Source organism: Reichenbachiella faecimaris (assembly GCF_900176375.1).
Lineage (GTDB): Bacteria > Bacteroidota > Bacteroidia > Cytophagales > Cyclobacteriaceae > Reichenbachiella > Reichenbachiella faecimaris.
In genome coordinates this window covers 1,730,146-1,787,816 of sequence record NZ_FWYF01000001.1, presented here as the reverse complement: position 1 = coordinate 1,787,816, position 57,671 = coordinate 1,730,146, and the positions used below count along the sequence as shown (strand labels likewise).

General features: G+C 40.2%; 56 protein-coding genes (2 of these 56 only partly in view). 36 read left to right on the top strand and 20 right to left on the bottom strand.

Annotated features, from left to right (window positions below; genetic code table 11):
- Both B9A58_RS07530 and B9A58_RS07525 read left to right on the top strand, forming a co-directional pair.
- Nucleotides 1-177, top strand: partial view of a hypothetical protein gene (locus tag B9A58_RS07530; protein ID WP_084371842.1) — the end only. It extends 1,230 nt beyond the left edge of the window; only the last 177 of its 1,407 coding nucleotides appear in the window; its start codon lies beyond the left edge, outside the window; it ends in the stop codon at nucleotides 175-177.
- A 22-nt stretch (nucleotides 178-199) separates the two neighbouring features.
- Nucleotides 200-1,402, top strand: coding sequence for a hypothetical protein (locus B9A58_RS07525; RefSeq protein WP_084371841.1), 1,203 nt, complete (start codon nucleotides 200-202; stop codon nucleotides 1,400-1,402).
- A gap of 172 nt (nucleotides 1,403-1,574) precedes the next feature.
- On the opposite strand, the gene B9A58_RS07520 is transcribed toward B9A58_RS07525, so the two are convergent.
- The 5 genes from B9A58_RS07520 to B9A58_RS07500 all read right to left on the bottom strand — a co-directional run bounded on the left by B9A58_RS07520 (nucleotide 1,575) and on the right by B9A58_RS07500 (nucleotide 7,013).
- Nucleotides 1,575-2,213 carry a phage tail protein gene (locus tag B9A58_RS07520; protein ID WP_084371840.1) on the bottom strand — a complete coding sequence of 213 codons (639 nt, stop codon included), beginning with the start codon at nucleotides 2,211-2,213 and terminating at the stop codon, nucleotides 1,575-1,577.
- 22 nt (nucleotides 2,214-2,235) lie between these two features.
- Nucleotides 2,236-4,101: an autotransporter outer membrane beta-barrel domain-containing protein gene (locus B9A58_RS07515; protein WP_139793789.1), complete on the bottom strand. Its 1,866-nt coding sequence runs from the start codon at nucleotides 4,099-4,101 to the stop codon at nucleotides 2,236-2,238.
- A gap of 84 nt (nucleotides 4,102-4,185) precedes the next feature.
- Complete coding sequence (locus tag B9A58_RS07510) at nucleotides 4,186-4,674, bottom strand: T9SS type A sorting domain-containing protein (RefSeq protein ID WP_084371838.1); 489 nt, start codon at nucleotides 4,672-4,674, stop codon at nucleotides 4,186-4,188.
- A gap of 341 nt (nucleotides 4,675-5,015) precedes the next feature.
- Nucleotides 5,016-5,309, bottom strand: a complete 294-nt coding sequence (locus B9A58_RS07505; protein WP_084371837.1) for a hypothetical protein — start codon at nucleotides 5,307-5,309, stop codon at nucleotides 5,016-5,018.
- A 270-nt stretch (nucleotides 5,310-5,579) separates the two neighbouring features.
- Complete coding sequence (locus B9A58_RS07500) at nucleotides 5,580-7,013, bottom strand: glycoside hydrolase family protein (protein ID WP_084371836.1); 1,434 nt, start codon at nucleotides 7,011-7,013, stop codon at nucleotides 5,580-5,582.
- Between the two features lie 401 nt (nucleotides 7,014-7,414).
- Between B9A58_RS07500 and B9A58_RS07495 the strand changes: the two genes are divergently transcribed.
- The 3 genes from B9A58_RS07495 to B9A58_RS07485 all read left to right on the top strand — a co-directional run bounded on the left by B9A58_RS07495 (nucleotide 7,415) and on the right by B9A58_RS07485 (nucleotide 10,402).
- The gene (locus B9A58_RS07495) at nucleotides 7,415-7,891 is read left to right on the top strand and encodes a hypothetical protein (RefSeq protein WP_084371835.1); all 477 of its coding nucleotides are present in this window, start codon (nucleotides 7,415-7,417) and stop codon (nucleotides 7,889-7,891) included.
- A 61-nt stretch (nucleotides 7,892-7,952) separates the two neighbouring features.
- Nucleotides 7,953-9,773 (top strand): tetratricopeptide repeat-containing sensor histidine kinase, encoded by a 1,821-nt coding sequence (locus B9A58_RS07490; RefSeq protein ID WP_176214712.1) that lies wholly within the window; start codon nucleotides 7,953-7,955, stop codon nucleotides 9,771-9,773.
- Complete coding sequence (locus tag B9A58_RS07485; protein ID WP_084371833.1) at nucleotides 9,770-10,402, top strand: response regulator; 633 nt, start codon at nucleotides 9,770-9,772, stop codon at nucleotides 10,400-10,402. Before B9A58_RS07490 ends, B9A58_RS07485 begins: the two co-directional genes overlap by 4 nt.
- Here the strand turns inward: B9A58_RS07485 and B9A58_RS07480 are convergent.
- The 3 genes from B9A58_RS07480 to lysA all read right to left on the bottom strand — a co-directional run bounded on the left by B9A58_RS07480 (nucleotide 10,395) and on the right by lysA (nucleotide 14,329).
- Nucleotides 10,395-11,324, bottom strand: a complete 930-nt coding sequence (locus B9A58_RS07480; protein ID WP_084371832.1) for an ABC transporter ATP-binding protein — start codon at nucleotides 11,322-11,324, stop codon at nucleotides 10,395-10,397. The two genes, B9A58_RS07485 and B9A58_RS07480, sit on opposite strands and share 8 nt — an antisense overlap.
- A gap of 107 nt (nucleotides 11,325-11,431) precedes the next feature.
- Entirely contained in the window at nucleotides 11,432-12,937 is a 1,506-nt protein-coding gene (locus B9A58_RS07475) for a sensor histidine kinase (RefSeq protein ID WP_139793788.1), read from the bottom strand.
- A gap of 216 nt (nucleotides 12,938-13,153) precedes the next feature.
- Complete coding sequence (lysA, locus tag B9A58_RS07470) at nucleotides 13,154-14,329, bottom strand: diaminopimelate decarboxylase (protein ID WP_084371830.1); 1,176 nt, start codon at nucleotides 14,327-14,329, stop codon at nucleotides 13,154-13,156.
- A 111-nt stretch (nucleotides 14,330-14,440) separates the two neighbouring features.
- On the opposite strand from lysA, the gene B9A58_RS07465 reads away from it, so the two are divergent.
- Nucleotides 14,441-15,112, top strand: a complete 672-nt coding sequence (locus tag B9A58_RS07465; protein ID WP_084371829.1) for a hypothetical protein — start codon at nucleotides 14,441-14,443, stop codon at nucleotides 15,110-15,112.
- A gap of 49 nt (nucleotides 15,113-15,161) precedes the next feature.
- On the opposite strand, the gene B9A58_RS07460 is transcribed toward B9A58_RS07465, so the two are convergent.
- Nucleotides 15,162-15,926, bottom strand: a complete 765-nt coding sequence (locus B9A58_RS07460) for a M23 family metallopeptidase (protein ID WP_084371828.1) — start codon at nucleotides 15,924-15,926, stop codon at nucleotides 15,162-15,164.
- Between the two features lie 8 nt (nucleotides 15,927-15,934).
- Complete coding sequence (locus B9A58_RS07455) at nucleotides 15,935-16,270, bottom strand: PadR family transcriptional regulator (RefSeq protein WP_084371827.1); 336 nt, start codon at nucleotides 16,268-16,270, stop codon at nucleotides 15,935-15,937.
- Between the two features lie 317 nt (nucleotides 16,271-16,587).
- Here B9A58_RS07455 and B9A58_RS07450 point away from each other — a divergent pair, with 317 nt between their 5' ends.
- The 19 genes from B9A58_RS07450 to B9A58_RS07360 all read left to right on the top strand — a co-directional run bounded on the left by B9A58_RS07450 (nucleotide 16,588) and on the right by B9A58_RS07360 (nucleotide 40,469).
- Complete coding sequence (locus tag B9A58_RS07450; protein ID WP_084371826.1) at nucleotides 16,588-17,850, top strand: c-type cytochrome; 1,263 nt, start codon at nucleotides 16,588-16,590, stop codon at nucleotides 17,848-17,850.
- A gap of 76 nt (nucleotides 17,851-17,926) precedes the next feature.
- Nucleotides 17,927-21,013 (top strand): TAT-variant-translocated molybdopterin oxidoreductase, encoded by a 3,087-nt coding sequence (locus tag B9A58_RS07445; RefSeq protein WP_084371825.1) that lies wholly within the window; start codon nucleotides 17,927-17,929, stop codon nucleotides 21,011-21,013.
- A gap of 19 nt (nucleotides 21,014-21,032) precedes the next feature.
- Entirely contained in the window at nucleotides 21,033-22,394 is a 1,362-nt protein-coding gene (gene nrfD, locus B9A58_RS07440; protein WP_084371824.1) for an NrfD/PsrC family molybdoenzyme membrane anchor subunit, read from the top strand.
- Between the two features lies 1 nt (nucleotide 22,395).
- A complete protein-coding gene (locus tag B9A58_RS07435) occupies nucleotides 22,396-22,926 on the top strand; it encodes a DUF3341 domain-containing protein (protein ID WP_084371823.1) in 531 nt (176 codons plus the stop codon).
- 34 nt (nucleotides 22,927-22,960) lie between these two features.
- Nucleotides 22,961-23,581 carry a c-type cytochrome gene (locus tag B9A58_RS07430; RefSeq protein ID WP_084371822.1) on the top strand — a complete coding sequence of 207 codons (621 nt, stop codon included), beginning with the start codon at nucleotides 22,961-22,963 and terminating at the stop codon, nucleotides 23,579-23,581.
- 19 nt (nucleotides 23,582-23,600) lie between these two features.
- Entirely contained in the window at nucleotides 23,601-24,860 is a 1,260-nt protein-coding gene (locus B9A58_RS07425) for a quinol:cytochrome C oxidoreductase (protein ID WP_084371821.1), read from the top strand.
- Between the two features lie 31 nt (nucleotides 24,861-24,891).
- Nucleotides 24,892-25,947 (top strand): cytochrome c oxidase subunit II, encoded by a 1,056-nt coding sequence (locus tag B9A58_RS07420; protein ID WP_084371820.1) that lies wholly within the window; start codon nucleotides 24,892-24,894, stop codon nucleotides 25,945-25,947.
- A gap of 12 nt (nucleotides 25,948-25,959) precedes the next feature.
- A complete protein-coding gene (locus B9A58_RS07415) occupies nucleotides 25,960-27,804 on the top strand; it encodes a cytochrome c oxidase subunit I (protein ID WP_084371819.1) in 1,845 nt (614 codons plus the stop codon).
- Between the two features lie 11 nt (nucleotides 27,805-27,815).
- Complete coding sequence (locus B9A58_RS07410; protein WP_084371818.1) at nucleotides 27,816-28,889, top strand: COX15/CtaA family protein; 1,074 nt, start codon at nucleotides 27,816-27,818, stop codon at nucleotides 28,887-28,889.
- Nucleotides 28,882-29,778 (top strand): heme o synthase, encoded by an 897-nt coding sequence (gene cyoE, locus B9A58_RS07405; protein ID WP_084371817.1) that lies wholly within the window; start codon nucleotides 28,882-28,884, stop codon nucleotides 29,776-29,778. Before B9A58_RS07410 ends, cyoE begins: the two co-directional genes overlap by 8 nt.
- Before the next feature lies 1 nt (nucleotide 29,779).
- Nucleotides 29,780-30,361, top strand: coding sequence for a cytochrome c oxidase subunit 3 (locus B9A58_RS07400; protein ID WP_084371816.1), 582 nt, complete (start codon nucleotides 29,780-29,782; stop codon nucleotides 30,359-30,361).
- 17 nt (nucleotides 30,362-30,378) lie between these two features.
- The gene (locus B9A58_RS07395; RefSeq protein WP_084371815.1) at nucleotides 30,379-31,128 is read left to right on the top strand and encodes a cytochrome c oxidase subunit 3; all 750 of its coding nucleotides are present in this window, start codon (nucleotides 30,379-30,381) and stop codon (nucleotides 31,126-31,128) included.
- 21 nt (nucleotides 31,129-31,149) lie between these two features.
- A complete protein-coding gene (locus tag B9A58_RS07390) occupies nucleotides 31,150-31,479 on the top strand; it encodes a cytochrome C oxidase subunit IV family protein (protein WP_084371814.1) in 330 nt (109 codons plus the stop codon).
- 55 nt (nucleotides 31,480-31,534) lie between these two features.
- Nucleotides 31,535-32,119 (top strand): hypothetical protein, encoded by a 585-nt coding sequence (locus B9A58_RS07385; RefSeq protein WP_084371813.1) that lies wholly within the window; start codon nucleotides 31,535-31,537, stop codon nucleotides 32,117-32,119.
- A gap of 18 nt (nucleotides 32,120-32,137) precedes the next feature.
- Nucleotides 32,138-32,710: a DUF420 domain-containing protein gene (locus B9A58_RS07380; protein WP_084371812.1), complete on the top strand. Its 573-nt coding sequence runs from the start codon at nucleotides 32,138-32,140 to the stop codon at nucleotides 32,708-32,710.
- Nucleotides 32,711-32,745: 35 nt separating this feature from the next.
- Nucleotides 32,746-33,003 (top strand): hypothetical protein, encoded by a 258-nt coding sequence (locus tag B9A58_RS07375; protein WP_084371811.1) that lies wholly within the window; start codon nucleotides 32,746-32,748, stop codon nucleotides 33,001-33,003.
- 61 nt (nucleotides 33,004-33,064) lie between these two features.
- Entirely contained in the window at nucleotides 33,065-33,346 is a 282-nt protein-coding gene (locus tag B9A58_RS07370; protein ID WP_176214711.1) for a DUF983 domain-containing protein, read from the top strand.
- A 95-nt stretch (nucleotides 33,347-33,441) separates the two neighbouring features.
- On the top strand, nucleotides 33,442-36,999 hold the full coding sequence (locus B9A58_RS07365; protein WP_084371809.1) for a sensor histidine kinase: 3,558 nt from the start codon (nucleotides 33,442-33,444) through the stop codon (nucleotides 36,997-36,999).
- On the top strand, nucleotides 36,999-40,469 hold the full coding sequence (locus B9A58_RS07360) for a hypothetical protein (protein WP_084371808.1): 3,471 nt from the start codon (nucleotides 36,999-37,001) through the stop codon (nucleotides 40,467-40,469). The genes B9A58_RS07365 and B9A58_RS07360 overlap by 1 nt, the downstream gene beginning before the upstream one ends.
- A gap of 250 nt (nucleotides 40,470-40,719) precedes the next feature.
- Here the strand turns inward: B9A58_RS07360 and B9A58_RS07355 are convergent, their stop codons facing one another.
- Nucleotides 40,720-41,475 carry an ABC transporter ATP-binding protein gene (locus B9A58_RS07355; protein WP_084371807.1) on the bottom strand — a complete coding sequence of 252 codons (756 nt, stop codon included), beginning with the start codon at nucleotides 41,473-41,475 and terminating at the stop codon, nucleotides 40,720-40,722.
- A 1-nt stretch (nucleotide 41,476) separates the two neighbouring features.
- Nucleotides 41,477-42,205 (bottom strand): MlaE family ABC transporter permease, encoded by a 729-nt coding sequence (locus B9A58_RS07350; RefSeq protein ID WP_084371806.1) that lies wholly within the window; start codon nucleotides 42,203-42,205, stop codon nucleotides 41,477-41,479.
- A 120-nt stretch (nucleotides 42,206-42,325) separates the two neighbouring features.
- On the opposite strand from B9A58_RS07350, the gene B9A58_RS07345 reads away from it, so the two are divergent.
- From B9A58_RS07345 to B9A58_RS07305, 9 genes are all read left to right on the top strand, one after another.
- Complete coding sequence (locus B9A58_RS07345; RefSeq protein ID WP_084371805.1) at nucleotides 42,326-43,021, top strand: SDR family oxidoreductase; 696 nt, start codon at nucleotides 42,326-42,328, stop codon at nucleotides 43,019-43,021.
- A 53-nt stretch (nucleotides 43,022-43,074) separates the two neighbouring features.
- Entirely contained in the window at nucleotides 43,075-45,015 is a 1,941-nt protein-coding gene (gene ispG, locus B9A58_RS07340) for a (E)-4-hydroxy-3-methylbut-2-enyl-diphosphate synthase (RefSeq protein ID WP_084371804.1), read from the top strand.
- Nucleotides 45,015-45,215 (top strand): DUF6728 family protein, encoded by a 201-nt coding sequence (locus B9A58_RS07335; protein ID WP_084371803.1) that lies wholly within the window; start codon nucleotides 45,015-45,017, stop codon nucleotides 45,213-45,215. The genes ispG and B9A58_RS07335 overlap by 1 nt, the downstream gene beginning before the upstream one ends.
- A complete protein-coding gene (locus tag B9A58_RS07330) occupies nucleotides 45,215-45,583 on the top strand; it encodes an MmcQ/YjbR family DNA-binding protein (RefSeq protein WP_317042060.1) in 369 nt (122 codons plus the stop codon). The genes B9A58_RS07335 and B9A58_RS07330 overlap by 1 nt, the downstream gene beginning before the upstream one ends.
- A 110-nt stretch (nucleotides 45,584-45,693) precedes the next feature.
- Complete coding sequence (locus tag B9A58_RS07325) at nucleotides 45,694-46,062, top strand: response regulator (protein ID WP_084371802.1); 369 nt, start codon at nucleotides 45,694-45,696, stop codon at nucleotides 46,060-46,062.
- A 303-nt stretch (nucleotides 46,063-46,365) separates the two neighbouring features.
- On the top strand, nucleotides 46,366-47,571 hold the full coding sequence (locus tag B9A58_RS07320; protein ID WP_139793787.1) for a hypothetical protein: 1,206 nt from the start codon (nucleotides 46,366-46,368) through the stop codon (nucleotides 47,569-47,571).
- A 65-nt stretch (nucleotides 47,572-47,636) separates the two neighbouring features.
- A complete protein-coding gene (locus B9A58_RS07315) occupies nucleotides 47,637-48,242 on the top strand; it encodes an SGNH/GDSL hydrolase family protein (protein WP_084371800.1) in 606 nt (201 codons plus the stop codon).
- A 153-nt stretch (nucleotides 48,243-48,395) separates the two neighbouring features.
- Nucleotides 48,396-49,139: a hypothetical protein gene (locus B9A58_RS07310; RefSeq protein ID WP_139793786.1), complete on the top strand. Its 744-nt coding sequence runs from the start codon at nucleotides 48,396-48,398 to the stop codon at nucleotides 49,137-49,139.
- A 58-nt stretch (nucleotides 49,140-49,197) separates the two neighbouring features.
- Nucleotides 49,198-50,454, top strand: a complete 1,257-nt coding sequence (locus B9A58_RS07305; RefSeq protein ID WP_084371798.1) for a replication-associated recombination protein A — start codon at nucleotides 49,198-49,200, stop codon at nucleotides 50,452-50,454.
- Here B9A58_RS07305 and B9A58_RS07300 read toward each other — a convergent pair.
- The 3 genes from B9A58_RS07300 to B9A58_RS07290 all read right to left on the bottom strand — a co-directional run bounded on the left by B9A58_RS07300 (nucleotide 50,451) and on the right by B9A58_RS07290 (nucleotide 52,058).
- Nucleotides 50,451-50,924: a GNAT family N-acetyltransferase gene (locus B9A58_RS07300; protein WP_245827010.1), complete on the bottom strand. Its 474-nt coding sequence runs from the start codon at nucleotides 50,922-50,924 to the stop codon at nucleotides 50,451-50,453. The two genes, B9A58_RS07305 and B9A58_RS07300, sit on opposite strands and share 4 nt — an antisense overlap.
- A 40-nt stretch (nucleotides 50,925-50,964) precedes the next feature.
- Complete coding sequence (locus B9A58_RS07295; RefSeq protein ID WP_084371797.1) at nucleotides 50,965-51,405, bottom strand: DUF6428 family protein; 441 nt, start codon at nucleotides 51,403-51,405, stop codon at nucleotides 50,965-50,967.
- A 137-nt stretch (nucleotides 51,406-51,542) separates the two neighbouring features.
- The gene (locus B9A58_RS07290) at nucleotides 51,543-52,058 is read right to left on the bottom strand and encodes a DUF2911 domain-containing protein (RefSeq protein ID WP_084371796.1); all 516 of its coding nucleotides are present in this window, start codon (nucleotides 52,056-52,058) and stop codon (nucleotides 51,543-51,545) included.
- 160 nt (nucleotides 52,059-52,218) lie between these two features.
- Here B9A58_RS07290 and B9A58_RS07285 point away from each other — a divergent pair, with 160 nt between their 5' ends.
- Nucleotides 52,219-52,626 carry a response regulator gene (locus B9A58_RS07285; protein WP_084371795.1) on the top strand — a complete coding sequence of 136 codons (408 nt, stop codon included), beginning with the start codon at nucleotides 52,219-52,221 and terminating at the stop codon, nucleotides 52,624-52,626.
- Here B9A58_RS07285 and hutF read toward each other — a convergent pair.
- Together hutF and B9A58_RS07275 are read right to left on the bottom strand one after the other, a co-directional pair.
- Nucleotides 52,623-54,002, bottom strand: a complete 1,380-nt coding sequence (hutF, locus tag B9A58_RS07280; protein ID WP_084371794.1) for a formimidoylglutamate deiminase — start codon at nucleotides 54,000-54,002, stop codon at nucleotides 52,623-52,625. The genes B9A58_RS07285 and hutF overlap by 4 nt on opposite strands.
- Nucleotides 53,999-54,802 carry an N-formylglutamate amidohydrolase gene (locus B9A58_RS07275; RefSeq protein ID WP_084371793.1) on the bottom strand — a complete coding sequence of 268 codons (804 nt, stop codon included), beginning with the start codon at nucleotides 54,800-54,802 and terminating at the stop codon, nucleotides 53,999-54,001. The genes hutF and B9A58_RS07275 overlap by 4 nt, the downstream gene beginning before the upstream one ends.
- A 105-nt stretch (nucleotides 54,803-54,907) precedes the next feature.
- Here B9A58_RS07275 and B9A58_RS07270 point away from each other — a divergent pair, with 105 nt between their 5' ends.
- Nucleotides 54,908-55,471, top strand: a complete 564-nt coding sequence (locus B9A58_RS07270) for a DUF3109 family protein (protein WP_084371792.1) — start codon at nucleotides 54,908-54,910, stop codon at nucleotides 55,469-55,471.
- Here the strand turns inward: B9A58_RS07270 and B9A58_RS07265 are convergent.
- The 3 genes from B9A58_RS07265 to B9A58_RS07255 all read right to left on the bottom strand — a co-directional run.
- Complete coding sequence (locus B9A58_RS07265) at nucleotides 55,468-56,421, bottom strand: ATP-binding protein (RefSeq protein WP_139793785.1); 954 nt, start codon at nucleotides 56,419-56,421, stop codon at nucleotides 55,468-55,470. The genes B9A58_RS07270 and B9A58_RS07265 overlap by 4 nt on opposite strands.
- A gap of 247 nt (nucleotides 56,422-56,668) precedes the next feature.
- The gene (locus B9A58_RS07260; RefSeq protein ID WP_084371790.1) at nucleotides 56,669-57,235 is read right to left on the bottom strand and encodes a hypothetical protein; all 567 of its coding nucleotides are present in this window, start codon (nucleotides 57,233-57,235) and stop codon (nucleotides 56,669-56,671) included.
- Nucleotides 57,236-57,318: 83 nt separating this feature from the next.
- Nucleotides 57,319-57,671: the final stretch of a LytR/AlgR family response regulator transcription factor gene (locus tag B9A58_RS07255; RefSeq protein ID WP_084371789.1), read on the bottom strand. 478 nt of this gene lie beyond the right edge of the window; 353 of the gene's 831 nt are visible here — the last part of the coding sequence; the start codon falls outside the window, past its right edge; it ends in the stop codon at nucleotides 57,319-57,321.

Here is a 57,671-nt window from a genome sequence, read left to right as displayed (position 1 = left end):
ACCCTATTGAAAGATCCATCTGTAAAGCAGCTCAGCATCACCATCAATAATCAAGGCGGAAGAGGTGGAAAAGGTGGCGCACCTTATTACTCCACAGGCCGAATGGGAAATGCTGGAAACAGTGGTAGAGATGGCGTACTTACAACAAGAGTAGAATCAGTAAATCTTAATTTTTAATCAAACTATAAAACCAAAACAAATGAAACTATTAGCAAAAATCATGATTGGATTAATCATCACCTTGATGATCTATCCACACCAAAGTGAAGCACAATTCGGAAAATTGAAAAGTGCTATGGGCAAATCTAAATCTAAATCCAGCTCTGGAGGAGGAGGTAACGCATTTGCCAGTTTTAACGACGAGACCGATGAGATGGGAATCACAGGATCTTACTATGGATTGAGCGATGGCAAGTCTTACGGCTATAGATTTGTGAAAGAAGACGAAGGCAAACTAGTCAATCAGCTCTTTTATTTTGAAAAAGCTGGTGATGATCCACAACTCAAAATGGACATGAAAGAGAGCTATTTCAGAAAAGCAGAGGTCAAACTGTTTTACAATTGGTTATCAGCAAGTGCCTCGGGCTATATTGAATTGATCGAAGTAGATCCAGGTGTACTGGCGCAGATCAAGTCTGACAGAAGCTACAATGACGGCCCTGTGGCGCTGGATGCTACTCGAACTGTAGTGGATGTGTATGCCAAGGACAAAGCCAATTTTGACACGTGGGACATAGAAACGGCTCAAGCCAAAGTAGATATGCTGATAGGTACACTCAAGGCGGATGAATTCGTAAAAGTGAAAAAGAATCTAGAGAAGTTTGAAGTATATAGCACTTACAAGGGCAAGATAGCTTTCGCTAAAGGCACAAACTATCTTAGAAATCAGAAGAGCAATCAGCCAACAGAGAAGCCCGCTAATTTTATTACAAAGGCAGAATTGGGAGCGACAGTAGCTTTCAAACCTTATTTTGAGCAGCCACTGGAAGTGTCACACCCAGGCGCATGGTTCAATATCACCTATGAGATGGCAGGTGAAATTACGGACAGAGAAAAGCTTAGAAAGTCAAGTACAGTCTTTGCTGAGAATATCCCACAAATCGATAAAGATCAGGAAAAATTCTACTTCTGGTATCCGAAAGTGACTGTGAATACTTCCAACAATGTTGCAGACTATGCCTTCTTGGAATTGCTTAGAAAATCCCAAAATCAACTCACTGCTGGTCAAGTTTACGATCTAAAAGTGACTGTTTGGGCCTTCAAAGACGGAGCGAATATTGACCCAGTAGCTAGCAGTACGATCCAGTTAGAATACACAAAGGAAGAAAATGGAACCAAGAAGCTTTTGTTCGACCCGATCAAAGGCTGGGTGACAGTTTTAGAAAACTTACTAGACGAATAAGTCTTTGTGAGAAAGAGGTATGCTTTTTACAAGCCTTAAAAAAAGGTTTTGTAGTAAGAAGGAGTTGATCATTAGGTCAGCTCCTTTGTTTTGAATGGCGTTCGAATGAATGATTAGTCAACAGTCATTTCTGACGTGTAACGACTGTTGACCTAATTCACCTTTTTCAAGCTTAGTTTCTATCTGGGTATACGCCATCCCAGTTGATGATGTAATTCATACAAGTCCAAGGTTGCATGTTTTCATGAGAGAGGCCAGCTCCTGTCATTCCACATTGGCTATCCACTTTTACATCTACATCTCCTTGTAGGCTGGCTTGGATATCCAGAGCACCCGCATTCATACTGGATGTCGCTTGAGTCGCCGTGTCAGTATATATTTTGTCACCAGTAAGCGCTTTGGTCTCAGCAGGAAAAGCATTGCTTGGGTCTGCGGTATTTCCTGCAGCACTAGCACATTTGATGGTACCCGTTGCATTGGCTGTGAGATTGTTTTGGACAGTAGGCGTGCTAGTGATCAGATGGTTGTGTGCAGGGATTTGAGTCTGTATTAGCGTCACACCTTCCACTCCACCAAATTGACCCAACGTTCTCGATGTTAGACCAGGGCCAGCACCTACTCCTATGGGCGCGCGGCCTCTAAAATCTGGCATACCAAAGGTGGTAGTACCATTTCCGCCATAAAGCGAACCTAACAATGAAGCTAGGGCTGGGTACTGTGATATGGCTAAGATTTGACCTTCGCAAGCTATCCAGCCCCTTGGAGTGAAGTTGCCGGCAAATAATTTGATTTCTCCTACAAATGTTGACATAATTGATATCTGTTTAAATTGATTAATAAGTACTTAACCAAGCCCCTATAGTACTGCTATAGACGAAGGTGTACAGGTTGGAATTTGTATCTAGAAATGTTAGAGTAGTTGACGAGTCAAATAGACCGTTGGCAATGTAAAGTGGTTTTCCATTTCGATTTACTCCCGCATTTTCGTTGTTCGACACCACGGTTAATTTCTGCCCATCTGTTGGAGAAGCAGGAAGAGTGGCGATAAATGCACCATTAATAATTACGATTTCATCCGAGGTAGTGAGTGTGGTATTGGCACTCATGGTTCTTACAGATGGACTGCTGGATGGAGTGTCCCAAGAAACTGAAGATCCGTTCGTGGTCAAATATTTGCCCGAATGCCCAGATTGAGCAGGGAGTTCTATTTCATTAGTTATAGAACCATCCACTTCAGCTGTCAAATATCCATTGTTGGCAACATAGGCGTCTACCTGAGTTTCATTGAGTTGGGTATCTGTGTTGTCCAGATAACCGCTCAAGTCAATGGTAGTAGCAGAACCATTATTGGTAATGGACAGATTATTTCCTGACAACTGTAAATCCTGAATTTCATTTGTGATAGAGCCATCTACTTCAGCCGTTAAATACCCATTGTTGGCCACAAAAGCATCCACCTGTGTTTCATTGAGCTGTGTATTGTCGTCTCCATCACTTAATCCTGTAGGTATGTTTGACAAATTTGAAAATTCGCCATCAAATCCAGCACTGGTGGTGATCCACTCTGGACTACTCCCATTGGTACTGAGCACTTTTCCAGCTTGCCCGGCCTGTGCTGGCAGCTCTATTTCATTGGTAATCGAGCCATCTACTTCGGCAGTCAGATAGCCATTGTTGGCAACATAGGTATCCACCTGCGATTCGTTCAGTTGCGTGTCTGTATTGTCCAGATAACCACTCAAATCGATAGTAGTAGCAGAACCATTATTGGTAATGCTTAAATCATGGCCCGTGAGTTGTAAATCTTGAATTTCATTGGTAATTGATCCATCTACTTCGGCAGTCAAGTAGCCATTGTTGGCAACATAGGTATCTACTTCAGCTTCGCTCAATTGGGTATCGTCATCTCCATCGTCAAGTCCGGCAGGCACGTTGGCTAAGCTTGAAAATTCTCCATCAAACGAACTTGAAGGGACGTCTGTCAGGTCATTGTAGCTTACCGCGCTCCAAGCTGGATTGGTGCCGTCAGTGGTTAGAACCAAACCAGCGTTGCCTGATTGTTCGGGTAGCTCAATTTCATTGGTGATGGACCCATCTACTTCTGCCGTGAGATAGCCATTGTTCGCCACGTAGTCATCTACTTCTGCTTCTGTCAATTGTGTATCATCATCACCATCACTTATTCCTGTGGGGATATTTGTCAGATTAGCAAAATCTCCATCAAAATCTGATCCTGTAGGTATATTGGATAGGTCATTGTAATCCCCGCTAAAAGTATTACCCGCTTTTTCTGCATATAATGCATAAGGTACGCTCATCAACTGACTGGTTCCAGTAATGGTATAGGATGAGCCGCCTAATGGATCAATTTCAGTTTGTATAAAGAAGGCTTCTGTGGACCAGTCTATATCTGAAAATGTTCCACTCACTACCGAACCATCACCAATTTCAATACTGATCAATCCATTGGAGTTACTGGTAGGGTTGTGGGTTTCGACATAAACGGCTGTCCCGCTAGAGCTACCCTCTAAAATGCTAATTCTCATGCCGATTTCTTGATCAATAACAAGAGTGCCAGAGGCATCTCTTACCACTGCTTGATAGCTCATTTTAGAAGGGGCCTGGGCTTGCAACTGTTGGATAATCAGCAAACTGACTATAAACAACATGGTCAAAACGATTGTAAGTATCTTTTTCATGTCTTTTGTTTTTATTGTGAAGGGGAACGCTTGATTTTAAAATCATCTTTTGAGTTGTATTGAAAGATGATTGCGTTCATTTTTTTATTGTTTAATTATTCTAAAGCTTTTGAGTTTCTTCTTTCTTTTCGAGACTTCCACCAGGTAAATGGCTTCTGCCAAATCTTCCATTGGGACGATACCCGCGCTGTTTTCTACCATCACACTTTTGAGCAAAGTTCCATTCAGATCAAAAACATTGACTGTAAGTGGATCGGTCTGCAAATCTGCTTTTATGGTTAGAAAATTGATCACAGGATTAGGGTAAGCTGAAATCTGGAGATCTAATAGAATGTCATTTTGTTGCGTACCAGTGATGACTTCAATTTTGTAAACTTGTTGAACTCCAGAGGTAACAGATCCATTTGCACTTACACTTGAGGTTGAAAGCAATTGGCCGACACTATAGCTCAGTGATCCAGAAGATGAACTTACTTCTCCGCCACCAGATAAAATGGTTTCTTGGGCACTTACGCTGACCTTCCCTAATAGTAGGTATAGCAGCACAAATAATAATAGTTTTAATCTTCTCATGATTTAATAATGTTTGGTTCATCAGATAAATTTTTCGGACTTTGGAGGATGAGTAAAAGCCCCTAAAAGAGGCTCTTACTGCTGTCCTTCACCTGTATGTTGCTATGGACTAAGTCTTCAAAATTGAATCCTGAACAAACTTCGGATTTGAAGAGAATGAATCTATCAGGCAGGAAGGGTATTCTATTTGATACCTCTTTTGGGGTAGCAAACTCAAAAAAGTGGCTAGAAAAGCTAGGAAGACAATTAGGGGATCATCTTTAGTTGTAAATAAAAATGCCTGGCTCTTAATAAATTTAGGAACCAAGCATTTGTTATAAGATAGTTAGATCAGTAGGAGACTAGTTGGAGTAAACAGCGAACGTGTTTAGTTGGTTGTTCGAGTCCAATGTCCCCCAAAAATTGGCTTTGTTGGTTAGTCCAGCCAAAGCAGCTTCTAAGCCACCAGCTACGTTGGATTTAATGACATACTGTCCAGGATTCTTCCCACCAGCAACTCCAATTACATTGAGTCCCTGTTGAGTGGAAACCAATGATATTTTTCCAGTTACATACTTGACACCAGCATCTGCAGTTGCTAAAGCTGTTGCTGCTTCCATGGATTCTGGAATGCTTGATTCAGTTATTGTTGACATAATTTTAAAGATTTATTATGGTTCCTACTCTATTTAGGCTTTTCAGATTCCGCCTTGTCTTTTTATGTTTAGACAAGTCAAAATTCTATGAAATCCTGATTGAATCAGTCAGATGAAAGTGGCATTCATGAACATGCCCCATTAGTGGTAGATTTTGAAAAAAGGGGGTATTAAAGCAAAAACGCCCCGTTGAGCTTGACTCAACGGGGCGTTTAGATGTACGCATTAAAAAATTTTATCTAAGGCATAATAATACTGAAAAGGAAAGAATTAGTTAATAGGGCAAGCTACGCCGCTACCCCAGCTTACATTATTCTTTATGACCTTCCCGTCCTTCAACTTATCGGCAGATACTTGACATACAGGCTCCCAGTTTGAAGGACTTACTTCGTCTTGGATGAGAAGTGGCCAGTCGTTGGATGCGGTTATGGGTGTAGTAGAAGGTGAATTGGCTGATCCTTCAGGTAACGTTCCAATGACAACGGTATTTTGAACCACTTTCAACACCTTAGGTGCATAATTTTCAATACTTAATTTGATGTTTGGTGCTGGACAGGGTAATAAAGGAGGATTGCATTTGGCTGGTGCAGTTGAAGGACTGGGAGTTGTACCTGCAGCAGGCACACTGATTCTGCTAGCTGTCTGGAATTGTGCAGCCAGTTGCTTATAGCCACCATTGTATTGCCCATAAGTAAATTCAATGAGGGTTTTAGAAGGATCTGCGTTTTGTGCGAATAATCCATGAAAACCTTCCTTTTCAAAAAACTCGAAAGCTACTTGTCCAGAAAGCTGTTGGTACAAAGTAGGATTGTTGAATACTTGAGTTACTATCGCCCAATCACGGGTAGAGTCAGGAGCCTGACTATCAGCGGGAATATTGAGTCCCCCAGATTCGGTAAGAAATACAGGTATGGGTAGGGAAGTAACCTCTGATGCCAGACCATCATAGGCGTTGAGTGGGCCATGACCAGTGGAAGGATTTACGTACCTATAGGTGTTGATGCCGATATAATCAGCTCTTTCGGCTGAGTTTCCAGCTGCATAATATTGCGCTACCACATCTGTGCCAATGCCTCCCCATGCCTTGAGCGTAGAGGCAGGGCCATCTTGCATGGCTACTCCCACAGGAACGGCTCTGAGACTTTTGGTATTCATATATCCTTTAAGATCTCTGATCATAGATTTGATCACAGCTGCATCTTTTTTAATTGTATCGTTAGCTGCCTTAGCATTATTCCCCATGGCTGTATAAATCTCACCAGGAAAAACCACTTCGTTTCCAACAGAAAAAGCGAACGTATTTGAGAAGGCACAAAATTCCTGAGCCACTGAAGTGATTCTGTTGTATAGGTCTAGTGTGTATTTTGGGTTTATGCGGTCTACTGAAATGCTAAGTGTAACCAGGCCAACCATCACGTAAATATTGCTGTCTGAAAGCAAATTCATGACTTTGTTATGATTTAGTGTATGATCTACCTGATAGACGCGAACGGTGTTGACTCCCAAATAAGTGAGATGAGGTAGGATAATGTTTTTGATGTAGTCATAGTTGGTATCAGCAAGGAGATCATTGGTGCCATTCATGGCCATAGAAGTAGACAAGGCTATGCCTCTGACCATGAAGCGGTTGCCTGTGGCGTCTACAAATGCTTTCCCACTGACTGAAATTTCACTTATAGAAGTGGATGATGTATTGGTTGACATGATTGCATTGATTTATTTATTCCTACTCTATTTGGGCTTTTCAGAATCCGCCATACCCCTTTTTGGGTTAGGGTAATTCAAAATTGGATTGAATGATTCGTGATTCTATACGTCTGAATAGGGATTGTGGTATATACCACCAAAGGGGTATATAAAAGAAGGTAACTACCCGTTGACAGTAGTGCATTTTTAATATTGGATTGGATTTAGTTTAGAGTTAAGCTTATCTGATAGTTTAATATCTGAGATCACTTGCGCGAATAAAATCTTCCATCTAATTTCAGAAGCTCCTATTAGAGGTATTTATTTCAATACCTCTTTTGGGGTATCAGATGATTAGAAGTGCTAGCTACTTTTGAGATATAATTATTATGTAACTTTTAACAATAAACCAAATAGCCATGAGTCAAACCGAAAACACATTGCATGTAGCAGTGTATTTGAATGTTGAAAACATTGTTTCTAAATACCCAAATCCAAATGGCGAAATGATCGACCTTGTCAACGGAGCGGAAACGTTTTTTCAATTCTTGCCAACCAATAGCGAAGGATATATTGAAGTGCCCACCACGACCAAGCAAATCACTTTTACATTGAGCGATTCCAAAGGCCACAGTGATGGCAGGTATTGGCTTACCAGATTCATCAATGAAGATGAAGGGATCATAGCGCCAAGTACCCCAAATAAGGGAGGGGCATTAGTACCCGCCAATATCTTGACTGTAGACGTAAACCCAGATGTAAAAAAAGGAGATACAGAGGATTTTAAATTGCACTGCTATTTCATCTATTTTGATGAATCTACAGGAGAGAATTTGGTGTATCACTGCAAGACGGATCCTAAGCTACAGGCAGACCAGCCTGGAGGAGGTGGTTGAAATTGTTAACTTTAAAAATAGCAGGAGCAATATAGTGAGTAAAGTTGTATTGATTTTTTTGATGCTTATTATTTTTCAGAGTTATGGACAAGATCAGTCTAGGGCTGACAGTCTGAAGCTATTTCTCTCTGAAGATAAAGTAAGTAACGACTCTATTAAATTATCAATTCTTAGTGAATTAGTTAGAGCTTCTTCAGCGCCTGATGACAAACTATTATATGCTGATAAGTTGTTAAAATTGGCTGGAAAGACTAATGAACCAGTCTATATAATAACTGCACATCTGTCCAAAGGCGTGGCTTATAGGTTAAAGGGTAAGTTAAAAAAATCCTTTGAGAGCCTTTTTGTTGGAGCTCAATTGGCGATTGATATAAATAATGAAAGTTATAAGGAAAAGGCTTTTTTAGAGATTGCAAATACTTACACATCAAATGATGATATTAGGAATGCTTTGGTTTATGAGAAAAAAGCTATAGAAGCTGGAAGAAGGCATGGTGAAAAGCAACCACTTGCTATAAATCTGCTAAACACAGGCTACAGTTACTACACCCTAAATTATCTGGACTCAGCTTTGTTATTATACAATGAAGCTGAGCCCATTTTCGAGGAGATCGGGCTTGAAATAGGAAAAGCATACACGATAGGTAATCGAGCCTTAGTTTATTGGAAGCAAGGAGATTATACTAAAGCAGAGAAGGATTTATTAGTGGCCGTAGAAATGCTTGAACCTCTGGGCGATCAGTATGGTATGGCAGATTATCACAATCAGCTAGGGAGTATTTATCTAGAACAAGACAATATACCTAAGACCATTTGGCATACAGAAATGGCCATCCAAATGGGAGAGGCACTAGGGCTGAAGGAGCAGATTCGAGATGCCTCATTACTACTAGCTGATCTGTACAAAAGACAAGATGACTATAAAAAAGCCTTGGAATACCAGACCCAATACCTCGCCTACAAAGACAGTATCGAAAATACCGAGCAAACCAAAAAAATGGCCGATATGCGGACGGAGTTTGAGGTGAATCTTAGGGAAAAGGAAATTGACCTACTCGAAGAACGCGAAGCCCTGCAGTGGACTTATATTGCTATAGCTGTGGGATTGTTGATTATGGCTATTGTCATACTTTTGTACTTTAGACAGCGATTTATGACCACCAAATTAATGGCAAAGGCTGAGCAAAAACAACAAAATGACAGAATCAAAGACCTATTGGGTTCACAAGAAACCAAAGCGCTACAAGCCATGGTCAAAGGTCGAGACAATGAAAGAAGAAGACTAGCGAAAGAACTGCACAATCATTTTGGCAGTTTGCTGGCCACACTCAAAGTGAACCTGAACGGAATGGACGATTTGAAGTCAGAAAGGCACAAAACCATGACTACGCTGGTAGACCAAGCCTGCTCGGATATCCGTACGATGTCCCATTCACTCAATATGGGCATATCTGAGAATTTTGGTTTGGTGCCAGCACTCAAGGAGCTGACAGATCACTTGCAGCAGTCAGGAGGATTGAAAGTCGAGTTTGCTGCAGCTATGGGAGATTATCAGTTGACTTCAGAAAATGAAATTATCATCTATCGCATTGTGCAAGAACTGGTGAGCAACGTGCTGAAACATGCCGAAGCAACCAAACTATCGGTATCATTAACTTACTTCAATGAAGAGAGTCTGGTGAATATCTTGGTACAAGACAATGGAAAAGGCTTTGACGAGAAGCTGATAGAAAAAGAATCAGATGGCATGGGGTTGGGCACTTTGAGGGAAATGGTAGAAAGTTTTGACGGAGATATTACATTTGATACTAATCGGCAAAGCGGCACGACTGTCAATATTGATTTGCCTTTTGCCACACAACCAGATCTAACAGAATTATGATAAAAGTGCTCATAGTTGAAGACCATGACCTTTTTGCAGAAGGGGTAAAGTCCATGTTCCGACCAGAGGATGGGATAGAGGTGGTCAGTCATACCAAAAACGGACATCAAGTAGCTGGGATTCTTGAAGCAACAGCAGTAGATGTGATTTTGATGGATATTGACATGCCGATCATAGACGGGATTGCAACCATGGAATTGCTAAAAGGTAAAGGTTTAGATATCCCTACACTCATGCTCACGATGCATCAGTCTATGAAAAAAATCAAAGGGGCATTGGAAAAAGGTGCGCAAGGTTATATTTTGAAAGACGCAGGGAAAGATGAATTGGTGGAGGCTATAAAGCTCACCAGTCAAAGAAAAAACTATTTTCACCCGAAAATCAATGAGCAGGTTTTTGATTATTTCCGAGGCAAGAGCCATACAAAAACGGGAATGGATGAGCTTTCAGAGCGCGAAAAGGAAATCATAAAATGCTTGGCTGATGGCTCGAATAGCAAAGCCATAGCCAATCAATTGTTTATCAGTGAGCATACGGTAAAAACACACCGCAGAAATATCATGCACAAACTCAAAGTGAAAACCTCAGCCGAGTTGATCCGTCTGGCCATGGAGAAGCAGATTATTTGATACTGAATTGAACTGTCGTGCTCTTTTTTAGTTCGACTTTGGTATAGCACAGTATTGGATTGGGGTTTTGTTCTACCAGCAAGTAGGTATGATAATGCATCCCCATAAAGATGCACTCTTCTACAGTGGCTTTAAATTTTCCTTTTGGATCAATGATTAAATGCTCTGGACGTATGAAAACTTTTTTCTTCTCAAACGTCATTTCATTGATAGGCCCTAGAAATTTTGCGGCATATAGGGATTTTGGATTTCGATACACATTCACAGGGTTGCCCTGCTGCTCCAGTTTGCCCTGATTGAGAATAATGATTTGATCAGCAACAGCCAAGGCCTCTGCTGGATCATGGCTCACCAGAAGTACTGTTATCCCCAACGTACGCAGCATACCAATGATTTCTTTCCTCACTTCAGCTTTCATGGGTAAATCCAAATTACTGAAGGGTTCATCTAGCAGCACCACATCTGGTTCATCTGCCACAGCTGCAGCCATGGCAATGCGTTGTTGCTGTCCACCCGAAAGTTCACGAGGATAGCGATCTGCATAGTCTTCTAGCTTACAGAGTTGCAGTAGCATTTTGATTCGAGCTTCTTTGTCTTCATAGGGATAATGAGAGATCTTCTTCCCTATATTATCCTTTACTGTCCAAAACTGTTGAAGCTTGAAGTCCTGAGGTACGTAGGCAAGATGGTCATAACCTGGAACCAAATGATGTGATGGACCTGTGATTTCTTCTTCATCCACAAAAACAGAACCGTCGATTGCGTCTTCCAGACCCGCAATAATTTTTAGTAAGGTGCTTTTACCAGAACCACTCTCACCTAAGATATAGGTCACTTCCGCTGATTTGATTTCAAAGGAAACCTGGCTCAAAGCTTCAACGCCATTGTCGTATGTTTTGGAAATCTTGGAAAGTTTGATCACTGATGTGATAGAATTAGTGGATAATAAAAAGAGTGCAAATATGGGACATCATCTACTGAGGCTGGGTATTCATTGATTTTTTTATAAAAAGCGAAAGGATTGGTACTTTAGTTTAGATAGATAGTAAAAATAGTACCTTTTCCAGGTTTGCTTTTTACCTCTATATGTCCGTGATGATGGTCGATAATTGTTTTAATCAAGTAAAGACCGAGACCGCTTCCTTCTTTTGATGGGTCTAGTTGCTTGAAAGGTTCAAGGATTTCAGTGCCACTTACCGTGGAATCAAATCCAACACCATTGTCTCTAACTTCCAAGACTGTATGATCATTTTCTTTATAAGATTCAATCTCAATTTCAAGCAATCTATTAGGACTGCTGTATTTAATGGCATTGGTAATTAGGTTCAAAAAAATGCTTTTTAGCTGAGTCTCTGGGTATTTTACGGTTGAGCATTTGGCGAACCATTTAGTGATAATTACTTTGGAGGTTTCCATTTGGACGGAGATACTTTTTTCTACCTCCATGAGTACCTGATCAAAATAGACTAACTCGGCCTTGGCATCCAAACTTTCCCTGAGTTGATGCACTTCATTGAGTGCCTGTACTACGGTTTGAATTTGTTTTGCTGATGCTTTAGCATGATCCAGTAATTGGTCGTGATCATCCGCATCTTTAAACAATTGATCGAGTAGACCAATTAGATTGGTAATAGGAGCTTTCAGGTCATGTGCCGTACTATAGGAGAAATTTATATGGCGCTCTATTTCTTCTTGAGCATCGTGAAGTTTTACCACCATTTCGTTGAAGGTAGTGGTAAGCTCTGCCGTGAGTCCTGACGACGGAGTATTTACTTGTACAGATGTTTCTCCTTTACTCACGCGTTTTACTCCTTCCGTTAATTGATAGATTGGAATCGTAGTTTTGTTACTAGAAATAAAAGATATGATAATGGCAATCATTACAAAAAAGCAAGTGAATAGTACCACCAGCCGAAGCGTGGTTCTCTCATCTATTTCTATGCTGTTTACTACGGTTTCAGTGTATTTTTCTATTTGAATCAGTATAGTTTCTACTTGTTTGTTGAATTTTTCTTCTTCAGCTTCCACATCTTCTACGCGATCAATGGCTTCAGTTAGTTGATTTGACTTCAATAATTCTATAACTGCCAAAGCGTCCCTTTCATAGCTGAGGTGTTCCTTTTCCATTCGTTTTAGAGAATTGAGGAGGTCTTTCATGATGATACGCTGATTGTCAGAGGTGGCTTCGGAAATGCCGACTTTTACCTGCTCTTCAGCTTCCACTAGTTCTTTGTCCACCAGTTGGGCCAAGGATCGAAAAATACTGTCTGCCAAGGCAAAATTCTCACCTGCGCGTTCGTACTTGCCAATTTCTTCTGCAAATCTTACTGCTCTTTCAAAGTTTATGGATTGCTCAAGTTGGTGTGTCTCTATATTGGTCATTGCTTCAATGAGGGGAACGTCAATGCGCGCGACCTCATCAATGGAATTGTGACTGTTGTAAATACGCATGGTACTAAAGATACCAATGGCGACTAGTAAGACAATAAGAAATAAGCTAGCTCCCGATATGTGCTTCGATAGGTTTTTTTTCACTTGTCAATCAACTTTTCGTTAACAAATCCTGGTAAAAAGACTGACCGAACGAGTCGGACATTATCTGGGTATTAGGCGTGGATTCTAAATGTACGATTTTTTGACGACACTGTCAGAGCCAAACGTATAAATTATGAAGGCAAAAAAAGAAAAAGACAAGTGTATATACTTGCCTTAATCTTTATTATTAACTAATTATTATTTTCAAATTCAAAGCTATACTGCTAGCAGTTCGGATACTGTTTCTCTAGATGAAATATAGTTTTCCAAAGAAATATCATCTGAGTAAATGGCTGCAGCCCGATCTCTTAAGTTATAATTTGAACTGAGAACTTGTCCGTAAGCTCCTGCTGATTTTATAATTAAGAAGTCACCTCGTGAAGTTTTGGGCAACTCTGTTTTACCAAAAGTATCTGAACTTTCGCAGATGGGACCTACTACATGATAAGGTTCCAATTCTCCATCTTTAGATATGTTTTCGACTTTGTGAAAAGCATTGTAAAGCGCAGGACGAATCAAATCGGTCATGCCTGCATCAATAATGGCGAAATTGGAGCTAGCACCTTTTTTCACATACAATACCTTAGAAACTAATGAGCCGCATTGTCCCACAATAGATCTCCCCAATTCAAAATGAACGGTTTGACCTTCTTCAAGATTCAGGAATTTTTCAAATACCCTGAAGTATTCGACGAAATTTGGAATCAATTGAGAATCTGGATTGGTATAGTTGATACCCAGTCCGCCGCCTACATTGATATGCTCTAATACAATACCCCGCGCCTTTAGACTTGTAGTCACGTTATTGGCCTGCTGACAGAGGTTGGCAAAGGGGTTAAGATTCAAAATTTGTGAGCCAATGTGAAAATGAATACCCTTCAACGCGAGGTTCTTGTGCTTCAATATTTCATCTACCGCCGCGTCCAACTCTGTAATAGGAATTCCGAATTTGTTTTCGTTAAGCCCTGTGGTAATTTTATGATGGGTTTGAGCATCTACATTCGGATTGATTCTAAATGCAATGCTTGCTATCGCCTCATGTCTTTCTGCTATTTCATTGATCACTTCGAGCTCTTCAATAGACTCGCAGTTTATACTATGAATGCCTTGAGAAATTGCTAATTCAAGTTCTTCATCAGATTTTCCAATTCCTGCTAAAACTATGTCTTGAGGCTCAAAACCAATTTCGAGTGCCTTTTTTATTTCATTACCACTTACACAGTCTGCTCCAAGTCCATGTTTTTTAATGGTATGAAGGATGCGATCTTCTGCATTGGCTTTGATCGCATAGTGTACTTTAAAATTGGGATTATTGATGGCTGCCTGCATCTCTTCGAGCGTGTTTTCCAACAGCGTCAAATCGTAGTAATAAAAGGGTGTTCGTACCGACATCTTAGGTTTCAATTTTAAATTCAGAATTCAAAAGTATTTTTTAAATAGGCCCGTGTGAAATTAATGTTAGAATTATTCATAATATTTGCACTTTGTTAAATATTTAACGACATGAAGAAGATATCTGATATCGTAGAAGAGGGTATACGTAAAATGCCATTTATTGAAGAGGCCATGACTGCCAATTTGATCAATTATTCGTCACTGGCACGGCTGCTACAGCCATACGTGTCAAAGGTTTTGATGAAGGATGCCACAGAAGCGTCTATATTAATGGCCCTGAAGCGCCGTTCTACCATGGGTGTAAATGCACTCAATCTGAACCCAAAGAATTTCCGTGAGCATATTGGGGATATTTTTGTAAGATCAGGCTTATCTACCTTCACTTATGCCAATTCACCCACACTTACAGAGAATCAAACCCGATTACTGCATGAAGTGCAGAGTCTGCCAGATACTTATTGTTCGTTTACACAAGGCATGTACGAACGTACTTTGATTGTTAGCGAAAATATTGTGGGTCGTGTCAAAAGAATATTTGAGAAGGAAACCTATGTCACGGGCAATAGCCAATTGAGTTCTGCGACCGTTATGCTCAAAGCATCCAATGTAAGGGCCTATGGTCTATACTATTACATCTTTAAAATGATTGCCTGGTATGGAATTACGGTTATTGAAGTGATCTCTACCTCCAACGAGTTTTCGATTGTCGTGGAACAGAAAAACATCAACGATGCATTTTCAGTTTTGATGAAGATTAAGATGGATGAGGGGGGGCTGTAAAGATGAGTATTTAGCCTTTCCAAAGCTTTGGAAAGGCTAAAAGTCGGAATTAATCATTTCGATTGTCCATAATAACCTTATCCTCCATGTGCTCCTCTTGTACTGTAAAATAATTTAAAGGATCTTGAGGGTTACCATCTTTGATTACCTCATAATGAAGGTGTGGCGCTGTTGATAATCCTGTATTACCTGAGAGACCAATGACCTGCCCTAACGTGACAAGTTCTCCTTCTTTTACACTGATTTCAGATAAGTGGGCGTATCTGGTTACAAACCCCTCACTATGCTCTATTTCTATTTTATAACCATAACCGCTCAATTTCTCTTGAACTGAGAGGACTGTGCCTGTTGCTGTTGACTGCACGGGTGTTCCAATTTCGGCAGAAAAATCTACGCCATTGTGAAAATCCTTTTTCTTCTTCAATGGATTGTAGCGCTGACCAAAATTTGAAGTAATTCGTTTGTAGTGATCCAATGGTGAGATAGTGGGAGGTTCTTGCGCATCCGCACCAAACACCAGCATAAAAATGGAAGCAGCTATGCCAGAGGCTAATAGTTGACTGATGGTATTTCTACGTTGTTTTTTTATAACTGGAGAGGTTTGCCTCAATTCTTCAAAACCTTCATTGCCAAACGCATCTAATACATCTGCATAGGCAACTGAAAATTCTTTCCCATCAGAAAGCTCAAGTTCAACCATGCAGCATATATGATCAAGTAATTCCGTCCGAAAACCCTTGGAAAGCCCCTTTGCTTTTAGATCGTTGGTAATGTATAGGTACTGAGTTTTTGTCAGTGATTTAATAGCCTTCATATTAGTGCTTATTTAGTTAATTGTGGATTGAGTAGAATGAGCATGGTTTGAACAAATTCTGTGAACTCATTAGAGCGCTCTGTCGCCTCTGTATTGCCAGCGGCAGTTACCTGATAATACTTTCTTTTTCTACCATTGATGTTTTCCACTTGAGTGGTTACCAAACCATCAGCTTCTAGTTTGTGCAATGTGGGATACAGCGCCCCCTCAGTCAGTTGGATTTTTTCATTGGTTAAAACCTTCACTTTTTGAGTGATTTCATAGCCATACATTTCACCATTAGCTGATAATAGCTTAAGTACAATGGTTTTTAATGTTCCTTTGAGCAATTCTTTTGAATACATAGGACAAATATACATAAGAATATTATGTATATGTTTTTTTTATCCAAAAAAATGAAGATTAGGAAACCAGTAGTTATACCTATATATATAGGTGTGGTGATTTATTATATTGGCAGCAAAATGATTTATTTATATCAATTCTAAATAGCGTGATTTTCAGCTAAAATATTAATCATAAGATATTGATAAACAGTGACATAACATACCCTTAACAGGGAGGTAGAGCTATCACTACGTAGAAGGTATTATTATGTTTTTGAAATACAAGAGCCCGATGTTACATTTGCACCACTTTACAAAAAGGAAAGCTAAAACTGATGTCAAAAAAATATAGTTTACACTCAAGAGCGGGATTTTTAAGCACTAAAACCGTTCTATTCCTCTCCTTGATTTTTTCAGTTTTGTTCACTCAAAATACGGCTGTAGCACAGGATGATGGCATTCCTACAGACGAGGCGACCATTTCAGCAGGAGAAAAGTTATTCAAAGCTAATTGTACAGTTTGTCATGCAGTGAATGATAAGGTGATTGGACCTGCACTGAGAGATGTACATAAGAGAAGAAATTTAGCTTGGATTCAAGCATTTGTTAAAAACTCTCAGAAGGTCATTCAGAGTGGAGACGATTATGCTGTAAACCTTTACAATGAATACAACAAGACAGAAATGACTGCCTTCGATTTCGAAGATGCAGAGATTGCTTCTATTGTAGGATACCTTAAGGCTGAGTCCGCGAAAGAGATTGTAGTGGCTACTGAAGAAACTACCACCACAGGTGGCGATGAAGTGGCTTCTCAAGAACCATCACAATTTGTGAATATTGTGATGATCGTTTTACTAGTCGTTCTAGTTCTGATACTAGCAGTGCTTGGCATGATCATTACCATGCTAAAGAAATACTTGTCTCAGAAAGATGACTTGTCTGAGGAAGATCGGGAAATCGCTGAGCAAACGTTCGATGTTGGTGCATTAGTGAAGAGTAACGCTTTTCTAGGCTTGGCGGCATTTGTATTTACTGCAATCATTATGAAGTCTGCTATTGATGGCATCTTTACAATAGGTGTACAGCAAGGTTATCAGCCAGATCAGCCCATAGCGTTTTCGCATAAGATTCACGCAGGAGATTATAAGATTGACTGTAACTACTGTCACACTGGGGTGAGAAAGAGTAAGAATGCGAACATTCCTTCTCCCAACATTTGTATGAACTGCCACTCATCGATCAAAACTGAATCTCCTGAGATCCAAAAGATCTATGCAGCCATAGAAAACAATGAGCCAATCGAGTGGGTGAGAATTCATAACTTACCTGACTTGGCATATTTCAATCACTCACAACACGTAAAGGTAGGAGAGATTGAATGTCAGACCTGCCATGGCCCTATCGAAGAAATGGACAAAGTTTCACAGTATGCTCCATTGACCATGGGCTGGTGTATCAACTGTCACAGAGAGACAGATGTGAATACAAAAGGAAACGATTATTATAATAAGTTGGTAGCCAAGCATGCAGAGCATAGCAAGGAGTCAATGAAGGTAGAAGACATAGGCGGGCTTGAGTGCTCTAAATGTCACTATTAATTATATAAAGAATATTAAGACACTTTTATTGAAGTGGGTATCACTTCATACGACTAATAAAGTCAAGTAAGAACACATGAAAGAGACCAAAAAGCAATATTGGAAAGGGTTAGAGGAATTGACCAAAAACCCTGAATTCGAAAAGCATGCTGACAAAGAGTTTCCAGAGTACTTGCCAATCAGTGGTGAGTCTGAAGGAATCGGCGCCAGCAGAAGGGACTTCTTGAAATTGATGGGATTTGGTGTAGCAGCAGCTTCACTGGCCGCTTGTGAAACCCCTGTCAGAAAAGCTATTCCTTATTTGAACAAGCCAGTGGATGTAGATCCAGGTGTTCCAAATTATTATGCTTCGTCTTATGTGAATGGTAACGAATACTGTTCAGTAGTAGTAAAGACAAGAGAAGGTCGTCCGATCAAAATCGACGGAAATAAACTATCTACTGTGAGTGGTGGAGGTACTTCTTCTCAAGCTCAGGCTTCTGTTCTTTCACTTTACGACAAAGAAAGATTACAAGGCCCTGAATTGGCAGGCAAATCTGTTTCATGGGATGACCTAGACACAGAAGTAGCTAAGCAATTGGCTGGAGCCAATAGGATTGCTTTAGTAAGTGCTTCTGTTTTCAGTCCATCTACTTTAGCTGCTATTGACGCATTGAAAGCTAAGTATGCAGGTCTTGAGCATATCCAATACGATCAGGTGTCTTTCAGTGGTGCATTGGCTGCCAATGAAAAATCCTTTGGTAAAAGAGCTATTCCTTCTTATGACTTCAGCAAAGCGGACACCATCGTGTCTTTCGATGCTGACTTTCTAGGCAACTGGTTGAACCACACACTTCATAGTAAGCAGTTTGCGCAAACCAGAAGATTGAATGATAAAAAGAAAACCATGTCGAGATTGTACTCTTTTGAGTCTAATCTTTCATTGACTGGTTCTAACGCAGATTATAGAAATGCAATCAAGCCTTCTCAGCAAGGTGCTTACGTTGCTAACTTATATAACATGCTAGCTGCTAAAGCTGGCGCTCCTGCAGTATCAGCTCCTAAAGTGGCTGACTCAGCGGTATTGACAAAAGCAGCTAACGACCTTTGGTCGAGCAAGTCGAAGTCACTAGTAGTTTCAGGATCAAATGACGAAAACGTTCAAGTCCTTGTCAATGCGATCAACAACTTATTAGGTTGCTACGGAGCTACAATTGATTTGGCATCTGCAGTCAATACCAGAAAAGGAGACGACAAAGCAATGGTAAACTTCATCAAAGACCTGAATGCAGGTAACATTGATGGAGTTTTGTTTTTTAATAGCAACCCAGTTTATGATCACGCTTTGGGTGCTCAGATTGCTACTGGTTTGAAAAAAGCTAAATTCTCTCTTTCTACATCAGATAGAAAAGATGAAACGGCTAGCTTGACTAGCGCCATTGCTCCAGATAATCACTTCTTGGAGTCTTGGAATGATTTTGAGCCAGTCACTGGCAAATTCAGTTTATCTCAGCCTACCATTTCTAACTTGTTCAATACGCGTCAAGCAGGACAGTCTTTCTTGGTATGGTCTGGTAGCAATGAATCTTACTTTGACTTCGTGAAAGCGAGATGGACGGCCAATGCTACAGGCGACAAGCAAACGTATTGGGATGCGACAGTTCAGGCTGGTATCTTAGAAACTGCTGTTACGGCTGAGGCTGTTACTTTCGCAGGAGATGTTGCAGCTGCTGGAGCAGGAATCAAGTCAACTGCCTCAGGCGTTGAGTTAGTGATGTACGAAAAATCAGCAGTTGGTAATGGATCTCAGGCCAACAACCCATGGTTGCAAGAAATGCCTGACCCGATCACTAAAGCAGTTTGGGACAACTACTTGACTATTTCGCCAAAAATGGCTGAAGAGCTAGGGTTGAAATTAGGAGACATGACCACTCAGTTGGTTACGTTGACAGTAGGAAATCAAACCCTAAAAGTTCCTGCCATGGTTCAACCTGGACAAGCGAACGGAACGGTAGGATTAGCAGTAGGATACGGAAGAACCAGCGCAGGTAAAGTAGCCAACGGAGTGGGCGTAAATGCTTACCCATTGATGGACTACAAAACTGGAGCGCAGAGCAAAGCAGTGACTTCAGGAGTTTCTGTAGCAGTAAGCGGAGAAGAATATAGAGTAGCTCAGACACAAACTCACCATACTTACATGGGCAGAGAAAATGTGATCCAAGAGTCTATTCTTTCAAAATATCAAAAAGATCCAAGTGCAGGTAGAGATTTCCCAATGATCACTACTTACAGCGGAAAAACTAAACCAGGTAACGTATCTCTTTGGTCTGGACATGAGTATCCAAACCACCACTGGGGTATGACGATCGACTTGAACTCTTGTACTGGATGTGGTGCATGTACCGTTTCTTGTCAGGCAGAAAACAACGTACCTGTAGTAGGAAAAGAAGAAGTCCTCAACCGAAGAGAAATGACTTGGCTGAGAATCGATAGATATTATAGTAATCCTACTGAGTCAGAAATGACTGAGAAAGAAAAAGGACTTAGCGAATTCAAGCAAGGCGAATTGATTTCTCAAAACCCGGAGGTGGTATTCCAACCAATGATGTGTCAGCAGTGTAACAATGCGCCATGTGAGACAGTTTGTCCTGTGGCTGCTACCAACCACTCTACGGAAGGGTTGAACCAAATGGCTTACAACAGATGTATCGGTACAAGATATTGTGCAAACAACTGTCCATATAAAGTAAGAAGATTCAACTGGTTCAAGTATCACGACAACGATCAGTTCCCTGAAAATACTTCTATGAACAACGACTTGGGTAAAATGGTATTGAACCCAGACGTAACTGTTCGATCTAGAGGGGTAATGGAAAAATGTTCATTCTGTGTTCAGAGAATCCAGTATGGTAAACTAGAAGCTAAGAAAGAAGGAAGAAGACCAGTAGATGGTGAGATTACTTCAGCTTGTGCTTCAGCTTGTCCGTCAGAAGCCATCGTATTCGGTGACTTGAAAGATCCTAAATCTAGAATTTCACAAATGTTGAAATTAGAAAACGGAGAAAACGGACCAGAAGTGAAAGAAGAAAGAGCTTACCACGTGTTGGAAGAGCTTGCTGTGAAGCCTAATGTATGGTACTTCACTAAGATTAGAAATAAAGAAGGAAAAGAAGCTAACGCTTAATTTATAAATTAACATCAATATGCACGCAGAAGCAGTAGTTCGTAAACCTCTCGTCACAGGGGGCAAAACGGTACACGACGTCACTGAGGACATTTGTATAAGAGTAGAGCAGGCACCTGCCAAGTCTTGGTATGCCGCTATGGCGGTATCATTGGCGCTCTTAGGCTATGGCGCCTTTTGTGTCTTTACTTTAGTTTGGGAAGGCATCGGAAGCTGGGGTCTAAACAAAACCGTAGGTTGGGCTTGGGATATTACCAACTTTGTATGGTGGGTAGGTATAGGTCATGCTGGTACATTGATCTCGGCGATCCTATTGCTGTTTAGACAGCGATGGAGAATGTCGATCAACCGTGCTGCTGAAGCGATGACCATCTTTGCTGTGATTTGTGCGTTACAATTCCCATTGCTACACATGGGTCGTCCATGGATTGGAGCGATTTGGGCTTTGCCACTACCGAACACTTACGGTTCGCTTTGGGTAAACTTCAACTCCCCGCTACTTTGGGACGTATTTGCGATTTCGACTTACTTCTCAGTTTCACTTGTTTTCTGGTACATTGGACTCGTTCCTGATTTTGCTACCATTAGAGACAGGGCAACTGGCATCAGCAAAAAAATATACGGCGCACTTTCTCTTGGATGGGATGGAGCAGCCAAAACCTGGTCTCGATACGAGACGGTTGCCTTAGTGTTGGCTGGATTGGCTACACCACTGGTACTCTCAGTACACACCATTGTATCCTTTGACTTTGCTACTTCAGTAATCCCTGGATGGCATACGACAATCTTCCCTCCCTACTTTGTGGCAGGTGCGATCTTCTCAGGATTTGCGATGGTATTGACTTTAATGATAGTCACCAGACACGTTTACAAACTACAAGATTATATCACTATCGAGCACATCTCCTTGATGAACATCATTATCATGGTGACTGGATCAATCGTAGGTGTAGCTTATATCACAGAGCTTTTCATCGCCTGGTATTCAGGTGTTGAAGGTGAGCAATACGCTTTCTTCAACAGAGCACTTGGACCATACTGGTGGGCTTATGCTTCGATGATGACTTGTAATGTGATCTCTCCCCAGTTATTCTGGTTCAAGAAAATTAGAACAAGTATCGCAGCCACTTTCGTAATCTCAATCATTGTGAATATAGGTATGTGGTTCGAGCGATTTGTAATTATTGTAACTTCCCTACACAGAGACTTCTTGCCTTCAAGTTGGGCGATGTTCTACCCTACTTGGGTGGACATAGGGGTGTACATCTTTACATTCGGATTGTTTTTCACTTGTTTTTTCGCTTTCGCGAAATTCTTCCCAGTGATCAACATGGCCGAGGTAAAAAGTATTATTAAAGCAACCGGAGAAAAAAAGAAATAAGATGAGCGACGGTAATAAAAACTTTGTTTTAGGCGTATTCGACGATGAGGATGTATTGCTAAAAGCAATCGCTCAAATTCGTCAAGGCGGTGTAAAGATTCACGAAGTGTTCTCTCCATTTCCTGTGCATGGTATTGATGATGTATTAGGGTATAAGGGCTCACGCTTGTCTATCGCGGCGTTTATGTTTGGTTTGTTAGGCACTACTTTGGCGTTGACCATGCAGATCGGCATGATGACCGTGGATTGGCCAATGATTGTAGGTGGTAAGGATTTCTTGCCATTCCCAACTTTCATTCCTGTAACTTTCGAATTAACTGTTTTATTGGGTGCTTTTGGAATGGTAGGTACTTTCTTTGTAGTGAGTGACCTCAAGCCATGGGCGAAACCAAGAATATTTGATTTAAGAATTACTGACGACAAGCACATAGTGGCTGTTGATCTAGATAAGAATAAAATGAGTGAAGCAGATATCAAAAAAGCTTTGGCAGATGCAGGTGCTCAGGAAGTGAATAACAAGCAGTTCGACTAAAATCTTAGGATTCTAATTAGGAAAAAATATTAAAATGAATTTTAATAAATACATCAACGGGATCGTCATAGTTGCAGCAGGATTTGTTGTGGCATCTTGCGCTTCCAGAGGCAATGATACCGGAGTGGAATACGCTCCTCAAATGTATCACTCAGTACCTTACGAAGGACTTTCTCAAATTACAGATAAAGAATCAGGACGTTGGTTGACTTCTCAGGAAGGTGGCGATGCTGAATTCTATACATCGAATCCTAACAACCCGAATGAAATGAACATGAGGGAATCAGTGCCGAATACTGTAAGAAGAGGTGAGGCCTTGCCTTATAGAATCCCTAAAGATTCACTGGCGCTTGCAGCCAGAACATTGAAAAATCCATTGGATTCTTCGGCAGCAGTGGTAGCTGAAGGAAAAGTACTTTTTGGTAGGTACTGTTTGCATTGTCATGGAGACCAAGGATTAGGCGACGGATTGGTTGGAAAAGTATTTAAAGGAGTTACTCCATACAATTCAAGAGCAGTAAAAGACAAGCCAGAAGGCCACATATTCCACGTCATTACCATGGGTAAAGGAAGAATGGGATCACACGCTTCACAAGTGAGCGTAAACGATCGTTGGAAAATAGTTCGATTTGTTCAAACCCTTCAAAACCAATAATTCTTAAGGAGATCTTATTATGAGCGACGAAAAATATATATTCTCAGCAGGAGCCAAAAAGAACATCTTGATCACATTTGTGGTTGGACTTGTATTGGCTGCTATCGGCGTAGTGATGATGAACATGGGCGGTCACCATGATGCACATGGAGCTGAAGCTGCTGTAGACGCAGGCCATCACGGTTTCCACTGGACAAAGCGTCTGTATGCCAATCTTTGGATCAATAACTTGTTCTTTACAGGACTTTCTTTAATTGGTATCTTCTTCATAGCTATTCAATATGTAGCACAGGCAGGTTGGTCTGTGGGATTAAAAAGAATCCCAATGGCTATGGCTAGCTGGCTACCAATTGGTGCTGGTTTAATGATCATCGTTTTCTTGATTGCCAATCATGACTTGTTCCACTGGACACATGAATATCTATACGACAAAGCAGACGAGAGATTTGACGAGATTTTATACAACAAGAAAGGCTACCTGAACTTCGGTTTTTACATGGCTAGAATGGTAGGCTTTTTTGCAGTTTGGTACATCCTTTTCAGATTGATCAGAAAGCAGATGCTTACTGAAGACATTGAGGGCGGAGTGACGAGCTGGAAAAAGAATGTGACCCTGTCAGCTATCTTTTTGGTATTCTTTGGATACTCTTCAAGTATTGCCGCTTGGGATTGGGTCATGTCGATCGATCCTCACTGGTTTAGTACTATGTTTGGTTGGTATGTCTTTGCTAGCTGGTGGGTATCAGGTTTGGCCTTAATCGCTTTCATAGCTGTATTATTGAAAGACAAAGGCTACTTGAAAATTGTAAACGCTAATCACTTACACGATATTGGAAAATTCATTTGGGGCTTTAGTATCTTCTGGACTTATATCTGGTTCTCTCAGTTCCTTTTGATTTATTATGCCAACATCCCAGAGGAAACCATCTACTTTGTAGAGAGATGGAAGAGTGACCAATACTCAGTTTACTTCTTCTTGAACTTGATTTTAAACTTCTTCTTGCCATTCTTATTGTTGTTGCCAAGAGAGGCAAAAAGACACACAAGATTCTTGAAAGTAGTCCCACCAATTATTTTGTTTGGACACTGGATTGATTTCTACTTGATGGTGACCCCAGGCACGTTGAAAGAAAATGGTGGATTTGGATTATTGGAAATAGGATTGATCATGGTATATGCATCGGCTTTCGTTTACACGGTCTTGCATTCTTTGGCTAAGCATCCGCTAGTAGCTAAGAATCACCCAATGATGGAAGAAACATTGCATCATCATATTTAAGAAATTAATTACAAAATAGACATTTAAAGACATGATGAATATTGTAATCTTGTTAGCCGTGGTATTGATAGTCGCCATCTTGGTCACTATCTTCAGAGCACATACCTTGGTGCAAGTCGTAAGAGGAAAAGAAGGTGACCCGATGGGTACCAGCAATAAAGTGAACGGTGCTTTATTCATGGTGTTCTTGATCTTGGGTACTGTGTTGTTCTTCGTCTATTCTTATACTGAATTTGATCGATATACTGTGCCTGTAGCTTCTGAGCACGGTAAAATCACATTTAACTTATTTTGGATTACTACAGCGATCACTACAGCAGTTTTCATTCTGACGAATGCTGCTTTGTTCTATTTCGCTTGGAAATACAGACATAAAGAAGGGCAGAAGGCACATTTCTACCCACATAACAATACCTTGGAGATGATCTGGACATTTATTCCAGCAATTGTATTGGCCTTGTTGGTATTCTCTGGGTGGAAAGCTTGGGTAAAGATTACAGATACTGCACCAGCCAATGCTGAGGTAGTAGAGATCTTTGGCTATCAATATGCATGGGCTTCTAGATATCCAGGACCCGATGGCAAACTCGGGCCATTCGATTATAAACTGATCGACTCCGACAATAGATTAGGTGTTGATTTTTCTAATCCAAATGCTAAGGATGACTTTATTCCTAGAGAAATTCATATCCCAAAAGGTGAGCCAGTATTGTTGAAAATTAGAGCAAGAGACGTAATACATTCAGTGTATATGCCTCATTTCAGATTGCAAATGAATGCCGTACCTGGTATGCCAACGCAATTTTGGTTTGTACCTACTAAATCTACTGCTGACATGGCTTTAGAAACTGGAAATCCAGATTTCCAATACGAACTGGTTTGTAACAAAATTTGTGGAAAGGCTCACTTCTCAATGAGAGCAATTGTCGTTGTTGATGAAAAGGAGGATTACGAAAAGTGGAAAGCAGAACAAAAATCATGGTTGTCTAAAAATCCTGATTATTTGGTGAATATAGAATCAACCAGCCCTGTTCAAGTGGCTGTAGAAGAAAATGTAAGTGGTGAGGAAGTGAATACTTCATTATAATTATAAGAAATCATGGCAGTTACTGAAGTACAATTAGACGAACATAATGCAGGTCACGATGATCACGATCATGAGCATCATGGCAATTTTGTAACAAATTATATTTTCTCACAAGACCACAAAGTGATAGGAAAGCAGTTTCTAATCACGGGAATCTTATGGGCAATTATTGGTGGTGGACTTTCTATCATCTTTAGATTACAATTAGGTTTTCCAGGGATTGAGCTAGAATGGTTAAGGCCATTATTGGGCAATTGGATTACTGAAGCGGGTCAACTAGACACGGAATTTTATCTGGCGCTCGTGACGATGCATGGTACGATCATGGTATTCTTTGTATTGACGGCAGGACTGAGCGGAACATTCAGTAATTTCTTGATTCCACTCCAAATTGGAGCACGAGATATGGCGTCTGGATTTATGAACATGTTGTCTTATTGGTTCTTTTTCCTTTCAAGCACCATCATGTTTATTTCTTTATTCATCTCGACAGGCCCTGCTGCTGGTGGATGGACGATTTACCCTCCTTTGAGTGCGTTGCCTCAAGCGATTGGTGGATCAGGATTAGGAATGACACTTTGGTTGGTATCAATGGTATTCTTTATCGCGTCTACACTATTAGGTGGTATCAATTATATCACGACCATCATCAACTTGAGAACAGAAGGCATGTCATTCACTAGAATGCCATTGACCATTTGGGCGTTCTTCTTGACTGCTATTTTGGGATTGTTGTCATTCCCGGTATTGGTAGCAGCTGCATTACTATTGGTTTTTGATAGATCATTTGGCACAAGTTTCTACTTGTCTGATATTTATATAGGTGGTGAGGCTCTGCCAAATACAGGTGGTAGCCCGATTTTATTCCAGCATTTGTTCTGGTTCCTTGGTCACCCAGAAGTATATATTATCATTCTGCCAGCCTTAGGGATCACGTCAGAAATAATTTCAACCAATTCACGTAAGCCAATTTTTGGTTATAAAGCGATGATTGGATCAATGATGGGAATTGGCGTGTTGTCCTTCGTCGTATGGGCGCACCACATGTTCGTAACAGGTATGAGCCCTTTCTTAGGTTCTATTTTCATGGTCTTGACTTTAGTTATTGCAGTTCCGTCTGCAATTAAAGCATTCAACTACATCACAACTTTGTGGAAAGGTAACATCCGATTCACAACAGCGATGATGTTCTCTATTGGTTTGGTGTCCTTGTTTATCTCTGGTGGGGTAACAGGTATCTTCCTAGGTAACTCTGCACTGGATATCTTCTTGCACGATACGTACTTCGTTGTAGCTCACTTCCACTTGGTTATGGGTAGTTCGGCGTTCTTTGGTATGGTAGCAGGTATCTATCACTGGTACCCTAAAATGTTCGGTAGAATGCTAGATGAGAAATTAGGATATGTTCACTTCTGGTTGACTTTTGTAGGCGTTTATATGGTTTTCTTCCCTATGCACTATATAGGTATTGCAGGATTCCCAAGGAGATATTATTCATTTACTAATTTTGACGCATTTAGCTCATTTGGTGATTTGAATATGTTTGTAACCGTAGCTGCTATTATTACTTTTGGAGCACAGTTCATATTCGTTTTCAACTTCTTCTACTCTATGTGGAGAGGTAAGAAAGCATCATTGAACCCGTGGGATTCAAACACTTTGGAATGGACTACCCCAAGAGAGCCTGGACATGGTAACTGGCCAGGAGATATACCTAAAGTATATAGATGGCCTTACGACTACAGTAAGCCTGGTGCTGAAGGTGACTTCATCCCTCAGACTGTGCCGTTGTCGCAAACACCTGAATCTAATCTGCCTCATGAAGCTGAAGAAGCAAAAGAGGAGAAGGTAGATTGAGGAAAAAGAAAATGACTAAAGAGCCTAAGACAGGTTTATTTATAAAATTTAATACCCTAACGATCATTGCCGTTTACTTCTTAATATTAGTAGGCGGCATTGTTCGTAGTACAGGGTCTGGAATGGGATGCCCTGACTGGCCCAAATGCTTTGGTTCTTACATTCCTCCAACTACGGAAAGTGAGTTGCCAGAAGATTACAAAGAACGTTACGCTGAAAAGCGAATGCAAAAGAACGAAAGATTGGCAGGTTTGGTGAGGAGTATGGGTTTCCCTGGTTTGGCCAATGATATAAGGAAAGGCAAAAATGTAGAAGAAACGCATGGTTTCAATTTTGCCAGAACCTGGACAGAGTACGTGAATCGCCTAGTAGGCGTAGCGGTAGGATTTTTAATCATTATTTGTACAGTATTGTCATACAGCTATATACATACGAAAAAGCGAGTCTTCTTCCTTTCGGTTGCGGCTTTGCTGTTGGTTATTTTTCAGGGCTGGATTGGTTCATTGGTTGTATCTACCAACTTACTGCCTGGTATGATTACATTCCACATGATATTGGCGATAGGCTTAATAGCACTACTACTGAAAGTGAGAGTGATTACTACCAAGGAAAGAATAGAAGGTCTGATGTCGTATAAACCATATAAAGTGCGTCGCTTATTGGTAATCTGCATGGTGCTGTTTTTTGCACAAATCCTGATGGGAACACAAGTACGTGAAGCCATAGACTCTTTGGCCCTTTCATTGGGAGAAAATCAACGATTCAGTTGGATAGAGAATTTGGGTATTATTTTCTATATGCACAGATCCTATTCATTGATCCTATTGGTGCTTCACGCGTATTTGATTTATCGCTTGACAAAAAGTATTGCGGAGTTTAAGACCTCTAAATATTTAGTTTGGGGTCTTTTAGTTCTGGTTGTAGCAGAAATATTAACTGGGGCAGTATTGGCTAATTTTGCACTGCCGTATGTATTGCAGCCTATTCATCTGCTGTTGGCATTAATGATATTCGGAATACAATATTTCTTGTATTTGATTATAAAGGAAAAGGAAGTTTCAGCTCATCAGTTGACTAATGGGTAAGGTAGAAAATCATATGGTGGGGACATTAACCACAGGAGCTAAAATTGGCGCCTATATAGAATTATTGAAACCAAGACTTTCATTCTTGGTGGCCTTTTCGTCTGGGTTTGGATACATATTGGCATCTAATGGACAGCTGAATTGGGCAAACCTTCTATTGCTTTCTTTTGGTGGAATGCTGGTGTCAGGTGCCTCAGTTACCATCAATCAAATTATTGAAATAGAATATGATGCGCTCATGAAGCGTACCAAGAATAGACCACTGCCCACTGGCAAAATATCAAAACAAGACGCAGCTATTTTCAGCGCACTCGTGGCGATTGTAGGATTATACATATTGTATTTGTCTACTAATCCACTCACTGTAGTATTGTCATTTGTTTCATTGATCCTATACAGTTTCGTCTATACCCCAATGAAAAGGGTAGGCCCCATAGCTGTATTTATTGGAGCGATTCCTGGGGCTTTACCGCCATTATTGGGATGGGTAGCCGCCACTGGCGTCATTTCATTTGAAGCATTGATTATTTTTGGAATACAATTCATTTGGCAGTTTCCACACTTCTGGGCAATTGCCTGGGTAGGAGATGAGGACTATAAGAAAGCAGGATTTAAGCTTTTGCCTAATAATGGTAGAAAGGACTTAAATACAGCAATCAATATTATGATCTACACTTTGTTTCTCTTGCCGCTAGGACTACTTCCAACTTATTTCGGAGTTACTGGGCTGAATTCGGCTGTAGTTGTGACAATCTGTGGCTGCGGTTTTTTGGCACAAACTTTTAGTTTGATGAGAGACAATTCTGATAAAGCCGCATTGAAAATAATGTTTGGTTCTTTTCTGTACCTGCCAATCGTACAGATCGCATATATGTTAGATAAAATTTGATATGAACGCAGCAATGTCACTTAAAAAAGATAAAGGTACTCAGTTCAGAATGCATCCAAAGAAGTTTGCACTTTGGCTTTTTATGGTATCCGTAGTCATGCTTTTTGCAGCATTAACCAGTGCGTACGTAGTCAAGCAATCAGATGGTGTTTGGTTGGATTTCGAATTGCCAATGGTATTCGACATGACAAGCATTATTATTGTCGCCAGTAGCGTCGTGATGCAATTGGCCTATTACTTTGCTAAAAAAGATGAAATAGTAAAAATGAGAATCATGCTATTACTGACAGCAGTCAGTGGCATTGGGTTCTTAATAGGACAATATTTGGGCTGGCAAGCCTTGGTGGAGCAGGGGGTATATTTTGTGGGAAATCCTGCAGGATCTTTCTTGTATGTACTCACGGGAGTACATGGATTTCACCTCATTAGTGCGTTGATATTTATTGCAGTAGTGGCTGTTGCCGCTTTCAAGTATAAGGTACATTCCAAAAGTTTAGATCAGCTAGAAATGTGTGCCACATATTGGCATTTTTTGGGTGGACTTTGGTTGTATTTATACTTATTTTTGACACTTAATCATTAAAATTAAAATTTCAGATCATGGCTGGTTCAGCAGTTGTAGTAGAAGAAAATAACGAGAAATTGTGGCAGGGTGGTACACCACCTATGAAGGCCAGTTATGGAAAACTCATGATGTGGTTTTTCCTGCTTTCCGATGCATTTACGTTCTCCTCTTTGTTGGTGGCGTATGGATTGATTAGATATAGTCACCCTGCATTTGAAGGCGATTTAGCCAACTTCACATTCTCTCAAGCATATTGGCCAGTTCCAGATATGGTGTTCAATGGTTTTCCATTGATGCACGGTGTACATTGGCCTTTGGTTTTTGTAGGCCTGATGACTTTCATCCTCATTATGAGCTCGGTAACAATGGTATTGGCTGTAGAGGCTGGGCAGAGAAATGATAGAAAGGCAGTGGAGAAGTGGATGCTTTGGACCATTGTAGGTGGATTGACTTTCTTAGGCTGTCAGGCTTGGGAATGGACTCACTTTATCGTAGGTACTGATAATGGAGGAAGCTTGTTAGATGGGTCTATTTTTTACGGCGCTAACCTTTCCATGAACCAATATGGCCCGCCAAACTTTGCTGCGTTGTTCTTCTTCATTACTGGATTCCACGGATTTCACGTATTCAGTGGAGTCGTGATCAACTTCATTATCTTCTACCAAACGGTAGTAGGCAAATTGGAGAAAAGAGGGCATTACGAAATGGTAGAGAAAGTAGGACTATACTGGCACTTTGTAGATTTAGTTTGGGTATTCGTATTCACCTTCTTCTACCTCATTTAAGTTTTAAAAACATTTCATAAGATGGAAATAGAAAATAAAGAGCAGGTGGTCATACCTGTAGACAAAGCAAAGATCAAGCATATATGGATGGTAACGCTGTATCTGTTTTTGATCACAGCAGGAGAGTTTGCAATAGCCTTTACTTTGGATGCAAGTCCGATCAAAACGATCATATTTATCGTAATGACAATTGTGAAAGCGTACTTCATCATGTCTGAGTTTATGCACCTTGGTCATGAGACTAAAGGGTTAAAATGGAGTATCGTTGGACCGCTGGCATTTGTGCTTTGGTTGATTGGGGCGCTGTTGATTCAAGGTGACGCGATTTTCACGGCTATCTACGGAGGATAAGAATCAAGAAATTGAATGAAAATGCCGTTGAAAGACGGCATTTTTTTTTGCTAAAATGAAGAAGACCAAGTCTATATTTCTATTTCTGATACTGATACTGCCAGTTCTTTTATACCTGTTTCTACAAGGGTTTGGAAAAAATCAATTTGCTATACCCATCTATTTTCAATCGGGAATAGTAACGCCATTAGAGGGGTGTGAGTCCTCTGTTTCAGGACAACCTTATCAACTAAACGAAGCAGCACTAAATGTGCTTGTGGGTGAGAAAGTATCCCCTAGGGGAATAACAGTATATGAGTTAGGAAACTCTGATTCTGATAAGCTCAGAAATAACATGTACACTTTTCTGGAAAAGTATAAGGGCAGGAAGGATATTACATTGGTTTCAATAAGAGCACAAAGGGACACCCTATTTACACCATCAAGATACGATGCATGGAAGAGATTTAATCTGCCTGATAGCAATTTGATGAAATTGGGAAGATGTATATTGCAGTTGGATTTGAATTCTCAAATGAAGGCGGATAGTGGCTTGGTATTAGTTGATCAAAATCGACAAATAAGAGGGTATTACGATCCCATGATTCTAAAAGAAATTGACCGATTGAATACAGAATTATTTATTCTACTAAGTGATTAAAATACAAAAACTACAAAAATGAAAGATAGTAAAGTAGCATTGATTGTGATCATTCTGCTGTCTGTGGCAGTACCAGGGTTGATAGGCGTGTTTCTATTCTCCCCGTATAAAATATCAGCCGACTATATCTGGCTCAAGGATATTCCAGCATTCAATGCTTTGGTTAATTCCATGACAGCTATTTTCTTATTGATGGGAAAAAGATATGCAAGACAAGGAGAGATCCTATGGCACAAATTTTTTATGTCATTCGCGCTGACTCTGGGCATTATCTTCGTGCTGGCTTATTCATTGTATCACTCTACCAGCCCATCAGCTATTTTTGGTGATGCTAATCTAAATGGGATTCTGGAGCATGGAGAGGAGATACGCATTGGTAATCTCAGATACTTTTATCTGACTGTTTTATTAACGCATATCGGAATGTCTTTTGTGGTTATTCCATTTGTGCTTTTTGCTTTTTACTTTGCCATAGCTGGCGAAATTGAAAAGCACAAAAAGACAGTAAAATACACTTGGCCTATTTGGATGTTTGTGTCAGTGACAGGTGTGCTGGTTTATTTTCTGGCAAGCCCATACTACCCTCAATAATTCTCGTAAACATCTTTGTGAGATAATTGAATTAAATGAAAAGAGTCTTATTTACTATTGGTTTACTGGTGGCATTAAGCGCTCAGGCTTGGGCTCAATGTGCTATGTGCAAGACCACCATTGTAAACAATGTCAGTCATGGTGAGTTGAGTTTGGCTGAGGGCTTGAACTTTGGGATCATGTATTTGTTCTTTACGCCTTACCTGATCATTCCTATTGTTGGACTACTTTGGTATTTAACTAGCAAAAAAAATGCGAAAAAAAAGCTCAAGCGAGGCGTTATTGAATTGTAAATGCCCACGTTGCCGCGAAGGCAATATGTTCAAATACGCTTTGACAAAGAAGTGGTTTAGCATGGAAATGCATGATAAATGCCCAAACTGTGACCAGACTTATGAACCTGAACCAGGCTTCTATTTTGGAGCTATGTTTGTCAGCTATGGTTTCTCAGCGGCTATCACCTTGGCTACAGGATTTATACTTTACAATTTCTTTGACAATCCAGACACATGGGTTTACATGACAGTGGTGATCAGTTCAGTAGCGCTACTTTGGCCAGCCATGTTCAAGTATTCGAGAGCCATATTCCTACATCTTTTTGGCGGGATTAGATTCAACTCCAAATACTCCAGTTAGCGTAATTTTGTGTATTTTGATCAACGGATTCTAATACCAAAATTATCAATAGCAAAAAATACATATTCTCTGGTCTGGGCCTGTCAATTGTTGCTTTGGCAGTATTGGTATACCTTGTTGCGTTTTCTAAAATAGATGTTGCCACTGAGGCAGAGCGGATAGAAGTCACAATTGCGGATCATTATCAACGATTCGATATGGCCTATGAACTGGTGGAGGATAGAATCCCATTCTTTCAGCCCATATTAGGGATTGATTTCTTGGTGTATAATCAAAAAGGTAAGCTGATCAGTTGGACGGATAACTTACTCATTCCTCCATTAGAAGCATTTATTCTTGCCCCATCTGAACCTTTACTCTCCACCTATCAAGGAGAATATCTTTTTAAAACTTACGATAGAATTACTGAAGAGGAAGCATTTAAAATTATTGCATTTGTTCCTGTTAGAAGGGTTTTTGATTCAGCCCTTCGTTCTTTTCCAGATGAATACAATCCCATCATCATCCCCAACAATATAGAAATTGGTTATGGTGCTGAATCCATACCTATTACGCACAAAGGCAAGACCTTATTTAATGTACAATGGACAGGGCGATCTAATTATGCACCTCAAGCCAATCACCTCATTCTCACGACCATTCTCTTGTTTTTTGGTGGCCTTTTTTTAGCTATCTATTATTCGGCGCTAGGGATAATGAACAAAAAAGGATTCAATTATGGAGCGGCATTTTTAATGGTGATTTTCATCCTTATGAGGGGAGGGATGCTCCTTGCCGAATTTCCAAGTGCTTATTTTAGACTGGGCGTTTTTGCAGGGTCTACCTTTAGGTTTGAATGGTTTTATGCTAGTCTTGGAGATGCACTGTTGAATGTTTGCGCACTCAATATTTTTCTGGTATATGTACTTACCCAGAAGGGTAATTTTGCCGCTTGGGCCAATAAGAAATGGGCAAAATGGATTTGTTATTTGTCTATCTTCTTGGGTTACATTGCCTTTTATCTATTTGCAGACACAGTTCAGATCGTTTTGGCACATTCTCAGATCACATTAGATATCACAGAATCCTTGCAATTTCCGCTAGAGCGCATTTTTGCCTATTTGTTGATTGCCATGGTCGCCATTCTATATTTTTTAATTACCTATTTTGGTTTTGATGCCTTTCGCTACATAGATGGCAATAAGCGTGAGTTCCTCACTTTACATACGATATGCCTGATTATTTCCTGGCTGTTGATGTTTTCCTATGCCAATATTTGGCTGGTCCTGATTGGTAATTTGGTATATCAGATACTAGTTTTTCTATTTAAACTGCCAGATAATCTCAAGAAATTGAGGTTTGACAGTTTGAACTATTTGATGCTTTCTGCCATTCTTTTAGCCATGGCTGGCTCAATTTTGATTTATAAATCTTTCGAAAAGAAAGAAACAGATAAGATTAGGAAGTTTGCTACTTATTTGCAGCTCGATCGCGACATTGATGGGGAGTACTTGTTGTCTAACCTCATGAGGCAGATAAAGAATGATCTGGTCATCAATGGCAAAATGATCAACCCTCAGAGCCAAAGAGAGAGTATTGTTCAGCGAATCAAAAGAACCTATTTCAACACTTATTTCAATAATTATGAAATTGAGATTGCATTATTTGACGAAAAGGGAAGGGCTATATCCTCCAAGCACAAAGGAAAAACCATTGAAGAACTAAAGCAGAAATATCAGTCTCCAGAGTTCTATACCAGCTATAATGGGATTTACTATGATGGTCAAATGGACTTGCAAAAACGCAAAAAATTTGTCTGTTTCGTTGAATTGGAGCGCTATAGAAACGTGACAGGGTATTTGGAAATAGAATTACGACTTAAAAAATTTTCTGGCAAACGGGTGCTTCCTCAACTGCTGGTGGACAGATCACAGCGCTCTACGACAGACTATGACTACGCCATTTATCAGTCTGATGAGCTCATTTATAAATCAGGAGAATTTGACTATGAATCGTTTGTGAATAGCGAATTGTTGGACCTTCCCGAATTGTATAGTACAGGAATTGAGAAGGAGGGTTTTTTTCATTTGGGGTCTAAATCAGGCGCTAAGTCAATTTTGATATCCAGCCCTGTCTACCCCAATACCAACATCATATCGAATTTCTCATTCTTATTTGCGTTCTTTTTGAGTGTAGCCAGTTTGATATTTCTCCTCAACTATGCTTTGCTACCAAACGACACCATTCAGCTCAATTTTTCCACTAAAATTTTGCTCTATTCAGGTGCGTCATTTGTTATTCCCCTGGTGCTTGTAGGCGTTGCGGTAATGACCAGTACGGACGTTTCTAATAGAAAAGAAATAGACAAGTCAAATCTTAAAAAGGCTTTGGTGATGACTGAGGACATCAATGACCATTTAAGTTCGTTCTACACACGGGAGATCAATAAAGAACAGTTGGAAAATGATGTGTCTGAGTTGGCGCATCATTCAGGAATGGATTTGAATTTATATAATCAGGATGGCCGTTTGTTGGCGTCGAGTACACCTATGATTTTTGAATCAAACATAGTTTCTGAATATTTAGTAGCTGATGCAATGGATCAACTGGTTCGTAAACAAAAGGAGAGTTTGATTTTGGATGAGTCCATTGGCAATTTTTTGTATAAAACCTCTTATGTTTCTGTCTTATCACCAGAATCAGGTGAATTACTTGGTGTGCTAGCCGCACCATATTTTGCTTCTAAAAACCACCTGACCAGACAACAAGTCCAACTGTTTGGGAATATTATCAACATATTTACATTCGTCTTTATTCTGTCAATTCTCATTGCATACTTCATTATTTCGAAGTTGACCAAGCCGATTGTAGCTATAGCTGATCGTTTGCACGAAACAGGTTTTGTGGAGGTAAATGAACCCATTGAATGGCATACGGATGATGAAATTGGGACGTTAGTCAATGAATACAACAATATGCTCAGCAAGTTGGAGAGTACCAAAATTGAACTGGCCAGAAACGAAAAAGAAGCCGCTTGGCGCGAAATGGCCAAGCAGGTGGCTCATGAGATCAAAAACCCATTGACTCCAATGAAGCTGACCATTCAGCATTTGCATAGGATTTTGAAGGGTAAGGAAGGGGACAAAAAATCACTTGAAATTTTACTGAGTCAGATAGATACGTTGGATGAAATTGTTACCTCATTCAGTCACTTTGCCAAGATGCCCACACCAGAGCGGGAGCCGTTCGATATCCGCCAAACGCTTGAAAAGTCAATTGACCTACATGTAGACAAGGCCATAGAGAAAGAATTGGAATCTGGGACATTCACTGTTATGGGAGACAAAAAGCTATTCGGAAGAATCTTTAATAACCTCATACTAAATGCTTTTCAGGCCATGAAAACGATGGCCAATGCGAGCTTGCGAGTGTCTTTGATTCGTCAAAATGAAAAGCTGCAAATAAGCTTTAGGGATAGAGGAGAGGGAATCCCTAAGGATATTCAAGACAAAGTTTTTACGCCAAACTTTAGCACCAAAGAAACAGGTTCAGGGATAGGTTTGGCAGTAGCCAAAAGAGGGATAGAACATGCTGGGGGAGACATTTGGTTTGAAACTAAAGAGAACATTGGCACCACTTTCTATATAGAACTTCCACTTTATCAAGAGGTGTAATGAGGGGCAGGGCATACGTGTTTCATGCCATGGTAGGTGTTGTTGGTTCGCTTATGTTTCTGATTTTAAGTCAGTCCGTATTTGCGCAATCATCACTAAGATGCAAAACGCTGAATCGTGGAGAACACACAGTTTTTCTTACCGACAGTTTGGTCATTGACCCAAAATCGATTGTCCTTGATCCAAATCTTGAATTTTCGTTTGATACCAAAGACCAAAAACTAAGAATAGCTACACCTTCTGACCAACACATTGAAGTCTGCTATCGAGTGATCCCCCTGCCAAGGCGCAAGGTTTATGCGCACAAATCGAAAAGTCTGTATGATTCCACGGCCTCCTTTAGTGAACGACCAACTATCAATAATTATGTATATCAAAAAGAGGAACTGTTTTCTACTCCTGAGATTTATAAAACTGGAAGTTTGTCTCGTGGCGTAACATTCGGAAACTCGCAAAGCCTGAATGTGAATTCTGTTTTTAATTTTCAGATGGATGGAAAGCTTTCTGACAATCTCAATATCCGAGCGGATATCACAGACCAAAATGTACCTTTTCAGCCAGAAGGAAATACTCAGCAACTTCGTGAGTTCGACAATATAACATTTGAGATATACAATGAAAATCTATCACTCAAAGCAGGAGATGTGGTTTTGACCAATGGCAACTCCAATTTCTTGAGACATTATAAAAATGTGCAAGGGGGTCAATTTGATGTGAATTACAATATCAATGAAAAGCTCAAGGCACGTTCTAGCCTGGCGATTGCAGCAGCCAAGGGGCAATTTGCTGATGTCACGGTAGCTGCTATTGAAGGCTTGCAGGGCCCCTATCAATTGCCTGGTCCAGACGGTCAGCGTTTTATTGTGGTTTTGGCGAATTCAGAGCAGGTATTTTTAGACGGCAAGCCATTGACCAGGGGTTACAGTCATGATTATATTATTGACTATAATTTAGGGGAGATTACCTTCAACCCAACCATTCAGATTACACAATTTTCCCGAATCCGTGTGACTTATGAATATTCCGATCAAAATTATAGTCGGTCTGTGGTCAATGCCAGACAGGAGATTAGCACGCCAAAAAGTAATTTTCATTTTGAGTACTATCGTGAAAAGGACAATGAAAATAAACCACTGGCTTTTTTACTAACTGATGCCGACAAAACACTCATGAGTCAGGCTGGGGATGAGCAATTGCCAGTGCCAATAGAAGGAGGGAATGAAACCGAATTTAGCGCCCATTTGGTGTTGTATGAGAAGAAAGACACACTAGACTTAGATGGCAATATTCAAGAGATTTATGTCTATTCAAGAGATTCAACACAGCAACTTTATAAAGTATCTTTCTCAAATGTAGGGTCGGGCAGTGGTAGCTACGAACTGCTTATCAATGACATAAATGGACGTGTATACCAGTGGGTCTCTCCGACTGGCGGCATCAATCAGGGTTCGTACGAAGCAGTCAGGTTTATACCTGCCCCCAATTCAAAGCAGCTCATGGTATTAGGTGCAGAAACCAAACTGACCAAACATATCAAAACTTATGGTGAGGTTGCATTTTCAAATCAGGACTTGAATCTATATTCCCCAATAGGGAACCATGACAATCAAGATGCAGCTTACAAAGTGGGTTTATTAATGGAACAATTGCCACTTGAAATTATGCCAAAGTCACAATTTTCAGCCAGTATAGATTTTGAACACGATGGTGCAGACTTCAAGCCAATAGATCGCTATCGCTCGATCGAATATGATCGTGACTGGAGTTATAGCCCTCAGTCAGATACATTTAGAACGGCAGATAATATATTCAACAGTTCTGTCTTACTACAGAGAGATTTTCAGAACATGGTTTCTGGCCGTTTTTCCTTGCGTAAAAAAGAAAGTGCAATAGACGGATTCCAACATGAAGTCGAAATGCGAAAAAACTTTGGGTCTGTAAAATTATCTGGGAGACACTTTTATTTGAAAAATGAAAACCTGAGAGAAAATTCAGAATGGAGAAGGTGGCATGGCGAAATCTTCATGGATCGCTTTTTTGTAGTACCAGGTTACAAAATTGAACAGGATGAAAATGAAGTGCGACTGGTGGCCAACGATTCGCTATATCGTTCAGCCATGAACTTCACAGCCCATCAATTTTACCTTAGAAATAATGATTCTCTTAATATCAATTATAGATTGGACTATATAGTAAGGGAGGATAGAAATGTGCAAAATGGATTTTTGCTGCCCTACTCGAAATCCAAAACATTGTCTACCAACACTTCAGCCCATCTGAACAAAACAAATCGCTTGGATTTGACTTTTACTTATCGTCAGGTAGACTATCAGGAAGCCTTCAGTTATCTAGAGGATGAAAATTCTATACTGGGCAGACTCAATTGGCAAGGTGGATTATGGGATGGGCATATACGCACGGATTTGTCTTACGCTACTTCCAGTAGCAGGGAGATTTTAAGGGAATTTATTTATATCGAAGTGGCTGCAGGTGAGGGGACACACACCTGGCGTGATTTGAATGGGGATGGCGTACAGGATTTGACGGAATTTTTCGAGGCCATCAATTTTGACGAACGAACTTACATTCGCGTATTTGTACCCACCACGGACTTTGTGAATGCGTTCCATACGGTTTTTATCTTCTCAGTGAATTCACAAATGCCCAAAAAATGGAAAAATAATGGAGGGTTGACTGAGGTTTTAAGCAAAATATCCAATCGATCAAGTGTCAATATCAATAAGAAAAATACAAATGATGATTTCAACTTGAGATTCAATCCTTTCGAGCTGGATATTGCCAATGCTGATATGATTTTTGTGCGTGACGCCCTTAGAACAGTATTTTTTTACAACAGATCAGGACGTGGATTTGGTGGAGATGTGGGTTACTTAGTCAACCATTCCAAACAATTGATCTCAAGAGGTATCGAATCCAGAGCCAATCGCGAATATAGCTTCAACCTACGATTTCATCTGAGCCAGGAACTTACAGTTACTGGCGGATACAAACGTTCCGAAAAGGAAAACGCCTCTCAATTTCAGGAGAACAGAAACTATTTAATACTGGCCAAGGAGTTATTGCCTGGTCTGATATGGCAGCCAGCTAATAACATCAGGTTTAGTAGTGCGTATCGATTGGCGACTAAAAGCAATGTGCAAGTGGCTGATGGAGGTGAAAATTCTAAAATCCATGAGATGGTTTTTGAATCCCGCTGGTCTAATGGTGTGAAGAATGCATTGAACGCCAATTTCAGAATTGCAGATATTGCTTTCGAGGGTGATTTGACCAATGCTGCGTCCTACGAACTCTTGGAGGCACTACAGCCAGGTACTAATTATTCGTGGCAATTCAATTACAGTCAGAAACTCATTTCAGGCTTACAAATGAATCTGGGTTATGAGGGTAGAAAATCAGTAGATCGGCCTGTCATTCACATGGGAAGAATGCAGGTAACTGCCTTGTTTTAGTCAATTCTCCAATTCACGTTGACCGCTGAAACAACTATGTCTGTCGAAATTATGAAGCACTTGGTATAATTAATTTTTATCTGGTGAGTTAATTATAGTACTTCGAATAGAAAACAAATCCAATCCTGTTATGATGTTACTTAGTTATCTCGTTAAAAAAGGGGACGAATTTTACTGGAAGATGTTTAAACTTATTGCCGCAGTGATTAGCTACTCTTCATTCCTATTGCTGCTTTGGGTAAACACCTGATCAACCCCTCATACGCTTTACATTTCGCATTAGGTTATTGGCAAAAATAAAGTCTTGAAGTTCTTTGACTTCACAATCAAAAATTGACTCATTGTTGCCTTCCCACAGTTTTTGGCCTTGATAGATGAAGCTCACTTTATCACCTATCTCCATGACAGAATTCATATCGTGGGTTACTACCACAGTGGTGATGTTTAGTTCCTCTGTGATTTCTTTGATCAGATTGTCAATAGTAATTGATGTTTGCGGATCCAGTCCAGAGTTGGGCTCATCACAAAACAAATATTTGGAATGATTCACTATCGCACGAGCTATGCCTACACGCTTTTTCATACCTCCACTGATTTCTGAAGGCATTTTTTCATTCACGTTAGTCAATTGTACTCTGTCAAGGCAATGATTGACTCGATCCAATTTTTCTTCCTTGCCCATGGTTGTTAGCACATTGAGGGGAAACATGACATTTTGTTCTACTGTCATGGAATCGAAAAGTGCGCCACCCTGAAAGAGCATGCCTATTTCTCTTCTTATTTCAGTTTTCATGTTCTTGCCAGCATTCGTAAAATCTCTGCCGTCAAAAAGAACCTGTCCCTTATCTGGCTGAATGAGGCCAACAATATTTTTTAATAAGACACTCTTGCCAGTCCCACTTGCCCCAATGATCAGATTCGTCTTGCCCTGATCAAACGTAATGCTGATGTCTTTTATGATTTCCTTGCCGTCAAACGACTTACTGATATTTTGAGCTTCTATCATCTTAGAGCAAGAGTTTAGTGAGCAAAAAGTCAGCAGTAAGAATCCCAATACAGCTATTGGTCACGGCGGCAGTACTGGCCTGCCCAACTTCGAGAGCTCCACCATTAGTGAAATACCCTTTGTAAGCAGAAATGGCTGCCACCACCAGCGCAAAAGTGAATGACTTGATCAAGGCAAAAGTGACGCTGAATTCAGAAAACTCTGACCGAATACCATAAGTGTACTCATATCCCGTCAGTGTGCCAGTCATCGTGCCTGCCAGATATCCCCCAAGGATAGATAGAAATGCTGAAAGCACCACCAGCATGGGATAGGTGAAAAATGAAGCTATTATTTTTGGAAGAACCAGATAAGAGGCAGAGTTGATTCCCATGACCTCCAAGGCGTCTATTTGTTCTGATATGCGCATGGTGCCAAGTTCACTGGCTATATTAGACCCCACCTTTCCGGCGTAGACTATTGCCATAACTGTAGGTGCGAGTTCCAAAATAGTCATATCTCTTACGACTAACGATATCACGTACGGTGGAATAAATGGGCTGACCAGATTATAGGCCGTTTGTAAGGTTGTAACAGCACCAATAAAAATAGAAACAATGGACACAATGAATATCGAGTTGATACCGATCTTCATACATTCATCTATAGTAAGGCGTACATAAGTCAGGAAACTCTCCCTCCTCACAAACATGGATCCGATAAATAGTATAAAGCGTCCTAGGCTAGCCATTCAATTTTAAATTTCGCCACCAAAATAACAATTTTAGACTACCTCTCAGAATTTAAAATCACTTTACCTACAATTATTTTTGTAAACCTTTAATTTGCCTTTGACATAATTTGAAATGCTATGAATAAGACCATTGTGGTATCGGGTGGTACGAAGGGTATTGGCCGTGCCATCATTGAAAAATTTGCATCTGAAGGATTCGATGTGGTGACCTGTGCTCGAAATCAAAAAGATTTGGATGAATTGGTTAGTTCCGTGAATCAGGCTAAGGTATTTGCCATGAAAGCGGATTCATCAAAAGTAGATGAAGTGAAAACGTTCATTGGATTCATCAACTCATCAGTGAGTAAGGTTGATGTATTAGTGAATAATACGGGCACTTTTATTCCTGGAGAAATTCATAATGAAGATGATGGTGTTTTGGAATTGATGATCAATACCAATTTATACAGCGCCTATCATTTGTCGCGTGGATTAGTATCTGGTATGATAGAAAACAAGAGTGGTGACATATTCAATATTTGCTCAGTGGCTGGGTTAAAGGCTTATCCAAATGGTGGTTCTTACAGCATTTCGAAATTTGCCATGCACGGCATGTCTCTTGGCCTGAGAGAAGAACTGAAACCACATGGCATTCGTGTGACTGCTGTGCATCCTGGTGCTACACTTACCGCTAGCTGGGAAGGCGTAGACTTGCCTGAAGAACGATTCATTAAGTCTTCAGATGTGGCTGACGCCATTTGGTCAGCTTATCAACTTTCCAGAAATTCAGTAATTGAAGAGATTATAATCCGCCCACAACTGGGTGATATCTAATCTTTTCCAAAGGTTTCGAACTTTGGAAAAGCTGACATCACTATTTTTGCAACATGTCTGATTCACATAAATACTGTTCTTCTCTGACCGAGTACAAGAGAAGGAAAACGATCGAAGTAAATATTGGAGGAGTACCATTGGGCGCAGCCAATCCTATCCGTGTGCAATCCATGACTACAATAGATACCATGGATACAGAAGGCTCCATTGAGCAGTCTATCCGAATGATAGAATCAGGTTGCGAGTATGTAAGAATCACTGCTCCCAGCATCAAGGAAGCTCAAAATCTTGAAGAGATCAGAAAAGGCCTAAGAGCCAAAGGTTATCAGGTTCCATTAGTAGCCGATATTCACTTCACACCAAACGCAGCTGAGCTAGCGGCCAAAATCGTAGAGAAGGTTCGTGTGAATCCAGGCAACTACGCAGACAAAAAGAAATTTGAAGAACTAGCCTATACGGACGAAACCTATGAGTTAGAACTCAAAAGAATCAGAGAGAAATTTGAGCCTTTGGTTAAGCTTTGCAAAGCGCATGGCACAGCCATGCGAATTGGCACCAACCATGGTTCATTGTCTGATCGTATCATGGGAAGGTTTGGAGACACACCATTAGGAATGGTAGAGTCAGCATTGGAATTTCTCAGAATCTGTGAAGATCTTGAGTTCTATGATATAGTTATTTCCATGAAAGCCAGCAACACCAGAGTGATGGTACAGGCTTATAGACTACTGGTACATAAGCTAGATGAAGAGGGTTTAAGACCATATCCACTGCACTTAGGAGTGACTGAAGCTGGAGACGGTGAAGACGGACGAATCAAATCAGCTGTTGGCATAGGCGCATTATTGGAAGATGGGTTGGGAGATACCGTTCGGGTGTCTTTGACAGAAGAACCGGAATTCGAAGCACCAGTAGCACAAGCCCTGGTAGATCGATATGCAGATAGAATAGGGCATGCAAATATTGCACCTTTGGATAATAGCCCTGTGGACCCTTTCGTATATGAAAGAAGAATTACAAAGGAGGTATTGAACATTGGTGATCACAATGTGCCCAGAGTCATTGCTGATTTTAGCCAGAAGGCGAACATTGAAGTCAAAGACCTTAAAGAAATAGGTCATTTCTATTTGCCAGAGCCTGACAAATGGCGAATGAATGACACGGGTGCTGATTATGTCTATTCTGGCAGCCGTCCAGTTGAGTTTATGTTGCCCAATGGATTGCAAGAGATTATTGATTATGCCGTCTGGAAAGATTTGTCTGATCAGGACAAAAAATACCCTTTGGTAGTCATGGATGATTTGGTCAATCTGGAGAAAAATCAAATCGCTTTCGTGAAGCTGGAAGCAGACGAGCTCAGCAAAATAAACCAACTGCAAGGTCATGAACATGCCATCATCTTGCTACATACCAACAACCTACATGCCATGGCTTCGCTTCGCAGGTTCATTTTTGAATTGATTATCAAAGAAGTGAATTCACCTGTTGTCATTAATTGGCATCAAGAGATTGCTGACAAAGAAGATTTTCAATTGGCTTCAGCCACGGATATTGGTGGCTTACTGATCGATGGATTGGGCGATGGAGTCATGCTTGCTGGCAATGGCAGTAAAAAGGTGGAAAATGAAACGGCATTTGGTATCCTTCAGGCCGCCAGAACCCGTATGACTAAAACAGAGTATATCTCATGTCCATCTTGTGGCAGAACCTTGTTCGACTTACAAGAAACTACCGCCATGATCAGAAAACGAACAGATCACCTCAAAGGTGTGAAAATCGGTATTATGGGTTGTATTGTAAACGGCCCAGGTGAGATGGCTGATGCAGATTATGGATATGTGGGGTCAGGAAAAGACAAAATTACCCTGTACAGAGGGCAGGAAGTGGTCAAGCGCGCGGTACATTCTGATTATGCGGTAGATGAATTAATTCAGATAATAAAAGACGACGGCAGCTGGGTAGAACCTGAGGCCATAGAAGTAACCCTAAACTGATGGATGAAAAGAAAGAAAAAAGTGGTTTGAAGGAATTTTTCTCTTTAGGAGAAGTATTTGGTTATTTCTTTAGAAAAGAAGACCCTAATCAGAAAAAAGATCTCAATCTGCGAATGATGCATGGCATCAACAAATTTGCCATTATTGCGTTTCTCTTGGGTATGATTTATTTCATCATCAAGAAAACGCTATTACAATAATGATCAATGTTGAAACCTACCGTGAATATTGCATTTCAAAACCTGGCGTAACAGAAAGTTGTCCTTTCGGGCCAGATACCTTGGTATTTAAGGTCATGGACAAGATGTTCGCCTTGTGTTCTATCAATACTTTTGAATTTATCAATCTCAAATGTGACCCTGAGCGGGCGCAAGAATTACGCGCTCAATTTCCGGCTATTCAGCCAGGTTATCACATGAACAAGCAGCACTGGAATTCTGTCTATATGGATGGCACATTGCCTGATGAATTGATTTATGAATTGATAGAACATTCCTATGAATTGATTGTGGAGAGTTTACCAAAGAAGCTCAAAGAAGAGTGGAAAACCCTCAAGGGTTTGGACTAAAGGAATAATTCATAAGACAGAGTAATGAATTATCGAATCGAGAGTGCCAAAATTTCTGATCAACAAAAATTATTGATTAAATTAGAGTTCAACCAGTTAGAGAAAAGACCATGACAGTACTATATGTGGATGACGAGTCTATTCCTCGCATCATATTCGAAAAGATTTTTGACCCCAAGTATTCCATCATGATGGCCGATTCTGGTCAGGAAGCACTTAAGAAGCTAACTCAAATCAAAGACGACTTTATCGTAATCATAAGCGACATGCGCATGCCAGGTATGGATGGTGTTGATTTTATACAAGAAGCCAGAGCCAAATACAACAATATAGAATGCTTTATCCTCACCTCTATGGATGGAGAGCCCAAGATCCAGCAGGCAGTCGAAGACAGCTTGATCAGCAAAGTCTTTCACAAACCGCTAAATGCCGCAGAAGTAGAAGCAGCTATAGAAGCAGCTGTAAGTAGGGTGGCTTGATTAACCTTAAAATAATTAAACCAAAAAAGGGAGCAAATTGTATTTGATCCCTTTTTTGGTTTAATTGTGTAAGCATTTTGAGATTTTAAATTGGCTCGAAATGTTCCTGTCGCAAAATATTTCATAATTACACTTTGGCCAATTCTTGAATTTTTTCAAACTGAAAAGTATAAGAATATGATCAAAAGGAAATTTACTAAACTGGTTGGACTCAAAAAGAGTGAATTTGACTTGTTTGTTAATTCTGGCCAAATTCAAGTTCATCCTGCTCGCCTAATCCCAACCCACAAAACGGGAGACGAAATGGCTCTCACTTCTATTTTTTTGTCGTCTGTACGAATTGTTAAAGAATTTAGAGATACTCTTTTTAAGGAAATTAAATTCAGTCGAAGTGGTAAGACATATTTTTTTACTGAAGTCAGTATTCCTGAAATTGACAAAAATTCTAGGATAGATGGAATGATAATTACTGTTGTCAAAGATGTGATAAAGGGTGCAGTGTTCTTAGAAATGAAAAATAAGAATAATGGGATAGATAAGAATCAGATTGAAAAATATATTGAACTAGCAAAAAAGCTCAGAGTTGATAAACTTGTTACGGTTTCGAATGAGTTCGTCGCAGATTCTAGCTTGTCTCCTGTTGCTGTCAGACTACCCAAAAGCATTTCGATGTATCACTTTTCTTGGACTTACCTTATGACAATTGGACAACTTTTGTTGTTTGACAATGAAGAAAATATTACCAATGAAGATCAGGAAGAGGTTATGAAGGAGGTTCTGCATTATATGGAGAATCCTGTTTCTGGAGTAAGCGGATATACAAGTATGAAGCCAGGGTGGAAAGAATTGGCTGAGAATGTAAGTGCCCAAAAACCATTAAAAAATTCAGATATATACATTGAAGATGCTGTATTAAGCTGGTATGAGGAGGAGAAGGATATGGCATTGTACTTGAGCCGTAGTTTAGGGGTTCTTGTGAAGTCAACTTCTAAAAATAAAGATAGTCTAAAGAAGGATATTGCTCAGCTTGTTAAACACAATTATATAAGCGGAATTTTAAGTGTAAAAAATTCAGTATCTGATATTAAGGTTTTTTCAGACTTTGAGCGCAGGTCAGTCTCAATGTCAGTTAAAGTAATTCCTCCATTGGATAAAGGTACAAAAGCTAGGATCACATGGATTTCTAAACAATTACAGAACTGTAAAAAGCAAAGCGAATCGATTTTCAATAAAATTGAAAGTGACATATGGGTTGAGGCAGATATTAAGTTTGGTAAATCTCATATTAAAATAAAACTTTCGGAATTAGATACCCTTGCCGATTTAAGTATAGGTAAAGAGATTCAAGCATTCCATATTGTTTTAATTAGCAGCTTCGGGGCAAACTTCGCTAGTGTTAAAAAATTTGTTGAGCGAATTGAAAGAATGATAATTGAATATTATGCAGGAATTGTTCAGCATATGATCAATTGGAATAGAAATGCTCCCAAACTTGAGTCTATTGATTAGCTGTTGTTCTTGAGTTGGTTCGTTATTCCTAAAAGCCTAATTTTAGGGAAAACAATTCCCTAAAAATGACATACAAATACTTAGCACTTGGCGACTCCTATACGATCGGAGAAGCCGTAGCGCCAGACGAAAGATGGCCACATATCCTGCAAGGCCGATTAGTAGGTGACGGTATCAAAGTAGAAATGCCCAAAATCATAGCTACTACAGGCTGGACTACTGACGAGCTACAAGCTGCCATTGATAAAGAAAAACCATCCAAAGATTATGACTTGGTTTCTCTCCTGATAGGAGTGAACAACCAATATCGCGGTTATCCAATAGATCAATACAAAAAAGAATTTGAGTCTTTACTTCAGCAAGCCATCGCTTTTGCAAAAGGCAAGTCCAAGCGAACCTTTGTCTTGTCTATTCCTGATTATGGGGTTACACCATTTGCAGCTTCTAAAGAACCTGCTAAAATTGCTAGAGAGGTGGATGAGTACAACAGGATAGCCGAGGCTATCTGCGACCAATATGAAGTGGCCTTTGTAAACATCACACCTGGGAGTAGACGTGCCGCCAGTGAGCCCGCTCTGGTAGCTGAAGATGGTCTACACCCATCAGGAAAAATGTATAAAGAATGGGTAGATGCAGCTTATCCCATAGTGAAATCCATGCTCAAGGAGTAAACTTGAACTATTCGAAGATTATATGTTGATATTTGATTTGAAGGCCAGATTGTCTTTTAAGAATTGAAGAGATTAATTGTATAAATCAGGAAATATTATCCATTTTTGAGGGTTAGTGATTGTATCCACCTAATCCCTAATTGAATAAAATTTGTGAGGAGAACTAGTTTTCCTATATTGTTTGTGTTGTGCCTTGTTTTTTACGCTTGTAAAGACAACGTGGTATGCCCTGCCTTTCAGAGTACTTATATTCTGGACGATTCCCTGCGCTTTGCTAAATACTCCTATTTTGCGAATGACAGCACACCTAAATTGGCTCTGGCATCCAGACGAACCAAGTATGGTGTAAACAAGAAAACAAGTTTGTTTCGAAAGAATTATGAGCTGATGACAGCACCTAAGAAAAATGTGTTGGCACCAGTTCCAGAAGATACTACAGAGTTGATTATAGATCAGGGAGAATTTTTAGCGGAAGATTTTGTGGATACAGATACATTAGGGATGGATTCTTTGTCAGTAGCTCCACTGCTAGCAAAAGTAGAGGCAGAACCAGAACCAGTAGGCCCAAGATACAAATACCGATATGAGGAAACGGCTGCACACAATCAAGAGCAGGTCTATTACAATAAATATTACGGTGAGTTGTTCATAGACAACCGTCCACCCCCGTCAGCTGAGAAATTAGAAGAAGAGCAAAGTCAGGAATCGGATACCACACAGGTAAAAAAGAAGGGGCTTGGAGGTTTATTCAAAAAGAACAAAGATGACAAGCAGGCTGAGCCTGAGACTGTAGAGCAAGAATCAGGGGCGGAAGAAACCGTTATAGAAGAAGCTATTCCTGAGGAACCTCAGGAGACACTAGAGGAAACTCCTGAGGCGGAAGAAGATGGACAATAATCCTTCTGATTTTCATTAATTTTCCATTCGTTTAATAATTTTTATCGTAGCGTATCTTATGCTAGACAACCCTATGCCCTTAGCGGAGAGATTGAGACCTCAGACATTGGACGAGCTGGTAGGTCAAGATCACTTGAAAAATATTCTGAAGCGCGCGATCAACTCAGGTGCTGTACCCTCTATGATCTTGTGGGGACCACCAGGTGTGGGCAAAACAACTATCGCTAATATCATTGCCAATTCTGCTAAAATGCCGTTTTTCACACTAAGCGCGATTAGTGCTGGAGTGAAAGATATCAGAGAAGTCATTCAAAAATCTAGATTGGGATCAAAAGCCATTCTGTTTATTGATGAGATTCATCGTTTTAATAAAGGACAGCAAGATGCCCTGTTGGGTGCTGTAGAAAAGGGACAAGTATCTTTGATTGGAGCAACTACTGAAAATCCCAGCTTTGAAGTCAATGCCGCTTTGCTTTCCAGATGTCAGGTCTATACACTCAACGCACTTGCCAAAGAAAATTTAACTGAGTTGATCAATAAAGCACTGAATCACCCAAAAGTATTCAAAGACAAGAAAGTGGAAATCAAAGAGGATCAAGCGCTCATGAGACTCTCTGGAGGAGATGGACGAAAACTCCTCAATCTACTAGAGCTGGTGGTCGATTCCTTGGATAAGCAGGCAGTAATTACGAATGAAGTAGTCACGGAAATTGCACAAAAGAAAGCAGCCATCTACGACAAAAGTGGAGAGATGCACTACGACATTATTTCAGCTTTTATCAAGTCCATCAGAGGGAGCGATCCGAATGCAGCTGTCTACTATCTCGCACGAATGATAGAAGGAGGAGAGGATGTGAAATTTATTGCCAGAAGACTGCTGATACTGGCTTCAGAAGATATTGGCAATGCGAATCCTACTGCTTTGGTGATTGCCAATAATGCTTTTCAGGCCGTGAATGTGATAGGCTATCCAGAGTCAAGAATTATTCTCAGCCAGTGTGTGACGTATCTGGCCTGTTCGGCCAAAAGCAATGCGGCCTACATGGCGATCAATAAAGCCCAGCATCTGGTGCGCGAAACGGGTGATTTGTCCATTCCACTAGGCATTCGCAATGCACCTACCAAACTCATGAAAGAGATAGGCTATGGGGAAGGCTACAAATATGCCCACGACCATGTTGGCAATTTTGTGGACTTTGAGTTTATGCCAGAGGAAGTGAAAGGACGGACATTATTCGAACCAGGTAGAAACCCACGTGAAGAAGAAATGCGCAAGAAGCTCAAAGCACAGTGGAAGGATAAGTATGGGTATTAATTGATTTTGTCTGATCGCCTTTCCAGTATGACCGTGTCACGCCAAACGCCATGTTGCTGAGCAATTCTTTCTCTTTGGCCCACCAGTCTAAAGCCCAATTTTTCGTGCAAACGAACACTAGCTTCATTTTCAGGAAATGTGACTGCCTGAAGCATCCAAATACCAGCAGCTTCAGATTGAGAGATTAATGATGTGAGTAATTTTTTACCAATTCCCTGGCCAAGATTTTTCACATCAATATAAATGCTCACTTCGGCTACTCCTCTATAGACCTCGCGTTTTGAGATGGGAGATAAAGCTGCCCAGCCTAAAATAAAATCGTCATTTGCTTTGGCAACTAATCGAGGGGTGAGTAAATGACCTGCATCCCATGCTTTCCAGCTGGGTGTTTGGGTTTCGAAAGTGGCCTGATTAGTGTCTATACCATCTTGATAGATGCGTTCGACCTCAGGCCAGTGTTTCGGTAGCATGGGAATAATGGTCATAACCCTCGATGAGCCAATGGTGCTATTAGCAGCACTGTTTTGCATTTGGATTCAAACTAGGTTTGCAAACTGTAGGTTTGGCAAATAACTCCAAGCGGATATTTCCATCAGCAAAAAGTACATCTTCTACGCTGAAGTTGGACGTTCTCATTTCCAGATCACCATATTCGAAGAATACTTCTGCCTCTGCATCCATAGGTTTGAGTAGTTCTACTTTATCAAAAATGTCCAGTGCCTTTTTTGATGTCCATGGTTTTCTCATTTTTTCAAGCGGATTGACCATGAGCTGAATGATAGTTTGTTTGTAGCTGTCTGGGTTTCCTCCACAGTCCACTGATTCTATGGTAGCATTTTTCACTTCCGTAATGTGAAAAGTGGGCTTTATGAACTTGCCGCTTTCGATTTCGAATTCCAATCCCAATTCAGGATTTTCTCTTAGGATATTTAATAATTCTGATGTTTTCATATTAATTGTAAAATTACGATTAAAATTTTGATTTAACCATATATCGTAAAATTACGATTAATGTTTCGGTTAATAAAAATTAAATAAAAAAAGGGCTCTTATAATCAAATAAGAGCCCTTTTCTAGAGGTATTTTTTCTACTTAATCATGAATTCCACTTTGGTTTGATCCCAGGCGATAGAAACTGTACCCGCTTCATTAACCTCAATGGCGAAGCGCTCTACCACTTCGTCCAAGTTTATCACAGGCACATTGAATCGACCTACATCTTTGCTTTTGTCATATTTGAAAGCGCCCCATTGTTTGGGTTCTGAGTTGATAATGATGATCCATTCTGTTTCGTTGGGTATTGTGAATAGCGCATATTTTCCTGCTTTCATATCTAAACTTCCAATTTTGGCATCTTTCGATAATTCAATGGTTGTGGCTTCGTTGGCTCCAGTTCTCCATACTTTACCCATGGGTTCCAGGCCACCAAAAATGACTCTCCCTTTTTTGGATGGGCTGCTGTAGTTTATGGTTATGTCATTTCCATTTACAGAAGCTTTGGATACTTTAGGAGGGCTGGCTTTTTGCTGAGCATATAGGCTTGTGCCGGTTAGAAGACAGGCCATGAAAAAACTAGCGGCAATAATTGTTAAGTTCTTTTTCATAAGTTCAAGATTTTTGTTTGGTTTGAAAACGGATTTAAGTTGGCTTAAGTTCGTATTAAATTTTTAAAAGGAAAGGAGGCTGTTGTTTTAATTCTTTCCATATTCTCAGAATTTTAAATTAAATTGACGATCTGATTATCCACCACCTCTAATAAGTATAATGACGAGACAAATTAAGGTTTTAATAATTGATGATGACGAAATAAACAATCTGATTTGTACCAAAGTGATCAAAGATTATAACCCTGAGATGTTGGTAGAATCTTTGACGAGCTCTACCAAAGGGCTCACTCATTTAGAGGATTTGGTCAAGAACAATCCAGAGGATTTACCAGATGTTATATTGTTGGATATCAATATGCCGACCATCAGCGGTTGGGATTTTATCCGTGAATATCGAAAGATGATGACAGCTATAGAAAGTGAAAAAATCAAGCTTTTTGTACTTACGTCTTCACAATATTATCAGGATGCTGAATTGGCAGATCAATATAGAGAGGTACAAAAGCTCTTTACCAAGCCTTTGACATCTGATATTTTGAAAGAAATAGACGCTTATCTGAACTAGCGAATTTTCAACTCTCCAAGAGATTTTTTGAAATGGGTAACTATCTGATCCTTTTGCAGGTGGCGACCGTCCTTTACTTTCCATTCACCATTTACAATCGTTCCTTTGAAGCTTGAGCGATCTCCGCTGTAAACCAGAGTGGATAGTATATGTTCGGCTCTGCAAGTGGCGATCAAAGGTGTATCAGCATCAACTACCACAGCATCAAATGGTTGGCCTACCTCAAAGTAATTCTCACATGAGTTGCCCATGGCTTTTCTGCCCGCGTTCAAAGCCATATCAACACCAAATAGTCCTGTATCCCCATTGGTTACAGAAACGAATTGATTTCTGCGATTAGTGGTTAGCCGCTGACCGTAATCTAGGATTCTCAACTCTTCCAATGGATTCAGCCCAATGTGGCTATCCGTACCAATCGACCATTTACCACCCTGGTTTTGAAATGATTGCAAAGGGAAAATGCCATCACCTAAATTGCCTTCTGTGGAGGGACAGAGCACCACGTGAGCGCCTGATTGAGCCATGCCAGTTACTTCTGTTTCATTCAAATGAGTGGCATGCACGAGATGAAAGTTTTGGTTGATGTCAAATGTATTCAGCAGCCACTCTACGGGTCTTTGTTTATAAAAGTCAAGACAGTCAGCTACTTCTTTGAGTTGTTCGGCAATGTGAATATGGACTGGCAACTCTTTTGCCTCAGCTAAGGCACCACGAATAGATTCTTCATCCACAGCACGTAAAGAGTGAATGCCCAGACCGATATTAGCCTTGGTGTAAGCATTTGTAGCCTGCTTTGATTCTGATAATAAATTCAAATAACCCTGAGCCGTAGAGGAAATAAATCTTCGTTGTTTTTCTACAGGGTCTTTTCCAAACCCACCTTTTTGATAAAATATGGGTACAAGTGTGATGCCTATTCCAGCGGTTTTTGCAGCACTGACTAAGCGTTCACCCATTTCAGCAAGATTGCTATATGGTTTTCCATCCTTGTCGTGATGCACATAGTGGAACTCGGCTACGTGGGTGTAGCCATGAGAAAGCATTTCCGCATAGAGCATGGTAGCAATATGCTCAAACTGATCTGGGTTCATGGACAGTACAATATTGTACATGGTTTCTCGCCAGCTCCAAAAGTCGTCTTGTGAAGTTGGGTCAGGATGGATTTCTGCCAGGCCAGACATGGCGTATTGAAAGGAGTGTGAGTGTGCATTTTGAAACCCAGGTATCGCATAGCCATTTACTGTTTCAATCCGCTCTTTTTCAAATTCAGTATCGGATATGTTGACAATTACTCCCAGGTGGTCTACCTGAACGAAGGCTGGACACATCCAACCTTCATTGGTCAGTAGCCCTTCAAATTTGAACACTTTGCTCATTGGTTCATTTGGTTTAGTGTGGTAATGAGTGTTTCGAACAGCTGCTTCAGGTCTTTACGAATCAAAGATGCTCGAACTTCTTCATATTTGGTTTCGCTATCATCCATATAAACCAACTTGGCCATTTCCAGTTGTAAGGCATGAACATTTTTTTCGGGCTGGCCGAAAGTCCTTGTAAGATTGCCCCCTTTGAATGGATGATTATGACTGAAGGAGTAAGAAGTATTTGATAATACCTCCATAGCAGTATTAATGATTTTGGCATCCGCCGCTTTTTCGTCAGCATCACCTAAGATCAGGTCTGGAAATTTTTCAGCTCTTATGCCTGGGACAAATTGTCTGATTGAGTGTGCATCAAAAAACAGTACATGTTTGAATTGTTTCTGTAGTTTGGTCAGTTCTAGGCGAATCTGATCATAGTATGGATAGTAATAGCTGCTGATTCTTTGGTTGATTTCTTCTTGTGAAGGGCCCTCATTCAAATAAATATGCTTGTCGTTGAAGTTGGTAGTGGGGCAAAGTGCTGTGATCACTCGCCCGTCATTGTAGAGCGGTTTGCTTTCTGCGTTTCTATTTAGATCTATGACCCAGCGGCTGTATTTGGCTTTGATCATTTTAATTCCCATCTCACTCACAAAATCGTAAAGCTGATCTACAAACCAGTCCGTATCGTCAATGAAAGCGATCATTTTCTCATCGTATTGAGCTCTAATCGATTCAGGAATTTCAGTACCGCAGTGCGGTACGCTTACTAAAATCGGTACTTGATTTTTGTTGGGGTCTATGATTTCAAAAGCCATATGCGAATTTAATTTTTTTGTTGTGCTTCTAATGCCTCTCAATTCCAGTTTACTTATCGCTTAATACTTTTTGATCTTATAACTTTGCTCCATAAATCAGAAACTATGATCATTCTCGACAACGCAGTACTCTCAGACGATATCAAAGAAAGACACTTTGTATGTGATCTCAATAAATGTCACGGCGCATGCTGTGTGGAAGGAGACTTGGGCGCACCTTTGGAAAAGGAGGAACTGCCCTTGTTAGAAGAAGTGCTGGAGGCAGTCAAACCCTATATGTCAAAAGAGGGACTTGATGTACTTGAAAAAGAGGGAAGCTACATTTTGGACGAAGAGGGTGATTATTCCACTACGACAATTGGTGGCGAAGAATGTGCCTTTGCGATTTACGATGAAAAGAATATCCTAAAGTGCGCGATCGAGCAAGCTTATCTGGACGGCAAGACCAAATGGAAAAAACCCATTTCTTGTCATCTATATCCCATTAGAGTTACCAAATATGATCATTATGATGCGTTGAATTATGATCAGTGGGATATTTGCGACCCAGCTTGTAGTTTGGGGGATGAGCTGAAAGTACCCATTTACAAATTTCTAAAAGAGCCTTTGATAAGAAAATATGGCGAGAAGTGGTACGCAGAATTGGTAAAAGAAATTGAAGGGAATTAAACTTTTTTCTTGCCCTTGATCAATTCTGACTCAAGAATTTGATTCATTTGAATAACGATGGCGTCTAGTTCTTCAGATGAAATTTTAAGTTTTTCTATCAATTCCATTTTGCTCTGCATATCCGGTTCTTCTATGATAATGGACATGAGCCCTTGCATACGACTAAGTGGAGCTCGAACCTCATGCGAATTGAGATTAGCGTATTTGAGCATTTGATCATATTGTTCATGCACTTTTTGGGTTCTTTTCTTTACCAGCTGATCCAAATTGTCATTCATAGTTTTTAATTCTGCATTGGCATGTGCGAGTTCGGCAGTTCTTTCTTTTACGTCAGATTCCAAATTTTTCTTATGCTTTTCGAGTGATCTTCTGATCTGAAATTGGATTAGAAAAATACTTGTCACAAATGAAGAGCTAACCATCTCAAATCTGGCGGTAAACATGACATCTAGATAATTGACCCAAAAGGAGGGCTCTTGACTGATCCCACTCACCATGTTGACAATGATAATGGCGGGAGCTAAAAAAACACCATAATAGATCAATGTTAATATTACCCATAGAAGCCCCTGAATGTAGTAATTGTAATTTTTTCTGTAAACAATGCTGTAGTAATAATAGCCAACAATTAGTGATATGAAGTGCATGAGGAAATTCGCCAAATACGAACCATTTGGCGCCGTGTTCATTGTGGTAAACACACATTCTACAATGAGGTACAGAGGGTTTTTGAGGTAAAAAAGACTAATCAGAAGTGGTATTTCTCTAAAATCCGTAGCCACACCAGATAGGCCTGGAACCTTGAATTGTACAAAGCCCAGTAGATATGAACTGATGCCAAAGAGCATGGCATAGCCTAATTGCGCGATGTGTTTATTATTAAAATCTGGCTTAAATGCTGCCATATCAAACAGGAAATATTTGGCCTCACCCAATATACTAAAAAACACGGTTTATGCCTTTAGGGAGGTGTTATGAATTCATAAGTAAAAACGTTATTTGCAATCGATTCATCAATTAATTATTTTGCTATGTATTCAGTTGGGAAAAATTAATTATAATGAAGCGAACCAAAATGTGCGAGCCCATCTGAAAAGCACGAGATCTTGGTTCAACCTGCTTAATTTCACCTGTAGTATGATGGGCTGAGGAGTAATTGATTCCATTAGAATCAATCACTCTTTCAGCTTATTTTTTTCACCTTTTACATTCGATTTTCCAAAAAGGAAAAACCACAGTATTTCCAACGTCTATCCATTCGCCTATCCAACTGTACCCTTTTTCACTGAAATTGTAAAAAGTAAGACGTGAAAATCCATCATATCCCTGAGGAGATTGCTGTGGCCTATAGAGCACTATTTTATCCTCTTCTAGATTGCCAGTCCAGTGGGACAGAGGAGCGGCACCAGGCGCAGGAGAGCTGTAATAGTGGACATTCCATCTGGCGCTGTCCGCATCATATTGGCGAATGCTTCCAGAGTGGGCACCATCTTGTTTGAGTGTGTAGTCTTGCACCCCCATGCCATTCATAATGTATTGAAAAGTCCAAGTCATGTCTACAGGTGCTCCCCATTCACCATCTGTACCTTTTCTGAAGGACTTACATTGACAAGTACCCATCATGGCCTCATAATCCATAATTTGTTTTGGGGCATCTGGATTGGGTCTGCCAAACGGATATTTCTTGCTAGGAGCATAGTCGTATTGTCCGAAACATGAGCAGCTAATAAGTGCGAAAAGCACACAAGTTATTTGAGTTTTCATAGTATTATTTTTTGAGGTAATATCCCCTGTAACAATGATTTCCCCTAGTACTATGCAGGGAGCGCGGGGAGTTTTGCAGTAAACTAATTGGCTGATTGCAAATAGGACTTGATGTCAGCTATTCTGCTTTGTGCAATGTCAATTTTGGTTTGATCCACTAGGGTAAGAAATGAAGTGGAGTTATAGGTGACTTCAGAGACTTTCTCCATGTTTACAATCGCTCTGCGATGCACACGTAAGAATTGGAGGTCTTGCAATCTTTTCTCCAGAGCCTTGAGTGAGTTTCTCATGGCATAGGTGTGTTGATTGGTTGTATGAATTTTAACGCAATAGTCGTAGGCTTCTATCCAGACAATATCGACCAAGGGAATAATTTTATTTTTATTCCCAATTTTGATGGAAAGGGCTTGCGGGCTTTCTGTTCTGACTTGGTTTT

Bases quoted from the DNA above. Each gene is read 5' to 3' on its own strand.
- B9A58_RS07525 (WP_084371841.1), top strand. From the start codon at position 200: ATGAAACTATTAGCAAAAATCATGATTGGATTAATCATCACCTTGATG.
- B9A58_RS07520 (WP_084371840.1), bottom strand. From the start codon at position 2,213: ATGTCAACATTTGTAGGAGAAATCAAATTATTTGCCGGCAACTTCACT.
- B9A58_RS07515 (WP_139793789.1), bottom strand. From the start codon at position 4,101: ATGAAAAAGATACTTACAATCGTTTTGACCATGTTGTTTATAGTCAGT.
- B9A58_RS07510 (WP_084371838.1), bottom strand. From the start codon at position 4,674: ATGAGAAGATTAAAACTATTATTATTTGTGCTGCTATACCTACTATTA.
- B9A58_RS07505 (WP_084371837.1), bottom strand. From the start codon at position 5,309: ATGTCAACAATAACTGAATCAAGCATTCCAGAATCCATGGAAGCAGCA.
- B9A58_RS07500 (WP_084371836.1), bottom strand. From the start codon at position 7,013: ATGTCAACCAATACATCATCCACTTCTATAAGTGAAATTTCAGTCAGT.
- B9A58_RS07495 (WP_084371835.1), top strand. From the start codon at position 7,415: ATGAGTCAAACCGAAAACACATTGCATGTAGCAGTGTATTTGAATGTT.
- B9A58_RS07490 (WP_176214712.1), top strand. From the start codon at position 7,953: ATGCTTATTATTTTTCAGAGTTATGGACAAGATCAGTCTAGGGCTGAC.
- B9A58_RS07485 (WP_084371833.1), top strand. From the start codon at position 9,770: ATGATAAAAGTGCTCATAGTTGAAGACCATGACCTTTTTGCAGAAGGG.
- lysA (WP_084371830.1), bottom strand. From the start codon at position 14,329: ATGTCGGTACGAACACCCTTTTATTACTACGATTTGACGCTGTTGGAA.
- B9A58_RS07465 (WP_084371829.1), top strand. From the start codon at position 14,441: ATGAAGAAGATATCTGATATCGTAGAAGAGGGTATACGTAAAATGCCA.
- B9A58_RS07460 (WP_084371828.1), bottom strand. From the start codon at position 15,926: ATGAAGGCTATTAAATCACTGACAAAAACTCAGTACCTATACATTACC.
- B9A58_RS07455 (WP_084371827.1), bottom strand. From the start codon at position 16,270: ATGTATTCAAAAGAATTGCTCAAAGGAACATTAAAAACCATTGTACTT.
- B9A58_RS07450 (WP_084371826.1), top strand. From the start codon at position 16,588: ATGTCAAAAAAATATAGTTTACACTCAAGAGCGGGATTTTTAAGCACT.
- B9A58_RS07445 (WP_084371825.1), top strand. From the start codon at position 17,927: ATGAAAGAGACCAAAAAGCAATATTGGAAAGGGTTAGAGGAATTGACC.
- nrfD (WP_084371824.1), top strand. From the start codon at position 21,033: ATGCACGCAGAAGCAGTAGTTCGTAAACCTCTCGTCACAGGGGGCAAA.
- B9A58_RS07435 (WP_084371823.1), top strand. From the start codon at position 22,396: ATGAGCGACGGTAATAAAAACTTTGTTTTAGGCGTATTCGACGATGAG.
- B9A58_RS07430 (WP_084371822.1), top strand. From the start codon at position 22,961: ATGAATTTTAATAAATACATCAACGGGATCGTCATAGTTGCAGCAGGA.
- B9A58_RS07425 (WP_084371821.1), top strand. From the start codon at position 23,601: ATGAGCGACGAAAAATATATATTCTCAGCAGGAGCCAAAAAGAACATC.
- B9A58_RS07420 (WP_084371820.1), top strand. From the start codon at position 24,892: ATGATGAATATTGTAATCTTGTTAGCCGTGGTATTGATAGTCGCCATC.
- B9A58_RS07415 (WP_084371819.1), top strand. From the start codon at position 25,960: ATGGCAGTTACTGAAGTACAATTAGACGAACATAATGCAGGTCACGAT.
- B9A58_RS07410 (WP_084371818.1), top strand. From the start codon at position 27,816: ATGACTAAAGAGCCTAAGACAGGTTTATTTATAAAATTTAATACCCTA.
- cyoE (WP_084371817.1), top strand. From the start codon at position 28,882: ATGGGTAAGGTAGAAAATCATATGGTGGGGACATTAACCACAGGAGCT.
- B9A58_RS07400 (WP_084371816.1), top strand. From the start codon at position 29,780: ATGAACGCAGCAATGTCACTTAAAAAAGATAAAGGTACTCAGTTCAGA.
- B9A58_RS07395 (WP_084371815.1), top strand. From the start codon at position 30,379: ATGGCTGGTTCAGCAGTTGTAGTAGAAGAAAATAACGAGAAATTGTGG.
- B9A58_RS07390 (WP_084371814.1), top strand. From the start codon at position 31,150: ATGGAAATAGAAAATAAAGAGCAGGTGGTCATACCTGTAGACAAAGCA.
- B9A58_RS07385 (WP_084371813.1), top strand. From the start codon at position 31,535: ATGAAGAAGACCAAGTCTATATTTCTATTTCTGATACTGATACTGCCA.
- B9A58_RS07380 (WP_084371812.1), top strand. From the start codon at position 32,138: ATGAAAGATAGTAAAGTAGCATTGATTGTGATCATTCTGCTGTCTGTG.
- B9A58_RS07375 (WP_084371811.1), top strand. From the start codon at position 32,746: ATGAAAAGAGTCTTATTTACTATTGGTTTACTGGTGGCATTAAGCGCT.
- B9A58_RS07370 (WP_176214711.1), top strand. From the start codon at position 33,065: ATGGAAATGCATGATAAATGCCCAAACTGTGACCAGACTTATGAACCT.
- B9A58_RS07360 (WP_084371808.1), top strand. From the start codon at position 36,999: ATGAGGGGCAGGGCATACGTGTTTCATGCCATGGTAGGTGTTGTTGGT.
- B9A58_RS07355 (WP_084371807.1), bottom strand. From the start codon at position 41,475: ATGATAGAAGCTCAAAATATCAGTAAGTCGTTTGACGGCAAGGAAATC.
- B9A58_RS07350 (WP_084371806.1), bottom strand. From the start codon at position 42,205: ATGGCTAGCCTAGGACGCTTTATACTATTTATCGGATCCATGTTTGTG.
- B9A58_RS07345 (WP_084371805.1), top strand. From the start codon at position 42,326: ATGAATAAGACCATTGTGGTATCGGGTGGTACGAAGGGTATTGGCCGT.
- ispG (WP_084371804.1), top strand. From the start codon at position 43,075: ATGTCTGATTCACATAAATACTGTTCTTCTCTGACCGAGTACAAGAGA.
- B9A58_RS07335 (WP_084371803.1), top strand. From the start codon at position 45,015: ATGGATGAAAAGAAAGAAAAAAGTGGTTTGAAGGAATTTTTCTCTTTA.
- B9A58_RS07330 (WP_317042060.1), top strand. From the start codon at position 45,215: ATGATCAATGTTGAAACCTACCGTGAATATTGCATTTCAAAACCTGGC.
- B9A58_RS07325 (WP_084371802.1), top strand. From the start codon at position 45,694: ATGACAGTACTATATGTGGATGACGAGTCTATTCCTCGCATCATATTC.
- B9A58_RS07320 (WP_139793787.1), top strand. From the start codon at position 46,366: ATGGCTCTCACTTCTATTTTTTTGTCGTCTGTACGAATTGTTAAAGAA.
- B9A58_RS07315 (WP_084371800.1), top strand. From the start codon at position 47,637: ATGACATACAAATACTTAGCACTTGGCGACTCCTATACGATCGGAGAA.
- B9A58_RS07305 (WP_084371798.1), top strand. From the start codon at position 49,198: ATGCTAGACAACCCTATGCCCTTAGCGGAGAGATTGAGACCTCAGACA.
- B9A58_RS07300 (WP_245827010.1), bottom strand. From the start codon at position 50,924: ATGCTACCGAAACACTGGCCTGAGGTCGAACGCATCTATCAAGATGGT.
- B9A58_RS07295 (WP_084371797.1), bottom strand. From the start codon at position 51,405: ATGAAAACATCAGAATTATTAAATATCCTAAGAGAAAATCCTGAATTG.
- B9A58_RS07290 (WP_084371796.1), bottom strand. From the start codon at position 52,058: ATGAAAAAGAACTTAACAATTATTGCCGCTAGTTTTTTCATGGCCTGT.
- B9A58_RS07285 (WP_084371795.1), top strand. From the start codon at position 52,219: ATGACGAGACAAATTAAGGTTTTAATAATTGATGATGACGAAATAAAC.
- hutF (WP_084371794.1), bottom strand. From the start codon at position 54,002: ATGAGCAAAGTGTTCAAATTTGAAGGGCTACTGACCAATGAAGGTTGG.
- B9A58_RS07275 (WP_084371793.1), bottom strand. From the start codon at position 54,802: ATGGCTTTTGAAATCATAGACCCCAACAAAAATCAAGTACCGATTTTA.
- B9A58_RS07270 (WP_084371792.1), top strand. From the start codon at position 54,908: ATGATCATTCTCGACAACGCAGTACTCTCAGACGATATCAAAGAAAGA.
- B9A58_RS07260 (WP_084371790.1), bottom strand. From the start codon at position 57,235: ATGAAAACTCAAATAACTTGTGTGCTTTTCGCACTTATTAGCTGCTCA.